Source organism: Bacillus sp. FSL K6-0138, assembly GCF_037982765.1.
GTDB classification, from domain to species: domain Bacteria; phylum Bacillota; class Bacilli; order Bacillales; family Bacillaceae; genus Bacillus; species Bacillus glycinifermentans.
This window is the reverse complement of the sequence record NZ_CP150286.1, coordinates 1,336,193-1,393,863: the sequence shown is the minus strand read 5'-3', so window position 1 is coordinate 1,393,863 and position 57,671 is coordinate 1,336,193. Positions and strand designations below refer to the sequence as shown.

Annotated in this window: 54 protein-coding genes, 2 pseudogenes and 1 other annotated feature (2 of these 57 running past the window's edge); of the genes and pseudogenes, 8 read left to right on the top strand and 48 right to left on the bottom strand. The window is 47.7% G+C overall.

The genetic code is table 11. The features are described 5' to 3' along the window. The 4 genes from araB to MHB78_RS07590 form a co-directional block, all read right to left on the bottom strand. On the bottom strand, nt 1-432 hold the start of the coding sequence (gene araB, locus MHB78_RS07605) for a ribulokinase (RefSeq protein ID WP_046132164.1). The gene continues 1,248 nt to the left of window position 1, outside the view; only the first 432 of its 1,680 coding nucleotides appear in the window; it begins with the start codon at nt 430-432; the stop codon falls past the left edge of the window. Nucleotides 433-448: 16 nt separating this feature from the next. Beyond that, nucleotides 449-1,930 (bottom strand): L-arabinose isomerase, encoded by a 1,482-nt coding sequence (gene araA / locus MHB78_RS07600; RefSeq protein ID WP_046132163.1) that lies wholly within the window; start codon nt 1,928-1,930, stop codon nt 449-451. A gap of 222 nt (nt 1,931-2,152) precedes the next feature. Then, nucleotides 2,153-3,136 carry a glycoside hydrolase family 43 protein gene (locus MHB78_RS07595; RefSeq protein ID WP_046132162.1) on the bottom strand — a complete coding sequence of 328 codons (984 nt, stop codon included), beginning with the start codon at nt 3,134-3,136 and terminating at the stop codon, nt 2,153-2,155. 128 nt (nt 3,137-3,264) lie between these two features. Beyond that, a complete protein-coding gene (locus tag MHB78_RS07590; protein WP_046132161.1) occupies nt 3,265-4,350 on the bottom strand; it encodes a M42 family metallopeptidase in 1,086 nt (361 codons plus the stop codon). A gap of 166 nt (nt 4,351-4,516) precedes the next feature. Here MHB78_RS07590 and MHB78_RS07585 point away from each other — a divergent pair, with 166 nt between their 5' ends. Continuing rightward, nucleotides 4,517-4,918, top strand: a complete 402-nt coding sequence (locus MHB78_RS07585) for a hypothetical protein (protein ID WP_046132160.1) — start codon at nt 4,517-4,519, stop codon at nt 4,916-4,918. A 16-nt stretch (nt 4,919-4,934) separates the two neighbouring features. Here MHB78_RS07585 and MHB78_RS07580 read toward each other — a convergent pair whose 3' ends face one another. From MHB78_RS07580 to lrgA, 6 genes are all read right to left on the bottom strand, one after another. Beyond that, nucleotides 4,935-5,198 (bottom strand): DUF1294 domain-containing protein, encoded by a 264-nt coding sequence (locus tag MHB78_RS07580; protein WP_046132159.1) that lies wholly within the window; start codon nt 5,196-5,198, stop codon nt 4,935-4,937. Nucleotides 5,199-5,256: 58 nt separating this feature from the next. Beyond that, nucleotides 5,257-5,616, bottom strand: coding sequence for a 50S ribosomal protein L20 (rplT, locus tag MHB78_RS07575; RefSeq protein ID WP_006637946.1), 360 nt, complete (start codon nt 5,614-5,616; stop codon nt 5,257-5,259). Between the two features lie 32 nt (nt 5,617-5,648). Continuing rightward, nucleotides 5,649-5,849 carry a 50S ribosomal protein L35 gene (gene rpmI / locus MHB78_RS07570; RefSeq protein WP_003152493.1) on the bottom strand — a complete coding sequence of 67 codons (201 nt, stop codon included), beginning with the start codon at nt 5,847-5,849 and terminating at the stop codon, nt 5,649-5,651. A gap of 17 nt (nt 5,850-5,866) precedes the next feature. Continuing rightward, the gene (gene infC, locus MHB78_RS07565; RefSeq protein WP_087962510.1) at nt 5,867-6,385 is read right to left on the bottom strand and encodes a translation initiation factor IF-3; all 519 of its coding nucleotides are present in this window, start codon (nt 6,383-6,385) and stop codon (nt 5,867-5,869) included. A 68-nt stretch (nt 6,386-6,453) separates the two neighbouring features. After that, nucleotides 6,454-6,586 (bottom strand) — a sequence feature (ribosomal protein L20 leader region). A gap of 136 nt (nt 6,587-6,722) precedes the next feature. Further along, nucleotides 6,723-7,406, bottom strand: coding sequence for an antiholin-like protein LrgB (gene lrgB / locus MHB78_RS07560; protein ID WP_046132158.1), 684 nt, complete (start codon nt 7,404-7,406; stop codon nt 6,723-6,725). Between the two features lie 15 nt (nt 7,407-7,421). After that, on the bottom strand, nt 7,422-7,841 hold the full coding sequence (gene lrgA, locus MHB78_RS07555; RefSeq protein ID WP_046132171.1) for an antiholin-like murein hydrolase modulator LrgA: 420 nt from the start codon (nt 7,839-7,841) through the stop codon (nt 7,422-7,424). 244 nt (nt 7,842-8,085) lie between these two features. Between lrgA and MHB78_RS07550 the strand changes: the two genes are divergently transcribed. Continuing rightward, nucleotides 8,086-9,645: an alkaline phosphatase D family protein gene (locus MHB78_RS07550; protein ID WP_046132157.1), complete on the top strand. Its 1,560-nt coding sequence runs from the start codon at nt 8,086-8,088 to the stop codon at nt 9,643-9,645. A gap of 8 nt (nt 9,646-9,653) precedes the next feature. Here the strand turns inward: MHB78_RS07550 and MHB78_RS07545 are convergent, their stop codons facing one another. Then, a complete protein-coding gene (locus MHB78_RS07545) occupies nt 9,654-10,376 on the bottom strand; it encodes a LytTR family DNA-binding domain-containing protein (protein ID WP_046132156.1) in 723 nt (240 codons plus the stop codon). Further along, complete coding sequence (locus MHB78_RS07540) at nt 10,361-12,136, bottom strand: sensor histidine kinase (protein WP_046132155.1); 1,776 nt, start codon at nt 12,134-12,136, stop codon at nt 10,361-10,363. The genes MHB78_RS07545 and MHB78_RS07540 overlap by 16 nt, the downstream gene beginning before the upstream one ends. Nucleotides 12,137-12,310: 174 nt before the next feature. Here MHB78_RS07540 and MHB78_RS07535 point away from each other — a divergent pair, with 174 nt between their 5' ends. Next, nucleotides 12,311-13,102, top strand: coding sequence for an HAD family hydrolase (locus MHB78_RS07535; protein ID WP_046132154.1), 792 nt, complete (start codon nt 12,311-12,313; stop codon nt 13,100-13,102). A gap of 90 nt (nt 13,103-13,192) precedes the next feature. On the opposite strand, the pseudogene MHB78_RS07530 reads toward MHB78_RS07535, so the two are convergent. The 20 genes and pseudogenes from MHB78_RS07530 to MHB78_RS07435 all read right to left on the bottom strand — a co-directional run bounded on the left by MHB78_RS07530 (nt 13,193) and on the right by MHB78_RS07435 (nt 36,179). Then, nucleotides 13,193-14,550: pseudogene (locus MHB78_RS07530) on the bottom strand (IS1182 family transposase). A gap of 127 nt (nt 14,551-14,677) precedes the next feature. Continuing rightward, complete coding sequence (thrS, locus tag MHB78_RS07525; RefSeq protein WP_046129642.1) at nt 14,678-16,609, bottom strand: threonine--tRNA ligase; 1,932 nt, start codon at nt 16,607-16,609, stop codon at nt 14,678-14,680. A 338-nt stretch (nt 16,610-16,947) separates the two neighbouring features. Continuing rightward, entirely contained in the window at nt 16,948-17,790 is an 843-nt protein-coding gene (gene ytxC, locus MHB78_RS07520) for a putative sporulation protein YtxC (RefSeq protein WP_046129643.1), read from the bottom strand. Nucleotides 17,791-17,867: 77 nt separating this feature from the next. After that, nucleotides 17,868-18,471: pseudogene (locus MHB78_RS07515) on the bottom strand (VTT domain-containing protein). A gap of 27 nt (nt 18,472-18,498) precedes the next feature. Next, nucleotides 18,499-19,431, bottom strand: coding sequence for a primosomal protein DnaI (gene dnaI, locus MHB78_RS07510; protein ID WP_046129644.1), 933 nt, complete (start codon nt 19,429-19,431; stop codon nt 18,499-18,501). 21 nt (nt 19,432-19,452) lie between these two features. Next, nucleotides 19,453-20,859, bottom strand: coding sequence for a replication initiation and membrane attachment family protein (locus tag MHB78_RS07505; RefSeq protein WP_046129645.1), 1,407 nt, complete (start codon nt 20,857-20,859; stop codon nt 19,453-19,455). Nucleotides 20,860-20,977: 118 nt separating this feature from the next. Then, complete coding sequence (gene nrdR / locus MHB78_RS07500) at nt 20,978-21,436, bottom strand: transcriptional regulator NrdR (RefSeq protein ID WP_046129646.1); 459 nt, start codon at nt 21,434-21,436, stop codon at nt 20,978-20,980. A 25-nt stretch (nt 21,437-21,461) separates the two neighbouring features. Then, nucleotides 21,462-21,845, bottom strand: coding sequence for a hypothetical protein (locus MHB78_RS07495; RefSeq protein WP_046129647.1), 384 nt, complete (start codon nt 21,843-21,845; stop codon nt 21,462-21,464). Between the two features lie 168 nt (nt 21,846-22,013). Further along, on the bottom strand, nt 22,014-22,400 hold the full coding sequence (gene speD / locus MHB78_RS07490; RefSeq protein WP_046129648.1) for an adenosylmethionine decarboxylase: 387 nt from the start codon (nt 22,398-22,400) through the stop codon (nt 22,014-22,016). Nucleotides 22,401-22,626: 226 nt separating this feature from the next. Next, a complete protein-coding gene (locus MHB78_RS07485) occupies nt 22,627-23,649 on the bottom strand; it encodes a glyceraldehyde-3-phosphate dehydrogenase (RefSeq protein ID WP_046129649.1) in 1,023 nt (340 codons plus the stop codon). Between the two features lie 175 nt (nt 23,650-23,824). Next, nucleotides 23,825-24,430 (bottom strand): dephospho-CoA kinase, encoded by a 606-nt coding sequence (gene coaE, locus MHB78_RS07480; RefSeq protein ID WP_046129650.1) that lies wholly within the window; start codon nt 24,428-24,430, stop codon nt 23,825-23,827. 17 nt (nt 24,431-24,447) lie between these two features. Then, complete coding sequence (gene ytaF, locus MHB78_RS07475) at nt 24,448-25,131, bottom strand: sporulation membrane protein YtaF (RefSeq protein ID WP_269082004.1); 684 nt, start codon at nt 25,129-25,131, stop codon at nt 24,448-24,450. Nucleotides 25,132-25,235: 104 nt separating this feature from the next. After that, entirely contained in the window at nt 25,236-26,063 is an 828-nt protein-coding gene (mutM, locus tag MHB78_RS07470) for a DNA-formamidopyrimidine glycosylase (protein WP_046129652.1), read from the bottom strand. Nucleotides 26,064-26,081: 18 nt separating this feature from the next. Next, entirely contained in the window at nt 26,082-28,721 is a 2,640-nt protein-coding gene (gene polA, locus MHB78_RS07465) for a DNA polymerase I (protein WP_046129653.1), read from the bottom strand. Nucleotides 28,722-28,974: 253 nt separating this feature from the next. Further along, on the bottom strand, nt 28,975-30,711 hold the full coding sequence (locus MHB78_RS07460) for an ATP-binding protein (protein ID WP_046129654.1): 1,737 nt from the start codon (nt 30,709-30,711) through the stop codon (nt 28,975-28,977). Further along, on the bottom strand, nt 30,704-31,426 hold the full coding sequence (locus MHB78_RS07455; RefSeq protein WP_046129655.1) for a response regulator transcription factor: 723 nt from the start codon (nt 31,424-31,426) through the stop codon (nt 30,704-30,706). The genes MHB78_RS07460 and MHB78_RS07455 overlap by 8 nt, the downstream gene beginning before the upstream one ends. A 335-nt stretch (nt 31,427-31,761) precedes the next feature. Further along, nucleotides 31,762-32,700 carry a malate dehydrogenase gene (gene mdh, locus MHB78_RS07450; RefSeq protein WP_046129656.1) on the bottom strand — a complete coding sequence of 313 codons (939 nt, stop codon included), beginning with the start codon at nt 32,698-32,700 and terminating at the stop codon, nt 31,762-31,764. A gap of 45 nt (nt 32,701-32,745) precedes the next feature. Continuing rightward, on the bottom strand, nt 32,746-34,017 hold the full coding sequence (icd, locus tag MHB78_RS07445) for an NADP-dependent isocitrate dehydrogenase (protein ID WP_046129684.1): 1,272 nt from the start codon (nt 34,015-34,017) through the stop codon (nt 32,746-32,748). A gap of 162 nt (nt 34,018-34,179) precedes the next feature. Beyond that, nucleotides 34,180-35,298 carry a citrate synthase gene (gene citZ, locus MHB78_RS07440; protein ID WP_046129657.1) on the bottom strand — a complete coding sequence of 373 codons (1,119 nt, stop codon included), beginning with the start codon at nt 35,296-35,298 and terminating at the stop codon, nt 34,180-34,182. 416 nt (nt 35,299-35,714) lie between these two features. Continuing rightward, the gene (locus tag MHB78_RS07435) at nt 35,715-36,179 is read right to left on the bottom strand and encodes a DUF441 domain-containing protein (protein WP_046129658.1); all 465 of its coding nucleotides are present in this window, start codon (nt 36,177-36,179) and stop codon (nt 35,715-35,717) included. Nucleotides 36,180-36,278: 99 nt separating this feature from the next. On the opposite strand from MHB78_RS07435, the gene ytvI reads away from it, so the two are divergent. Beyond that, nucleotides 36,279-37,394 carry a sporulation integral membrane protein YtvI gene (gene ytvI, locus MHB78_RS07430; protein ID WP_046129659.1) on the top strand — a complete coding sequence of 372 codons (1,116 nt, stop codon included), beginning with the start codon at nt 36,279-36,281 and terminating at the stop codon, nt 37,392-37,394. Between the two features lie 36 nt (nt 37,395-37,430). Here the strand turns inward: ytvI and MHB78_RS07425 are convergent, their stop codons facing one another. The 7 genes from MHB78_RS07425 to dnaE form a co-directional block, all read right to left on the bottom strand. Then, nucleotides 37,431-37,817 (bottom strand): FxsA family protein, encoded by a 387-nt coding sequence (locus MHB78_RS07425; protein ID WP_046129660.1) that lies wholly within the window; start codon nt 37,815-37,817, stop codon nt 37,431-37,433. Between the two features lie 107 nt (nt 37,818-37,924). Further along, the gene (gene pyk / locus MHB78_RS07420; protein WP_046129661.1) at nt 37,925-39,682 is read right to left on the bottom strand and encodes a pyruvate kinase; all 1,758 of its coding nucleotides are present in this window, start codon (nt 39,680-39,682) and stop codon (nt 37,925-37,927) included. Nucleotides 39,683-39,708: 26 nt separating this feature from the next. Continuing rightward, complete coding sequence (gene pfkA / locus MHB78_RS07415) at nt 39,709-40,668, bottom strand: 6-phosphofructokinase (RefSeq protein ID WP_046129662.1); 960 nt, start codon at nt 40,666-40,668, stop codon at nt 39,709-39,711. Between the two features lie 238 nt (nt 40,669-40,906). Then, nucleotides 40,907-41,884, bottom strand: a complete 978-nt coding sequence (gene accA, locus MHB78_RS07410) for an acetyl-CoA carboxylase carboxyl transferase subunit alpha (protein WP_046129663.1) — start codon at nt 41,882-41,884, stop codon at nt 40,907-40,909. After that, nucleotides 41,869-42,744, bottom strand: a complete 876-nt coding sequence (accD, locus tag MHB78_RS07405) for an acetyl-CoA carboxylase, carboxyltransferase subunit beta (protein ID WP_046129664.1) — start codon at nt 42,742-42,744, stop codon at nt 41,869-41,871. The genes accA and accD overlap by 16 nt, the downstream gene beginning before the upstream one ends. Nucleotides 42,745-43,115: 371 nt before the next feature. Beyond that, nucleotides 43,116-44,351, bottom strand: a complete 1,236-nt coding sequence (locus MHB78_RS07400) for a malic enzyme-like NAD(P)-binding protein (protein ID WP_046129665.1) — start codon at nt 44,349-44,351, stop codon at nt 43,116-43,118. Between the two features lie 142 nt (nt 44,352-44,493). Beyond that, entirely contained in the window at nt 44,494-47,838 is a 3,345-nt protein-coding gene (dnaE, locus tag MHB78_RS07395; RefSeq protein WP_340033801.1) for a DNA polymerase III subunit alpha, read from the bottom strand. Nucleotides 47,839-47,975: 137 nt separating this feature from the next. Between dnaE and MHB78_RS07390 the strand changes: the two genes are divergently transcribed. From MHB78_RS07390 to MHB78_RS07380, 3 genes are all read left to right on the top strand, one after another. Beyond that, the gene (locus MHB78_RS07390) at nt 47,976-48,317 is read left to right on the top strand and encodes a YtrH family sporulation protein (RefSeq protein ID WP_046129667.1); all 342 of its coding nucleotides are present in this window, start codon (nt 47,976-47,978) and stop codon (nt 48,315-48,317) included. After that, nucleotides 48,314-48,817: a sporulation membrane protein YtrI gene (ytrI, locus tag MHB78_RS07385; RefSeq protein WP_046129668.1), complete on the top strand. Its 504-nt coding sequence runs from the start codon at nt 48,314-48,316 to the stop codon at nt 48,815-48,817. The genes MHB78_RS07390 and ytrI overlap by 4 nt, the downstream gene beginning before the upstream one ends. Nucleotides 48,818-48,926: 109 nt before the next feature. Further along, the gene (locus MHB78_RS07380; protein ID WP_046129669.1) at nt 48,927-49,106 is read left to right on the top strand and encodes a hypothetical protein; all 180 of its coding nucleotides are present in this window, start codon (nt 48,927-48,929) and stop codon (nt 49,104-49,106) included. 124 nt (nt 49,107-49,230) lie between these two features. Here MHB78_RS07380 and MHB78_RS07375 read toward each other — a convergent pair whose 3' ends face one another. Beyond that, nucleotides 49,231-50,172, bottom strand: coding sequence for a bifunctional oligoribonuclease/PAP phosphatase NrnA (locus tag MHB78_RS07375; protein WP_046129670.1), 942 nt, complete (start codon nt 50,170-50,172; stop codon nt 49,231-49,233). Between the two features lie 147 nt (nt 50,173-50,319). On the opposite strand from MHB78_RS07375, the gene MHB78_RS07370 reads away from it, so the two are divergent. Then, the gene (locus MHB78_RS07370; RefSeq protein ID WP_046129671.1) at nt 50,320-50,622 is read left to right on the top strand and encodes a YtpI family protein; all 303 of its coding nucleotides are present in this window, start codon (nt 50,320-50,322) and stop codon (nt 50,620-50,622) included. A gap of 21 nt (nt 50,623-50,643) precedes the next feature. Here the strand turns inward: MHB78_RS07370 and MHB78_RS07365 are convergent, their stop codons facing one another. The 8 genes from MHB78_RS07365 to MHB78_RS07330 all read right to left on the bottom strand — a co-directional run. Beyond that, nucleotides 50,644-51,966: a CBS domain-containing protein gene (locus MHB78_RS07365; RefSeq protein WP_046129672.1), complete on the bottom strand. Its 1,323-nt coding sequence runs from the start codon at nt 51,964-51,966 to the stop codon at nt 50,644-50,646. A gap of 119 nt (nt 51,967-52,085) precedes the next feature. Then, entirely contained in the window at nt 52,086-52,637 is a 552-nt protein-coding gene (locus MHB78_RS07360; RefSeq protein WP_046129673.1) for a PadR family transcriptional regulator, read from the bottom strand. A 100-nt stretch (nt 52,638-52,737) separates the two neighbouring features. Continuing rightward, on the bottom strand, nt 52,738-53,427 hold the full coding sequence (locus tag MHB78_RS07355; RefSeq protein WP_046129674.1) for a metal-dependent hydrolase: 690 nt from the start codon (nt 53,425-53,427) through the stop codon (nt 52,738-52,740). A 43-nt stretch (nt 53,428-53,470) separates the two neighbouring features. After that, nucleotides 53,471-54,232 (bottom strand): SDR family oxidoreductase, encoded by a 762-nt coding sequence (locus tag MHB78_RS07350; protein ID WP_340033799.1) that lies wholly within the window; start codon nt 54,230-54,232, stop codon nt 53,471-53,473. A gap of 174 nt (nt 54,233-54,406) precedes the next feature. Continuing rightward, nucleotides 54,407-54,547 carry a hypothetical protein gene (locus tag MHB78_RS07345; protein ID WP_164918170.1) on the bottom strand — a complete coding sequence of 47 codons (141 nt, stop codon included), beginning with the start codon at nt 54,545-54,547 and terminating at the stop codon, nt 54,407-54,409. Between the two features lie 76 nt (nt 54,548-54,623). Then, entirely contained in the window at nt 54,624-56,003 is a 1,380-nt protein-coding gene (gene argH / locus MHB78_RS07340; RefSeq protein ID WP_046129676.1) for an argininosuccinate lyase, read from the bottom strand. Then, the gene (locus tag MHB78_RS07335) at nt 56,000-57,211 is read right to left on the bottom strand and encodes an argininosuccinate synthase (RefSeq protein ID WP_046129677.1); all 1,212 of its coding nucleotides are present in this window, start codon (nt 57,209-57,211) and stop codon (nt 56,000-56,002) included. The genes argH and MHB78_RS07335 overlap by 4 nt, the downstream gene beginning before the upstream one ends. Nucleotides 57,212-57,382: 171 nt before the next feature. Continuing rightward, nucleotides 57,383-57,671 carry the 3' portion of a molybdenum cofactor biosynthesis protein B gene (locus MHB78_RS07330; protein ID WP_046129678.1) on the bottom strand. Its footprint extends 236 nt past the window's final position, so 289 of the gene's 525 nt are visible here — the last part of the coding sequence; its start codon lies beyond the right edge, outside the window; its stop codon occupies nt 57,383-57,385.

Genomic DNA, 57,671 nt, shown 5'->3' with positions numbered 1-57,671 from the left:
TTCGTTTCGTTTCTCTGCCAGTTGATTCAGCCTGTTTGCCTGCTCCTGTGCGGCGTGATGCTTCCAAAGCTTCACATAGCTGTGGGGCTCTTCCGCGTATTCCTCCCTCATGCAAAGCGGGGTTCTGTCCTTATCTACAGGCAGAATCGTACATGCCGTAAAATCGATGCCGATACCGATGATCTCTTTTGGATCGACTTTCGACTGCCGCAAAAGGCTCGGAATCGTCCCTTCCAGCACTTCGATGTAATCAGCCGGATGCTGAAGCGCCCAGTCCCTCGGGAGCTTTTTCTTTGTCCCCGGCAATTCGCGGTCAATCACGCCGTGCGTATATTCTTTTACTGCTGCCGCAATTTCCTCTCCCGTCTGGACGTTGACCAGGACGGCTCTTCCCGACAATGTTCCGAAATCAACTCCGATTGCAAATGCCATAAGCTTGCGCGCCTCCTTAAAACTTGTGAAGCCGGTATGCTGCTTCACTCCATTTGAGTTCGTTGCGAAGGTTTGCTATCTTTGTGTCACGGTTGATCAGCACCGCTTCAATGCCCGTCATGTCAGCCCAATCCAGCATTTGTTCTGCGGTAAGCCGATAGGAAAGGCACGTGTGATGGGCTCCCCCCGCCAATATCCACGCCTCTGCAGACGTTTTGAGGGACGGCTGCGGCTTCCAAAGGACGCGCGCCACCGGAAGGTTCGGCATCTCATGCGGGACCCTTTCAGCATCGACCTCATTGATGACAAGCCGGAAACGCCCGCCCATATCGACTAAAGAAACGTTGACAGAAGGACCCGCCATTCCGTCAAAGACCAAACGGGCCGGATCGTCCTTTCCGCCGATCGACAAAGGATGCACTTCGATTCGCGGCTTCGTTTCGGCAATCGACGGGCACACTTCAAGCATGTGCGACCCGAGAATCATTTCGTTGCCCGGTTCAAAATGGTATGTGTAATCTTCCATGAACGACGTTTCTTTTCCGTCTGCCATCACTTTCATCATCCTGACAAGCGCAGCCGTTTTCCAGTCTCCCTCTCCGCCGAAGCCGTAGCCTTCAGCCATCAGGCGCTGAACGGCCAACCCCGGAAGCTGCTTCATACCGTGCAAGTCTTCAAAGGTCGTCGTAAAGGCGGTATAGCCTCCGTCCGAAAGAAAGCGCTTTAAGCCAAGCTCAATGCGGGCCTGCTCTTTTACGGATTCACGGGCCGCACCGTCTTCGGGGCACTCGTAAAGCTCTTCATATTCGGCAATCAGTTCATTTACGCTTTCTTTCGATACCGCTTTGATCTCCCGGACGAGGTCACCGATCCCATATCCGTCGACAGACCAGCCGAGCTGAATTTGAGCTTCGATTTTGTCCCCTTCCGTGACCGCCACATTGCGCATGTTGTCACCAAAGCGGGCCACTTTGATTTGGCGGTTTTCAATTGAGGCCACAGCAGCGCTCATCCACCGGTCGATCTCCTTTTTTACTCCGGCGTCTTCCCAATGGCCGACGATGACTTTTCGATTCAGCCCCAATCTCGTTCCGATAAATCCGTATTCGCGGTCTCCGTGTGCAGACTGGTTGATATTCATAAAATCCATATCGATCGTTTCCCACGGAATGTCTCTGTTAAATTGAGTATGAAAGTGAAGCAGCGGCTTTTTCAGTTCCGCCAGTCCCGGAATCCACATTTTCGCCGGTGAAAACGTGTGCATCCAAGTGATGACGCCGGCGCATGCATCATCGCAATTCGCTTCTCTGATCAGTTTTCTGACCCCGTCAGGCGAGGTGGCAACCGCTTTATATTTGACGCTGTACCTCATTGAACCGTCGTTTAATCCCCTGCACATGATGTTTGCATGCTCTTCTACTTCTCTGACAGCTTCTTCTCCGTATAAATGCTGGCTCCCCGCAACAAACCAAAATTCGTACGCTTTTGATTGAATCAAGATTTTCCCTCCTTTGTTCCGGCATACATTATGAAACTACCAAAATGAAGCGCTTACAAAAATCTCTTAATACGTACGGACATCTAAAAACATGCTATATATTTGTACGAACGAGTTCATTATATTCTTTACACCACATACTGTCAATTACATTTCAGGCATTTTTTTGAACAAAAAAAGAAAAAAAGCCAAGCAAAACATCTGCTTAGCTTGCTGCAATCGCTAATACGACGGCCAGCCCGCGGAATCCCAGTACAAATCATTGATCAGCAATTTGGAGACTCCGTTGTCAAGCGCGTCATAGCTGTGTCTGATGTCAAGCGCGTCATAGCTGTGTCTGACAATGATGGAATTGTCGACTACATCCTGATGCCCCGGCCCTTTCCAGCGGTCATTTCCGGCGTCTAATATCGTTCCTCCTCCCTCGAGCATATTCTTGCCGTTTTTATCATAGTAAGGACCTGTGATATTTTTTGAACGGCCGTAGGCGATTTTGTACGTGCTGTTCACCCCGAGGCAGCATCTGTCAAATGAAACGAACAAATAATAGTAGCCGTCTTTATACGTAATATTCGGCGCTTCAACAGCCCCGCCGTTATTCGGCCTTGCGGCGATGGAATAAAGCGTTCCCGTCGGCTTCATCGTTTTTTTATCGAGCTTTGTCAGCTTGATGCCGCTCCAAAAAGAGCCGAAAGAAAGCCACGGGTTTCCGTCTTTGTCAATCACTAAATCTCCGTCGATCGCATTATAATTGTCAGCTGAAGTCGTCCTGACCACAAGCCCGTCATCGCGCCATTTCCCTGAAGCGAGACTGTCTGTCGAAGCGAGCCCGATCGCCGAAGTATTTGATCCGAACGAAGAGATTGAATAATAAAGCCAGTACCGCCCGTTATAATAACTGATATCCGGCGCCCACTGATTCTTTTCATGATTTGGTACGTACGTTTTCCACCATGCCAACGGCGCTGGAAAAATACTCGGCGCCGCACTCCACGTGATTCCGTCATTCGATTTGATGACGCGCAGTCCATTTCCAATCCCCGTTCCAAAGGTATACCACGTATTTCCTTCTTTGATCATGGAAGGGTCATGAATGACGTTGTCTCCCTTCGTATCCCAAAATGCAGCTGAAGCCGATTCAGACGCTAGCACCAGACCGATGATCAATGCCCCCGCGGTACAAATTCTCCGCAATTTGCGCTTCACAAAACCACTCTCCCATCCGATGTATTGTAACCTCTTTCAGAAGTCATTCCGGAATATATGTAAGCGCTTTCTATGATATTCCAAAAAAAATAAGCTGACAGCATGTTAGCAGCTGTCAGCTTATTTCATCAATCAAACGTAATCTGCTCGACCGTTTCGTTATCCAATCGCTTGATAACTTCGGTAATTAATTTGACGGCATTTTCATAATCATCGCGATGAAGCATCGCCGCATGCGTATGGATGTAGCGGGTTGCGATCGTAATCGAAAGAGCCGGCACCCCGTTTGCGGTCAGGTGGATCGAGCCTGAATCGGTTCCTCCTCCTGAAAGGGCATCATATTGGTATGGAATCCCGGCTTCATCTGCAACTTTTGTGACGAAATCGCGGAGCCCTTTATGGGAAACCATTGAAGCATCATACAGAATGATTTGCGGGCCTTTCCCCATCTTGCTCGTCGATTCTTTTTCAGAAATTCCCGGCGTATCTCCGGCAATTCCGACGTCGACCCCGAATGCAATGTCAGGCTTGATCGTATGTGCGGCGGTTTTGGCGCCGCGCAATCCGACTTCTTCCTGAACCGTCCCGACGCCGTACACAACATTTGGATGGTCAGAGCCTTTTAAGTTTTTCAAAACGTCTATCGCAATGGCGCAGCCGATACGGTTGTCCCACGCTTTTGCAAGCAGCATTTTTTCATTGTTCATGACTGTGAATTCAAAGTACGGGACAACCTGATCTCCGGGAAGAACGCCCCATTCCATCGCTTCCTCCCTGTTTGAAGCCCCGATGTCAATGAACATGTCTTTGATCTCAACCGGTTTTTTGCGCGCTTCAGGCGACAGGACATGAGGGGGTTTGGAACCGATCACGCCTGTGATGTCCCCTTTTTTGGTTACGACCGTTACACGCTGCGCCAGCATGACCTGTGACCACCAGCCCCCGACCGTTTGAAAGCGAAGATAGCCCCTGTCATCAATGCGCGTCACCATAAAACCGACTTCATCAAGGTGGCCGGCAATCATGATCTTCGGCCCGTCTGTCTGTCCGGTCTTTTTGGCGATCAAACTGCCGAGTCTGTCTGTCGTAACCTCGTCGGCATACGGCTCTATGTATGATTTCATGACTTGTCTGGGTTCTTTTTCATTCGCTGGAATTCCTTTTGCATCTGTTAGTTCTTTCAGCATCGTAAGCGTTTCATCTAGCTTTGCCATTTCTCTTACAGCCTCCTTTAATTAACCCTCAATTACTATTATACAAAAACAATCCTATTCAATACGATCAAGCCGCTTTTTTGGATAAAAAAATGAAACCTTCCGCTGTGCCGTTCGTATATATTCAGATATACCTGAATTTCTTTTACGGGAGGTTCATTTAAAAATGGCTGTTATCATTCTGAGAATCGTTTTGCTTGCGCTGTTGCTCTATGTCGTATTCAAAGTTGTTCAGTTTTTCGGTGATCCGAAACGCAGACTGAAATCGGCGCAGGCAAAAAAAGGTTTTTATTTTTTGGACGAACAAAAAAACACGCGCAAAAATTTCAAGCTAACGTTCAAAGGCGTACTGTTCGAAGGGGAAAAACACATTCCTTCCAAAGACCACCCTCTGTTTATCCATACGATCTTCGTGTGGACAGATGCTTCAGAAGAAAAGCTCAGGACTTTCACAAATGAGGATTTCAGCGAATTGGAAAACAAAATCAAAACCCGCTACCCCGATTGCAAAATCGATTGGGATTCATCGATTAAAAAATGGAAACATAAAAAAGCAGAAGAGCATTAGCGCCTCTTCTGCTTTTTCAGTTCATGAAATAAAAGCCCGCCAATGCGGCTTGAATCACGAAGAGGAAGGGGATTCCGAGCCGAAAGGACAAGTGCTTCGTTTTATGTCTGAAAAGGATCATGCCGAGCCAGACACCCGCGGAACCGAATGCAGCCGCAGTAAGCCAGATGCGGCGTTCAGGCACCCTCCATTTGTGTTGGACGGCTCTTCGTTTGTCTGCTCTCATCATGAAAAAGCCGTATCCGTTAATGATCATAAAGAATATCAGCATCAGATGCATTCGGTGTTTCTCCCCTTGCCCTTAAATAAAAAGGGCCGCGTTTAAGCGGCCGTTTTCATTATTTGTTTAATTGAGCTTTAGCAGCGTCAGCAAGCTGATTGAATGCAGAAAGATCGTTTACAGCAAGATCAGCAAGCATTTTGCGGTTTACTTCGATGCCGGAAAGTTTCAGACCGTGCATTAAACGGCTGTAAGAAAGGCCGTTCATACGAGCTGCGGCATTGATACGAGTGATCCACAGTTTGCGGAAGTCGCGTTTTTTCTGACGACGGTCACGGAAAGCGTAGTTTCCGGATTTCATCACTTGCTGGTTAGCTACTTTATATAATGTATGTTTTGAACCAAAATAACCTTTTGCTAATTTAAGAACCTTTTTACGACGTTTGCGTGTAACAGTTCCGCCTTTTACTCTTGGCATTAGATTTCCCTCCTAATTATCCCTTTTCCGAATTACTTAATGTTAGCAAGCTGCTGCTTGATGCGTTTGAAATCGCCTGCGCTGACGATCGCGCCTTTGCGAAGCTTGCGTTTTTGTTTTTGAGATTTATTTGCGAACAAGTGGCTTGTATATGCATGAGAACGTTTCAGTTTCCCGGAACCTGTCTTTTTAAAACGTTTCGCAGATCCGCGGTGAGTTTTCATTTTTGGCATGGATGTTTCCTCCTTAATTACTTTTCATTTTTAGGTGCAAGCACCAGGAACATGCTGCGGCCGTCCATTTTCGGCTTCGTTTCAACGGTCGCAACTTCCGCGCATGCTTCCGAAAAACGGTCAAGCACGCGCTGTCCGATTTCTTTATGCGTGATCGCGCGGCCTTTAAAGCGGATGGATGCTTTCACTTTGTCCCCTTTTTGCAGGAACTTGATGGCGTTGCGAAGCTTTGTATTAAAGTCGTGCTCTTCAATACCAGGGCTCAGCCGCACTTCTTTTAAGTTAATGATTTTTTGATTTTTGCGTGCTTCTTTTTCCTTTTTCTGCTGCTCGAATCTGTACTTTCCGTAGTCCATAATCCGGCAGACAGGCGGTTTTGCATTTGCTGCAACTAACACAAGGTCAAGATTTGCGCGACCGGCAATTTCAAGTGCTTCCTGGCGGGATTTGATCCCAAGCTGGTCGCCATTTTGTCCGATCAAACGAACCTCACGCGCACGGATACCCTCATTAACCAATTGATCTTTGCTAATAATGAGCCACCTCCATAGAATCTTTGAATTGATTTCACAACTCATTTTGACCGCTTCATTGCATTTTCACAGGCAAACAAAAAGTGCGGGCATAAAAACACCCACACTGCGAACATCTGCATGAAAAAATAAGAATGTACGTTTAACCTGCCAACTACAAGAATGTGTCAATCAGGTGAGAAGCGGGTGCTTCTGCTTGTTGATATATATTCAATTCATTATCCATCTTACATAAATAAATCTTTCAAGTCAAGATATAAAATTTATTGCAACATTCGTTATTATAACAGGTCGTATTTAAAATCGCAACGCTGATTTTATTTTTCTTTTTTCGAGCCTCTTATCCGCCGACGATCTGAATGAACACCGGAATGACGAACACGGTCACAACGCCGACGACAACGACTGCAATGCTTGCCATGGCGGCTTCGACTTCCCCCATTTCGATCCCGACAGCCACGCCGAGGGCATGTCCTGACGTACCAAGCGCCAAGCCTTTTGCGATCGGATTCTTTACGCGAAAGAGTTTTAAGAAGAGCGCCCCAAGCGCATAGACGATGACAGCGTTAAAAATAACCGCAAATGCCGTAATGTCCGTGATGCCGCCGATGCCTTTTGATAACGGCAGAGCGATCGCCGTTGTGGCAGCCTGCGGCAGCATGCTCTTCATGACGGCGTCGTCAAGGTGGATTCCTTTTGCAATGAGATAAACGACGGCGACCGAACAGACGGAGCCGGCAACGATGGCCGAGAGAATCTGCCACCAATACTTCTTCAATGTAGCCGCCTGATTGTATAAAGGAATCGCAAACGCGATCGTTGCGGGCTCTAAAAAGAACTTAATGATATCTCCCCCGCTTTTGTAATCCTCATACGAAAAACCACCGATTTTAAGGAATGCGATGCCGAGCACCATGGCGACGAACAAAGGCGTAAACAAGAAAAATCCGTTTGTTTTTTTAAAAAGATAAGTGCCGATCCCGAAAGCGGCAAGCGATACGACGATGCCGAAATACGGTGACATACCTGAAAACCCCCTTTAAGAAGCTGTTTTTTTGGCTGTTTCTGTTTCAAGCGTCCCGGCTTCCCGCTTTTTGCCGCCGGCGGACAGAATTATCTGAGAAAACAGTCCGGTTGCGCCAAGCAAAATGAAGGTAGCCAGAAGAATAACGAACACGATCAACAATCCGTATTTTTCCATGACACCGAGCGAATTCATGACGGAAATCCCCGAAGGAACGAATAAAAATCCGATGAGAGAGGTTAATGCCGCGCCGAGCGATTCGACCTGCTCAAGCTTGACTACCTTCATGCATAACAGCGTGAATAAAAGAACCAGCCCAATGACTGATGCCGGAATCGGAATGGGCAGCAAACCGGCGATTCCGTTTGAAACAAGCATAATGACAGCGAAAATAAATGCCTGTGTTAAAAAGCCGTATACCTTTTTCGCACTCATGTCGATCACCTCTTTGGCCTTTGTTGGCATCATTATATAAAACAAAGCCCGGAGAAAAAGCGCTTTCATTAAAACTCGCCGGATATCGAAGATCAGTTGCAGAAATCGGGCGGTGAAATACAGATCTCCCCCGGTATGGGCGCTTGCCGATTTTCACAATATATCCATTCCAATTTGTGCTAATTGGCAAGCATCCATCGTATAGTTAGTAACGTGAAAAAAGAAAGGGGGCCTAAAGAAAAATATGCATACCGGAAAACAGACCGGCATGCCCGGACGGCGCTTAGAACTTGCATCCTTGATCAACCGGGGATTGGAACCTGAAGACGATTCCCTCGCCGCAGAATCACCGGTGTTTACGGACGACCCATTTAAGCTGGGAGTAGCCTCGGGCGAACCGCTCCCGGACGGATTTGTATTATGGACGAGACTTGCACCGGACCCGCTTGCTGAAGACGGTTTGGGCGGAATGCCGGACAGGAGTGTGCCGGTCAGGTGGGAGATCGCCGAAGATGAGCATTTCCGCAAAATCGTCAGGCGCGGAACGGCATCAGCCCTCCCGGAGCTTGCCCACTCGGTCCATGTCGAAGTGAACGGACTGAAGCCGACAAGATATTATTGGTACAGATTCAAAGCGGGTGATGAGATCAGCCGAGTCGGCCGCACGAAAACCGCGCCTCCCCTGTATGCCGATCTTGCCGGGATGTCATTTTCCCTTGCATCGTGCCAGGCCTGGTACCACGGCTATTTCACCGCTTATCGCCACATGGCCGCGGACCATCCCGACGTCGTGTTTTTCCTTGGCGACTATATTTACGAATATCCCATTAATGAAAACAATCTTTACCGGGATGTCAAGCTGTCCGATGTGCACAATGCAAAGACTGTCACCCTCAGCCAATATCGTCTGCGGTACTCCCTTTTCAAGACCGATCCTGACCTCCAGGCGATCCACGCATTAGCGCCTTGGATCGTGACCATGGATGACCATGAAGTGGAAAACAATTATGCCGGCGTGTATTCGCAATATAACCCTTCTGTCGAAGAGTTTCTCAAGCAGCGCGCAGCCGCCTATCAAGCTTTTTATGAAAACATTCCGGTCAGAAGCGCCTCGATTCCAAAGGGGCCGGATATGCTCATGTACCGGCGTTTCCGCTATGGAAACCTGGCTGAATTCAACGTCCTTGACACCCGGCAGTACCGCAGCAAATATCCGGCAAACGAGCGGGAACGGCTCGATCCGTCCCGGTCCATACTCGGAAAAGCCCAGGAGCAGTGGCTGTTCCGCGGGCTGAGCAGGTCGAATGCAATTTGGAATATGCTCACGCAGCAGGTCGTTTTGGCGCAAATCGACCGCGACACCGGACCGGGAACGGCGTACAGCGTCGATCAGTGGGACGGCTATCCCGCTACGCGCGACAGGCTTTTCTCCGCATATCAAACATGCGGCATCCAAAATCCCGTCGTTCTGACGGGGGACATCCATCGACACGCCGCTGCGGATCTGAAAGCAGATTTCAATGATCCTCAGTCAAAAACGATCGGCACAGAGCTGATTACCACATCCATCTCCTCAGACGGCGATGGGTCAGAAACCGATTCGCTGGCACCGATCTGGCTGGGAAATCCCCATGTCAAGCTGTACAATGCACAGCGCGGCTACGTCCGCTGTACGATGACTCCCAAACAGCTCAAAGCCGACTTTCAGGTTCTTCCTTACATTACCCGCCCGGGAGCTCCTGTCTCGACATATGCGGGCTTTGTCATTGAAGCGGGCCGTCCGGGACTGCAAAGGATTCATTAAAAACTGCTTCACATCAAATGAAGCAGTTTTTTCAGTTCTTTTGCATATGTACGGCTGACAGGAATCGTTGAGCCGTCTTTCATCAGCAGATTATACGTCGAGTTGAACCAAGGCTTTACCTCTTTCATATGGCCCATGTTGGCCAAAAAGCTTCTGTGAACCCTGATAAACAAAGATTGCGGAAGCTTTTGCTCAAGCACGACCAGCGTATCGTGGACTGCATACGACGTATCAAAGGTTTTGACGATGACCCGGCCGTCTTTCAATCCGGCATAGACGATTTCAGCAGCGTCGAGGATCACGATCGACTCGTCAACGTTGAGAGCAAGCCTTTGATGGCCGGACGGCGGCTTTTCCTCGTTGTTTTCCGGGTGCATTCGTCTGTATTTTTTGATCGTTTGTCTGATGCGCTCTTCATCAAAGGGCTTTGTCAAATAGTCGATCGCATCGACTTCAAATGCTTTCAGCGCATATTCGTCATATGCCGTGGCAAACACGACAGCCGGCGGCGCCGACATTTTTTTCAGGCGCTTGGCGATGTCGAATCCGTTTTCCCCTGACAAATCGATGTCTAAAAAAAGAATATCCGGCTTTTGGTCCGCCATTTTGTCAAATGCTTCTTCGATATGTTCAGCTTCGTCTATCGTACCCACTTCTTTCGTCCGCTCCAGCAAATATCTCAATTCGTCGCGGGCAAACATTTCATCGTCAACGATTAATACCTTAAGCATCGATCTTCATCCTCCCTTTGCGATTTAAAAGGAATTTTGAAAGACACTTCAGTTCCTTTATCGCGTTCACTGGACAGTTTTAAAGCGGCCTGCTGTCCGAACAGGCCCGTCAGCCGCTGGTTCAGATTGTAAAGCGCCGTCCCGTTTCCTTCCTTTGAAGGCGACGGCGTTTTTCCCAATTGCTCCAGCATCCCGGGCTCGATTCCCCTGCCGTTGTCTGACACCTTCATGAGGACGCCGCCTTGCTCCGAACGGACGCAAACGGTCACCCTGCACGTCTTCTGTTTTTTCGGAAAAGCGTGGCGCAGCGCGTTTTCCACAAGCATCTGCAAAATAAATGGCGGTATTTCCATATGTTCAAGCCCGTCCTCAATGTGAAAATCGATTGTATATTTTCCCGGAAAACGCGCCTGCTCCAAGGATAAATATGCTTCAAGATGGTTCAGCTCTTTTGAGAGCGGAATCAATAGCTGCCTCGCCCCCTGCAGGTTTGAGCGGAAATAGACGCTGAGCTGAAGCAGGAGCTTTCTCGTTTTTTCGGCGTCTGTCCGGCACAATGCTGAGATCGTATGAATCGCATTGAATAAAAAATGCGGATTGACCTGAGCTTGCAGCGCTTTGATTTCGGCATCTTTCAAAAGCTTCTTTTGCAGCTCCGCTTCCCCGAGCTCAAGCTGTGTTGAAAAAAGCATCGCAAGGCCTTCGGCAAGCTCTTCTGCCACGCGGTTTAGCCCCGCCGGATTCTTGAAGTACAGCTTCAGGGTGCCGATCGTCTTCCGGTTGGAGATCAGGGGCAGCACAATCGCGGCCTGAAGCGGGCAAGAGTGATGGGTGCACTCGATTTCGTCGCGCGATTTCACCTTCATGACTTTCCCCGTTTTGATGACTTTTTTCGATAAACCGGTGATCAGGCTTCTCGAAGGAATATGGTGATCAGCCCCTTCGCCGACATGCGCGAGAATCGTTTCCCTGTCTGTAATCGACACGGCATCCGTGCCTGTCATCTGATGAATAATCAGGGCCGCGCTTTTGCACGATGTCTCATTCAGCCCCTGGCGGAAAAACGGCAGCGTCTGATCGGCAATCGAAAACACCTTGTGCGTCTGCATGGCTTTTGCCTGTTCTTCTTTACGGATAATCGATTGAATGATCGACAGAAAGATAAAACTGCCTGTCCCATTGACGATGACCATCGGGATGCCGATCATCTGAACGAGCGCTACAGCGTCTGACCGCGGCGCAGCAAGCATGATGATCATCATCATTTGCAGCGCTTCCATTGAAATGCCTGCAAGAGCCGCGACCCGCGGCGTCACCATTTGGTGCCTCTTCCGGAAAAAACGCCCGATATAACCCGATATAACCCCCGCCAACACGGAAGAAACCGCACAGCTTAAAGCCGTACTTCCTCCAAGCGAAAAACGGTGAATTCCCGCAAGAATCCCGACCCCGGCGCCGACGAAGGGCCCCCCGATCAAGCCGCCGATTTCGACTCCGAGAATTCTCGTATTGGCGATCGAGCTCGACGGGTCGATCGCAAAAATCCAATCATTGTTTAAAATCTCGTGATCTCGAATCTCAATTCCCGTATAGTTGCTGATAATGCTGAAAAGTGAAAAGATACAAATGAGAACGGCCTTCCCCTTATATCCTTCCGGATGCTGAAGGTGCTGCCGGAACACCTTCATATGGGCGAGAATAAAACCAAGGATCACGATGATCCCCACTCTTTCCAGCATCATGATCATTAAATGGATCATGTTATCCCCTTGCTTTCTCACAAATTTTGAGTCCGCCCTCATTTTATCATATCTATCGCCATTCAAACTTTCGCGCTTTATCACATCACATTCTTAAAATCTCTGCTTTATCATCCTATTGATCTATTGTAAAATAAATGAGACATTGATAAATCCATGACAGAGGAGACGATCATGAAAGCCGTATTTTTTGATTTAGACGACACATTGCTCTGGGATGAAAAAAGCGTCAGTACGGCATTTGCCGAAACGTGTATGAAAGCCGAAAAAAAATACGGGATCGGCGCGGATGAATTCGAAGCCGCTGTACGCCGGGCAGCGCGCGATCTTTACACATCTTATGAAACGTATCCCTACACCGTGATGATCGGCATCAATCCGTTTGAAGGGCTTTGGTCGAATTTCAGCGACCCGATCAGCGAAGGATTTCAAAAGCTGAACAAAATCGTCCCTGAATACAGAAAAAACGCATGGACAAACGGGCTGAAAGCATCCGGAATCGATGATCCCGCTTTCGGGGAAGAGCTGGGCAAATATTTTGCGGCCGTGCGCCGGAAGAGCCCTTTCGTCTATGAAGAAACATTTGCCGTTTTGGATGAATTAAAAGGAAAATTCGAGCTGTTATTGCTGACAAACGGTGATCCGAGCCTGCAAAGAGAAAAATTGGCCGGCGTGCCTGAGCTTGCCCCTTATTTCAAGGAAATCGTCATTTCCGGAAATTTCGGAAAAGGGAAGCCTGACCCGAGCATTTTTGAACACTGTCTTCATCTTCTCGGCATTGCGAAAGAAGACGCCGTGATGGTCGGGGATAATTTGAACACAGATATTCTCGGCGCATCCAGAGCAGGCATTCAGACCGTCTGGGTCAACCGCAAAGGCAATGTGAACGAAACCGAAGTAAAACCCGACCACGAAATCCGTCATTTAAGCGAACTGTTCGATATTCTGGCCGCAAAAAAAGCATGACTCCGAATGGAATCATGCTCAGACCGTTGACAAAACAGGTCGGATTTTTAAAATCCACCTGTTTTTGTCCATTTTATTCTATTATTTCGATCAGAAGGCTGGCGGTTAGGACCTTTCCAGGTCCAATTCGCCAGCTTTTTCAGATTCATGGCAGCGAAAACAAGCATCGCCTGCATGGACAATTTTTTCTTTCCCCGTAGGGTTGTCCAGCGCAGGCCATGCTTATGTTTTAAATCGGCAAAAACTCGTTCGATCGTCTCTTTACGTTTGGCATAGATTTGTTTATTCTCTTCCGTATGCCGAAGATGATCAGCTTCGTCTAAATGATCCTGCCAGATATGTCTGTGAATCATCTTTCGATGATCTCTACTTTCTGTACATGTATGTAGTAATGGACATGGTTTACATCGTTTTGGATCTGAAGCATACTCTCGATAACCTTGCCGATTGGTTGTGCGATAGGAGAGAATATGGTCTTGCGGGCAGATATAGACATCATAAAATTCATCGTAAACATACTCGTGTTTTCTCATGAATCCTTTTTTGGTTTGCGGACGCGTGTAAGGCATAACAGGGCGAACGTTTTCTTCATGAAGAAATTTTGCGATAACCGGTGTTTTGTATCCGGCATCAACTGCGACCGTATGAGGCTTGGCAACGCGCTCTTTTACTTGTTGAAACAGCGACGCGAACACTTGGCTGTCATGGATATTGGCAGGCTCAACAACCGTTCCCAGCACAAATCCGTTCCGATCACAAGCTGTATGAAATCCATAGGCAAAAAGACGTTCTCGTTCGCCTTTGACAAAATATCCGCTCTCAGGATCAGTTGTACTTTCCTTTACTTCTCGTTCCTCTAAGCATCGCCTGGGCTTTAAGGGCTTTTTTCCGTTCGCTTCGCGATCGGCATTAATTTCTTGATCTAGCTGCTCCTGATAAGCTCTTGTTTCTTTTCTTACGATCTTTTTCACAAACTTTTTCTTATTGGCATTCGCTTTGACATGTGTGCTGTCGATGAAGGCGACCGAAGGATCGACGAGGCCGAGATCCATGGCTTGACGTAAAATCTTATAGAAGATTGTTTCAAATAGGTCTGTGTCATGAAAGCGACGTTCATAGTTTTTACTGAAGGTTGAAAAATGAGGGATTTTTTCAGAGAATCCATATCCAATAAACCAGCGATAGGCTACATCAGTTTCGATTCGCTTAATGGTTTCGCGCATGGAGCGATGACCAAACACGTATTGAATGAGCACCATTTTAATCAGTACAACAGGATCAATACTTGGACGCCCTTTTGAAGAATAAAGAGGGGCAACTTTTTCATAAATAAATGAAAAATCAATGGCTTCTTCCATCTTCCTGACCAAATGGTCTTCAGGTACAAGCTCACTTAAGGCAAAGACTTCAAGCTGTTCACGCTGATCTTTAGAGTGTTTGGTCAACATGGTAAAACCTCCAAAAATAGATTCCACACACATTTTAACAAAAAAAGCTTGTCGATCAAGCCACTTTTTTTGTGACTTTGTCGACAAGCTGAGCATGACTCCGAATGGAATCATGCTTTTTTTCGTTTTATTTTCTTGCTTCAGCAACGGCTTTTTTTACGAAATCTTCAAGCGAAACCGTTTCTGATTTTTGCTCTCCGTATTTGCGGACATTGACCGCTTCGTTTTCGGCTTCCTGGTCGCCCACGACGAGCATGTACGGAATCTTTTGCATTTGCGCTTCACGGATTTTATAGCCGATCTTTTCATCGCGGCTGTCGACTTCAACGCGCAATCCTTCGCGCTGCAACCGTTCCTGGACTTGTTTTGCGTAGTCAAGGTGCGCGGACGGCGATACAGGGATCACCTGGAACTGCACCGGCGCAAGCCATGTCGGAAGCGCGCCTTTATGCTCTTCAATTAAGAACGCCACAAAGCGCTCCATTGTCGATACGACGCCCCTGTGAATAACGACAGGACGGTGCGGTTTGCCGTCTTCGCCGACATATGTCAGGTCAAATCTTTCAGGAAGCAGGAAGTCAAGCTGAACGGTTGACAGCGTTTCTTCTTTGCCGATCGCTGTTTTGACTTGAACGTCGAGCTTCGGTCCGTAGAACGCCGCTTCTCCTTCCGCCTCATAGTAGTCGTGCCCCATCTCATCCATCGCTGCTTTCAGCATCGATTGCGCTTTATTCCACATTTCGTCATCATCATAATATTTCTCGGTATCCTCCGGATCGCGGTAAGACAGGCGGAATGTATAGTTGTTTAATCCGAAGTCTTTGTACACGTCTTGAATCAAGCGGACGGTGCGGATGAATTCTTCCTTGATCTGATCCGGACGGACGAAAATATGTGCGTCATTCAGCGTCATGCCGCGGACGCGCTGGAGTCCTGAAAGCGCACCGGACATTTCGTAGCGGTGCATCGTTCCGAGCTCTGCGATCCGGATCGGCAGCTCGCGGTAGCTGTGAATGTCGTTTTTATAAATCATCATGTGATGCGGGCAGTTCATCGGACGAAGCGTCAATGTTTCATTGTCCATTTCCATCGGCGGGAACATCGTATCCTGATAATGATCCCAGTGGCCCGATGTTTCGTAAAGCTCCTTGCTTCCGAGCACAGGCGTATAAACATGCTCATAGCCGAGGGCGATTTCTTTATCGACGATATAGCGCTCGATGACGCGTCTGATCGTCGCGCCCTTCGGAAGCCAAAGCGGCAGCCCCTGGCCGACTTTTTGCGAAATCGCGAATAATTTTAATTCTTTTCCGAGCTTTCTGTGATCGCGTTCTTTCGCTTCTTCAAGCAGGCGCAGATGCTCTTCAAGGTCGGCTTTTTTGAAGAACGCCGTACCGTAGATGCGCTGCAGCATCTTATTGTTGCTGTCGCCGCGCCAGTATGCGCCGGCAAGGCTGAGCAGCTTGAACTCCTTGATTTTTCCCGTCGACGGAACGTGGACGCCGCGGCACAAATCGAAGAACTCGCCTTGCTCATAGATCGATACCGTCTCTCCTTCAGGAATCGCATCAAGCAGCTCCAGTTTCAAGTCGTCGCCGATTTCGGCGAACCTTGCTTTCGCTTCTTCGCGGCTGACCTCTTTTCTGACGATCGGCAGATTTTCTCCGATGATTTTTTTCATCTCTTTCTCGATTTTCGGGAGATCTTCCGGTGTGAGCGCTTCTTCCAGGTCAACATCATAGTAGAAGCCGTTTTCGATCACAGGGCCGACGCCGAGCTTGACGTTTTGATAAAGCCGCTTAATCGCCTGGGCCATTAAGTGTGCAGTGCTGTGGCGCATGATTTCAAGCGCTTCGTCGCTGCCTTCCGTAATGATCTCAATCGCGCCGTCCTCATGGATCGGTGTGCGCAGATCGATTTCTTTGCTGTTTAATTTTCCGGCGATGGCCTTTTTCTTTAAGCCGGGACTGATCGATGCCGCGATATCTTCTGTTGTCGTCCCTTTTGCAAACTCCTTAACCGCTCCGTCAGGAAATGTGATTTTTACCATATCTGACATCCTAGTCACTCCTTTTTTATGCAAAATAAAAACCCCGCCCCCTAAGAAAGGGACGAGGATTAATAAACGGAATTCGTGGTTCCACCCTTTTTCCCGAAAACGCAGAAAATCGCCTGCCTTTTTCGGCTCTCGGTTCTGTAACGGGAAGCCCCGTCAGTCATTACTTGACAATACGCCGTTCACAACTGATGTTCAAAGGTGGTAAAAAAATGATCCTTGGTTAAGAGACTCGCAGCCTTGGTCTCCCTCTCTGCCAACCGGTGTTCATTTTTTCGTGTCCTTATCAATACATGGAATGTAAAGTTTACAATGTATTATAAATCGTTTTGCAATCAAAATCAAGAACGCTCTTCCAAAATGTTTTCCTGCGGATGAAAGGATTCAAGAGAAAAAATCCGGACCCGTTCCTGAAAAATATTTTGGATCGTCTGTACCATGGCATGCTCGCTGTTTTTCGTATACAGGTCGATTTTTTTCGGAGCGATCGACACGAGCGGAGCGAGCAGATGGGAATCGATATACATCGGGTGTTCTCTCACGAACCGCCTGTCTATGTATTTTTTTTGTTCCCGCTCTGAAATATATTTCAATTCCCACAGTACGAAATGGCCGTCATGCACGATGCGCACATGATCGAGCACCGGCTCTTTCCTCGTCACGTAGTCTCTCAGCGATTGAATGAACGTCTGGTATTCCTGTTCCATTTTGTATTCATCGATCGCCGCCTCGACATACCCTTTTAATCGCTCATAATATTTTCCGAGCCGGAACGTCATGAAGGAGCGAATCGAAAAGACGTTTTCTTCAAGACAGATCGTCTTGAGCTCCTGCTCGATGAAATATTCGCGAGGGGTATCATCATGATTAAGCGGAAGACCTTCGAGCTCCCCCTCCATGATGCTGTGGGCCAGCTGCAGAATCTGCTGCTGCTCATCCCGGTCCAAAAAATAGTAATCTCCTTCAATGACCGAAAGCATGTATTCGTCTTCTTTGCACTCCGTAAAAAATCTCGTCAAAATCGGCTGGATGTATTCCTGAATACTGACAGAGGAATGGGTCTTTTCAATTCCGATCTTCCCTGGCGCCTCGTGAATCTTGATATGCCGGTTTTCATCCGCATTGCGAAGGAGATGCAAAAACGCGGCTGTATCATAATCATCTTCAAATGTAATTTCGAGCATGTTTGTCCCCCCTAACAACATCTGGTACATGTATATGGACGGGACAACTAAAATAGACGTAAAAAAAGGATAAGCCTTTAATCAAGCAGCTCCTGCACTTTTTTTCTGAACAAGAGCGGAACGGTGATAAAAAGGAGGTAGATTACGGCCATGACCGAAATCGCCAGGAGGTCACCGGACATGATGCTCGATCCGAGCGCGTTTAAAATAACGGTTCCGGGGATAATGCCCGCAGCCGTGGCCGCCAAATACGACAGCGGTTTTACTTTTGATACGCCGGCCGCATAGCTGACCGCATCAAAGTGGATCGGTGCAAGCCGTAAAAGCAAAATGCTGAAAAAACCGTTCTTTTGCAAAAAAGCGCGGAACGCATCAAGCTTCAAAGGCATGTTTTTCATGTTTCCGCCGAGCTTGTATGCAACGGCAAACGATAAAAACGCTCCGCCGGCGGCTCCTATAAAAGAATACAGAGATCCATAGACCGGGCCGAATGCGAGTCAGAAGCAAAAACGGCCTGACCATTAATAATCCGATATACATGAGCGGGGCAAAAACGCCGAAGGATAGAACACCTTCCCTGATATGGCTTGGATTCAGATTGAAGTACTTTGCGTTAAACCACAATCCGGCAGCCGCTATCGCCAGCACCGCCGCCCATTTTGCGAGGGCTTTTTTCGGCATATCCTCATCTCCTGGTATGAAAGGGAATTATTGACGGCGGTTCTTTCCATCAAGACGGATGGGCGTAGCCAGGTACAGCACCCGCTCCATCAGCCTTGCCGCCTTTACATCTTCTTTTTCCCCTCTTTGGGAATACGTAAAATGATGCTTCAGCTCATCCGGGTCAAAGTTTGAAGAGAAAAACGTCGGCAGCTGCTGGGCCATTCTGTGCTGAAGAATCGTGCCGATCACTTCATCCCTGACCCAGCTTGACATGGACTCTGCTCCGATATCATCCAGCAAGAGGACAGGCGTTGATTTCACCATATCCAGCTTTTCCTCCAATGATTGGTCGTGAATCGCGTTTTTCAGCTCCCTGACAAACTCGGGAACATAAACGAGAATCGACGGATGGTCCTTTGAAGCAAGCTCATTGGCGATGGCCGCCAGCATAAAGGTTTTTCCGACGCCGAATCTCCCGTGGATATAAATTCCTTTTCCCTTTCCCGTCTCATTATAGTCGTGGAAGAATTCAGTCGCAAGCTGAAGAACTTTCAGCCTGCTCGGATCGTCTCCGTCAATATCCGCAAATGTAGCTTCCAATAGATCCTTTTGAATGTAGATGCTTTTGATCAATGAACGCTGTCTTTCCCTTTCATCGGCTTTTCGCTTTTCAGGGCATGTGTCATACTGAACGTCAATCGTTTTTCCGTTCAGCACAAGCTTTGGATAAAACCCCTGAATCAGGTTTTTGCATTCTTTCAGGCTTGGACAGCCGCTGCATGCTTTGCTTTGCTGCGTAAATTCATACAGCTTGTTCAAGCTTCTCTCAATCATTCCTTCGTCCACTTCCGTCCGGTGCGTTTTCAGAAATTCCTGAACATCATGGTCGGAAAGGACTTTTTTCTTCATATCCTCAAGGCGCTTTTGGAAATCAGGCCTTGTCGTCACGCCTTGTAAAGCTCGTTTAATCGGCTCCATACCTCTTGTTCACCTCACTTTTTAAAGGGCGGAATGGTTTCTCAGTTTTTTTACTTCTTCGAGCAGCTTTTGCTTTTGCAATTCAAAATCTTCCTTGCTTGCCGCAGTCTGCTCATCCTTAGGCAGTGCTTCGGCCGCCTCGTTTTGCAGCCAATCCGGCAGCTTCTCTTCCCTGATGACTTTTTTATTCCCCTGCTTTTTCTTTCCTTGCGCCCATTCGAGATATTGACGGTTTTCTTCTTTTGCGAGCTTCATCGCTTCCCTTACCGTCTTCACTTTTTTTCTTGCCCAGTGGGAAGCGATTTTTTGAATGTAGTTTTTCGAAAGCTTCATATCGGTCCGGAGCATGACATAATAAATCAGGACATTGATGACGCCCGGCTCAAGCTTTTGGTCAAGCATGATTTCTTCGATGATTTTTAAATCGGCTTTGGAAGGCTCCGCCCCTCCGGCGATATCCTGAAGCAGTTTTCTCGGAGACACCTGTTCCAAAAGGGCGATCAACGTTTCTTCCTTTGACGCCGGCTGTTCATTCGTATGCTCGCGCAGCCTGAGCGGCTGAACCTTGTCGACAAGCTCGGGCAGCAGGCCGTTTCTTTCGATCTGATACCAGTCGCTCGCCGCTTTCCTCAGCGCTTCTGTCGTGATCATATCATGTTCGTCAACGGCTGACATGACGACGTTCTGCATATCGAGCGGCTCGATTCCGTAGAGAAAAGCAAGTTTTTTAATCGTTTCTTTTACTTGGCCGGTCAGCGCCTTTCTTGGAATCAGCGTTTCGGACAGCCCTGCCAGAAACAGCTGAAAATCAAACGCGTCGTCTGTCACCGCGACCGGTTTGCTTTGCCCCTCTTTTGTATATTCCCGGTCATCCGAAAGCTTCATAGCGTCCGCCATATCATCCGAAAGCTTCCATTCGCTCGGCTGCACGGCTGCAAAGACTTCGTTGAACGAGCGCGTGACATCACGCGCCTCTTCAGGCACTGACGGATGAGAAAAATAATCTTTCAGCTGCTGGAACCGCGCTTTTCCGACACGGTTGTACAAAAACACATTCAGCATTCCGTCCTGAAAGAACTCGTCCGGTCTGAGCGGCGCGATCAATTCGTATATAAATAAGCGTTCCTGCTCCGTTTCTTTTACATATGTCTTCAGCAGTCCGATTCCCTCAAGTTTTTCTTTTTCGGCGTGAATCGTTTTCAGGCTGGCCTGCATCGTCCCCATCAGCTGCCTGTGGGTCGAGCTGTTCCCCCATATCCTGTTTTGCTCAAGCTCTCCCCAGAGCGTAAAAAACAGGCTGAGCGAGAAAGACCCGATCAAAGGCTGATACAAAAGGGTGACAATTTGCCGGTCCAAATCCTGAAGCAGCCCGTGGCTCTTGACGACGTAAGGATCAACGGGAAGCAAATCTTTCCAGTAATTACTCATATCGATTGTCAACCTTCCAATTTGTTTCTTGTCCTCATTTTACACCTTTTTTCGGGCAGGATGTCATCCGCCCGCGATTTTTGTCATGAGAAAAGAGCTGGATCAAGTTTTCAGCTCTTTACCGTTCTTTCTTTATTAAATCTTTCAGTTCCTCGATAAATACGTTGATATCCTTAAACTGGCGGTAAACCGACGCAAATCTGACGTATGCGACCTCATCGATTTTCGCCAGGCGGTCCATCACCATTTCGCCGATATTCTCGCTTTTCACTTCTGAAACGCCTTGGTTTCTAAGCTCTTTTTCGATTTCAAAGCAAATATCTTCAAGCTGCTTTAAAGCGACAGGCCGCTTTTCGCACGCTTTGATCAAGCCGCGGAGCATCTTCTCCCGGCTGAATTCTTCACGGATTCCTTCTTTTTTAACGACGATCAGCGGAATTTCTTCCACCTTTTCAAATGTTGTAAACCTGTAACTGCAAGATTCGCATTCGCGTCTTCTGCGAATCGATCTGCTTTCATCAACGGGACGGGAGTCCAAAACCCTCGTCCCATTATGCTGACACGCTGGACATTTCATTTTTTCAGCTCCCTATTCAGTTGTTTCATTTTACAGCAGGAGCCAGCTTTCGGTCCAATTCCCGATAAACCGACGAAACCATGCTGCGGCTGTATCCAAAATCAGTCGGCATAACCGTTTCCGTCGATACATTAAAATCTACCGCTGTCTCAAAAGGGCGGATCGATACGACAGTCGCCACCAAAAAAGCCTTTTTCGGCTTTGTAATCTCTGCGCTTATTTCCCCTCTTTCTTCCGACACCGAAGTGACGGTGCAGCCGCCCATTCCGTCCAGCACTTCTGCTACGGCTTCCAGGGCCTGTTTTGCAGTCGCTTTATAGTAACGGCTCCTCAGCTCGTCCAAATGATGATGGTCGGATGTTTCGGCATGGGTCGAAAAAAATCCCTGAACCTTTTGGAAAACGCTCATACGCCATATCCCCTTTGCCTTTCTTCTCTATATTTTATTAAAAAAACTCTCTATTTCCAAGAGAAAACAAAATGGCAAAAGAATACGGGCGACATTTTGCAGGAAATGAAAAAGGAGCGGATCTAAAAAGCGGTTTTCGCTTTTTCATCCGGCTCCTCTTAAAAGGCATTAAAGCGCCTGTGCTTTGGCTTTTGCCTGCTTGATCTGTACAGGCCCCATGCCTCTTGGTATTTCGATATTCTCTCTTGTTTCCGCTCTTAATTCTTCTGCGATGTAATCCGCAGCAATGTTCGGATCTAAATCTCCGCAAGTATAAACATCAATGCTGGCATATCCGTGTTCAGGAAAGCTGTGGATGGTCAGATGAGATTCAGAAATAATGACAACCCCGCTTACACCTTGAGGCGCAAACTTATGAAACGCAACCTCCCGCACCTCAGCACCTGATTTCAGTGCAGCATTTACGAACGTTTTTTCAATAAAATCCATGTCATTCAGCTTATCAAAATCGCATCCCCACAGTTCGGAGATGACGTGACGCCCCATTGTTTCCATAGCATGGCCCCCCCTTAACAAGAATTAAAAAGTGAATTTCCAAGCAACTAAACCGGTCATTTACCACGGGGGAAAGTTAGTCCGGAGAGGTCCTAACCCTTTAAGTAATGCCGAAGCGCTCACGACTAGAAGTTCACGAAAAATAGTATACTTTGTTTGAATATTTTTTGCAAGGCGGTTTTGATGGTTAAGGGGTTTTTTATTTTTATCCGTCCATGCTTTTATTTTATACAGCTGATGGATGTTTCATTCTCGACGCAACGTATCTGATGAGATCGACGACCCTGCACGAATATCCCCATTCATTGTCATACCATGCAAGCACTTTCATTTTCCTGTTTTCGAGCACCATCGTTGACAGGCTGTCAATGACCGCAGAAAACGGATTTGTATTAAAGTCCGAAGACACGAGCGGCTCATCGCATACATCGATAATTCCGGCCATGGAACCCGCTGCCGCCATACGGAACGCCTCATTGATGTCCTCGGCGGTTACATCGCTTTTTAAATCCGCTACAAGATCAACGAGAGAAACGTTTGGAACAGGCACCCGCAAAGCAAGGCCGTGCATTCGTCCTTTTAAATGAGGCATGACGAGCGACAGCGCTTTTGCTGCTCCGGTGGTCGTCGGAATGATCGAAGAACCGCAGGCGCGCGCTCTCCGCAGGTCTTTGTGCGGATTATCGATATTTTTTTGATCGTTTGTAAAGGCGTGTACGGTCGTGACAAGGCCGTTTTCAATTCCAAACGCATCATCAAGCACTTTTGCAACGGGCGCCAGGCAATTCGTCGTACAGGACGCGTTCGAGATGATCGCATGGCGCTCAGCATCAAAGTCCCCTTCATTAACGCCCATGACGATCGTAATGTCCTCATTTTTTCCGGGCGCCGTTAAAATCACCTTTTTCGCTCCCGCTTCAATATGAGCTTCAGCTTTTTCTTTCGAGTTAAACTTCCCGGTTGCTTCAACGACGATATCGATTTCATGCTCTGCCCACGGAAGCAGCTTCGGATCCCTCTGGCTCGTCAGCAGCACCTTTTTGCCGTTTACCAAAAGATGATCGCCGCAAGCTTTCACATCGGGCTCATACCGTCCGTGATTTGTGTCATACTTTATCAAATGAGCGAGCGTTTCCGCAGGGTAGCTCGCATTGATCACCGCAATATCGATCTGATCATCAAGCATCGCTTTTCTAAACACCATTCTGCCGATGCGGCCGAATCCGTTTATCGCAACTTTTACCTTCATCAAACAAACACCCCTTATTTTTATGTCATTCCATATCATGTTTTATTCAAAATAAGTATAACACATTATAATATTTTAGCTATACCATTTATTCTTTTTCAGGTAAAATGCGCACGATAAATTATGGATTAGCTGTTTTACGGGCTAAAAAAAGAGAGCACGGGAATTCCCGCGCTCACTTTTTCAGATGCGACCATGCTTCAATCAGCTCCTGAAGCTGGTTTTCGGTATCGTTCAGGCCGCCGCTGTTATCGATGACGGCGTCTGCTTTTTTTCTTTTTTCATCAAGCGGAAGCTGGGCATGAATCCGATTCAGCGCCTCTTCTTCGCTTAGTGAATTTCGTTTCATCAGCCGCTCGAGCTGAAGCTCTTTTGGCACCCAGACGACGAGCACCTTGTCTGTCAGGTGCTCAAGCCCGCTTTCGTATAAAAGCGGAATATCGAGAACGACAAAACGCTCTCCGGCCTGAATGGCCTCATCCCGCTCTTTGATCATCGTTTTTCTTACTTCGGGATGGACGATCGCATTTAATTGCATCCTTTTGTCTTCGTTTTGAAATACAAGTTCTCCGAGTTTTTTCCGGTCGATCCCGCCGTTGTCAAGGAGCACGCCATCCCCGAATGTTTCAGCGATTTTTCGATATGCCGGCATTCCCTTTTCGACGGCTTCTTTCGCAATGACGTCCGCGTCGACAACCGTGATGCCGCGCTTCTGAAACATGTGCGCGACAGTGCTTTTTCCGCTGGCGATACCGCCGGTTAATCCGATGACCAAAGTCATTAGGCCCACACCCCTCTTTACAGTTTCCAAATTCCGATCAAAATCAGCATGATGCCGGGAAGAAACGTCAGTTTATTCATCCAGTTCCACCTTGATAAAAAGCGCCCGGCCTGAATGCCCATAAATACGAACAAAGAGCTCATGACGGCGACCGTCACGCTCATCGGAGCGGGCGGAAATCCCAGCGCAGCTGCCCCGATTCCCGCACCGAAGGCATCGATTGAGAGGGCAAAACCGAGCAGGAAGGCCTCGATGCCTGTGATGATGCCCGATTTATCGATGTCCGCGCTCGTCGGCGTCCTTAATATATGGATGACGATTCCGAGCGATTTCAATTCAAGATTCACGAGCGTTTTCTCTGAGGGAGAATGTTCCTGGTCTTTCTCCGGCCTGAAAAACTGATACAGCACCCAAGCGCCGATCCCCATTAAAATAATGGCCCCGAGCCTTTCCGTCAAAACGACGGGAAACAGCTTCATCAAAAGGGCGCCGATCATCATGGAGACCAGCATGACGGCTCCCGAGCAGCAGGCGATAATCAAAATCGCTTTGAAAGGAATCTTCAGCTTTCTTAACCCGTAAGTAAATCCGACTGAAAAACTGTCCAGGCTGACAGCAATAGCCAGCAGCAAGAAAGATGCAAACATCATATCCGGTTCTTCCTTTCTGTTGATGCGGCGGTGTAGTTTTAGCCTTAACAGCTTTATAGGCTTCTTATATATATGAGTGATAAGAACCGTCCGTGTATTGTTTCACTTAGAAAGTTTTTAACCGGCTGTGAATGCCTGTGACAGATTTGCCGTATTTATTTTTTTTGGCACTTCATGCAAAAATGCGTGCCTCTTCCTCCGACGACCGTTTTTTCGATCGCGGATCCGCACTTTTTACAAGGTTCGTCTTTTCGGCCGTAGACGTAGAGCTTAAGCTGAAACATGCCGATTTCTCCTTGCGAATTGATGTAAGACCTGACCGTGCTTCCGCCTGCTTCAACAGCTTCTTTCAGCGTTTTGACGATTTCTTCATGCAAAAGGGCGGTCTGTTTTTTTGTCAGCTTGTTCGCGGTAGTTTCCGGATGGATGCCAGCCCTGAAGAGCGCTTCATCTACGTAAATGTTTCCCAGTCCGACGACTGTCCGCTGATCGAGCAGCGCCGTTTTCACAGATCGGCTCGTTTTCTTGAGACGCTCTCTTAAATACCGGGCGGTAAACTCGCCGCTGAACGGCTCCGGACCGAGCTGCCGGAGAGGCAGCTCAGTTTGTTCTTCACCCGGCGCAAACAAGTGCATCGTACCGAATTTCCTGACATCCCGGTAGCGAAGCTCCGTTCCGTCCGTAAATCTGAAAATGACATGCACGTGCTTATCAATAGGCTCATCGCCTTTGTGAAGCCCGTATTTTCCTTCCATTCTCAAATGTGAGACCATGACAAAATGATCGAGATGAAACAACAAAAACTTCCCTCTTCTGTCAATCGACTGAATCGTTTCGCCTATAAGAAGCCTTGCAAACTCCTCAGGTTCTGCCGGGCGTTTAATGATATTCGTCCATCTGATTTCCACGGAATCGATCGTTTTTCCTGCGACAAGTCCGGCAAGAGTGCGCCGGACGGTTTCGACTTCTGGCAACTCCGGCACATCATCACTTCCTTTTCATTATTTCGCATCATACCATGAAGGCCCTGAGGCATAATCGACTTTTAGCGGCACATCAAGCTGCAATGCGTTTTCCATCACTTCGGGCACCAGCTTTTCAAGCTCTTTGATTTCCTCTTCGGGCGCTTCAAATATTAATTCATCGTGCACCTGCAATAGCAGTTTTGCCTTGAGATTTTTCTCTTTCAGCTTTTGCGCCATGGCGATCATCGCTTTTTTGATGATATCAGCGGCGCTTCCCTGGATAGGGGTGTTCATTGCTGTCCGTTCGGCAAAGCTGCGCAAATTGAAGTTACGGCTCGTTAATTCCGGAATGTATCGTCTCCGGCTCAGCAGAGTCGTAACATAGCCCTTCTGCTTTGCTTCCTGAACGGTTTCGTCCATGTATTCTTTGACTCCCTTGAAGCTGTTGAAATAGCGTTCAATAAACGCAGCGGCTTCCTTCCTTGTGATCCCGAGATTTTGGGAAAGCCCGTAATCGCTGATGCCGTATACGATTCCGAAGTTGACGGCTTTCGCCTGCCTTCTCATGGCAGGCGTGACTTCATCTTCAGGTACGTGAAACACATCCATCGCCGTTTTCGTGTGAACGTCCATGTCATTTGTAAAGGCTTCGATCAAGTTTTTGTCTTTTGAAATGTGGGCAAGCACCCTCAGCTCGATTTGCGAGTAATCCGCCGCAAACATGAGCCAGCCCTTTTGCGACGGAACAAATGCCTGCCTGATTTTCCGGCCTTCTTCAAGGCGGATCGGGATATTTTGCAGGTTCGGATCCGTCGAGCTGAGCCGTCCGGTCTGGGTCAAAGCCTGGTTAAAGCGGGTGTGCACCTTATGCGTATCCTTCCTGATGACTTTTAACAGCCCTTCGACATATGTTGACTGCAGCTTGCCGATTTGCCTGTAATGAAGAATGTCCTCGATGATGACATGCTTATCGCGGAGCTTTTCCAAAACATCCGCTGATGTGGAATAGCCCGTTTTTGTTTTTTTTACGACCGGCAGTCCGAGCTTTTCAAATAAAATCACGCCGAGCTGCTTTGGCGAGTTGATGTTGAACGTTTCACCGGCTGACTCATGGATTTTCTTTTCGTATTCCTTCAGTTTTCCCGACAGCTCTTCACCCATTTTTTTCAGCCTGTCGACATCGACCTGGACGCCGGTGGATTCCATTTCGCCAAGGATCTGGGCAAGCGGCATTTCAAGCTCTTCAAACAGCTCAAGCTGCTCGTTTTTTTCCAATTCGTCAAGCAGCGTTTCGCGGAGCATCGTAATCGCCTCCGCTTTTCTGCCTAGATGGTCGGCAAGTTCATCCTCGCCGGGTACAGCCTGTTTGGCGCCTTTTCCATAGACCGCTTCATCGGTGGAGACGACGTTCAGCTGATGTTCCTTTGCCACGCTTGCGACATCGTCATACGAATGTCCCGGATTAATGATATAGGCTGCAAGAAGAACGTCAAATTCGGCCCCTTTCAGCTCGATTCCGTGCCAGCGCAGGGCGACAGCGGCGCGTTTTGCGTCAAACACCCATTTCTTTTTCGACTCATCCTCAGCCCATTCCTTAAAACGGTCAGAACCTATGGCCGTTTCAGTCGGAATGAAGAATGTGCCGTTTTCATTGGCGATGGAAAACCCGAGGATCGGCGCTTCATGATAATTGTCCCCGAGCTGTTCGACGACAAACGAAGCAGGTGATGCAAACAATTCCTCCGTGATGGACGTCTGAATCGTCACATTGATGTCTTCAAACCGCTCTTCCTCTTTTTCCGCCGGTTCTTCGCCAAGCCGCTCAAGCAAAGAGTTAAAGCCGAGGTCCTTAAAGAGCTTGATGACCGCTTCTCTGTCATAGCCTTCATACCCGAGCGAGTCGAGACCGACTTCGATCGGCGCGTCTGTCGTGATCGTCGCAAGCTCCTTGCTCATCAGCGCCTGTTCTTTAAATTCGCTCAGCTTTTCTTTCAGCTTTTTGCCGCTCACTTCGTCTATTGACGATAATAGCTCTTCAACCGTATGGAACTGCTTTAACAGCTTGATCGCCGTTTTTTCGCCGATGCCCGGCACTCCGGGAATGTTGTCTGAGGCATCGCCCATCAAGCCTTTCATGTCGATGATCTGGCCGGGGGAAAGGCCGTATTTTTCCTGAATGTGGTCAGGCGTATAATATTCGACATCGGTAATCCCTTTTTTCGTGATGGCCACCGTTGTTCCTTTTGTCGCAAGCTGCGTCAAATCTTTGTCACCGGAAAAAATCTTGACTTCAAAACCGTCTTCTTCTGCTGATTTGGCAAGCGTTCCGATGATATCGTCAGCCTCGTAGTTTTCAAGCTCGTACCTGGAAATGCGGTAGGCGTCCAAAAGCTCCTGAATAAACGGGAATTGCTCGGAAAGCTCCGGCGGCGTTTTTTGCCTGCCGCCTTTATATTCTTTAAACGTTTTATGCCTGAACGTCGTCTTTCCCGCATCAAATGCGACAAGCATGTGTGTCGGTTTTTCTTCTTCGAGCATTTTCAGCAAAATCATCGAAAAACCGTACACCGCGTTCGTATGTATCCCTTTTTCATTGCTGAGAAGGGGCAGAGCGAAGAACGCACGGTATGCCAGGCTGTTTCCGTCAACCAATACTAATTTTTTTCTCTCAGTCATTTTTATCCTCCTAAGAAGCCGGTATGGAAGCTTCCATTCACTTCATGCTCATATTTTGCTTATTTTATTTTAGCAAAGTTCATTTTGAAAGGAAAATCGGGAGTCCTTTTAAAACAAACAAAAAAAGGGACGCGTGATGATCTCGCGTCCGTCCATTTGGCTCCTTGGATGAAGGGGTTCACTTATGATCCTATCAATCAAGTTTTAAAAGTGTATATAAAAGTTGTAAAGCCTTTGTAAAGATTGCTCATTCTCAATGTGGCGCGCGTTTCAAGCGGACTGTAAACACGGTCCCTTTCCCCTGCTCGCTTTCAACATCGATTTCTCCGTGATGCGCTTCAACCAAATGTTTGACGATTGCAAGGCCGAGCCCCGTTCCTCCCGAATTTCTGCTTCTGTCTTTATCGATCCGGTAAAACCGTTCAAAAATTCTCGGGATTTCCGCTTTTTTGATGCCGATGCCCGTATCCTTCACCTTCACTTGGACCGCATCTTCAAGCACCTCGGCAGAAATGGTCACACTGCCGGCCTCCGGCGTGTATGTGAGGGCATTGTTGACCAGATTTAAAAAAATCTGTTTCAGCCTGTGCGGATCTCCCGATGCGATGGCCGGTTCTTCCGGCTTTTCGAGCTTCAGCGCGATTCCTCTTTCCTCCGCCTTATTTTTTAACAGCATTTCAATCTCTGCAAGGATTTCACCGATGTCGCAATCCTGGATATTCAAGGTGAAGTTTTGCTGTTCGATTTTGGAAAGGTCCAATAGGTCCTGAATGAGGGTTTCCAGACGCCCGCTTTCTTTTAAAATAATCGAGAGAAATTGCTGCAGGGTTTCCCGTTCGTTCATGGCTCCGTCAAGCAGCGTCTCAGTGAACCCCTTTATCGACGTAATCGGCGTTTTCAGCTCATGGGAGACGTTGGCGACGAAATCCTTCCTCATTTCTTCAAGCTGCTTTCTCTCCGTCATATCGTGAAACACGAGGACGATTCCCTTCCATTCATCATTCATGCCGATGATCGGAACCCCGTCGACTTCAAAATATCTTCTTTCAATCCGGATCGGCAAATGAAACATTTTGCGGACCTTTGTTTCGGTCATGAAAATTTCTTCTATAAGATTGATAATTTCCTCATGCTCCAGCACCTCGTGGTAAAAATGGTAAAGAAGCTGGTCGGCTTGAACGTGAAACTGTTTTTGGTAGGCTCTGTTCACAAGATGAATATAGCCTTTCCCATCGATTAAAATCAGTCCGGAGTCGATATTTTCGATCACGGTTTGCAGCCGGTCGCGCTGCATTTCCTGAGCCCTTGTCATATCCTGCAAATTCTGGGCCAGCATATTGATCGACTGGCTCAGCATCGTTTCATCTTCGTTAAATGTTCTTGCATTATAGTTTCCTTTTGCAAGCTCAATCGCAACTTGAGTCGCGGATTCGATCGGATTGGTATATTGCGAGGTGATTCTTGCCCCGAGGCCCGCTATGATCAGAAACGCCGTTCCGAGGCTGACGCCGAGAAGAATCCAGATCTTTTGGTTGATGCCGGCGTCGGGATCGACAGGCGAATCGATCAGGACATAACCGTAGATCTCCCCTCCTTTTTCCAGCGGCTGTGCAAAGCTGAAGCGCGAGTCATCATCCGGGTTGATCCGGACGCCTTCACCTCTATTTTTTGATTGAACCGCTTTTTTTATGGCGGATTGATCAGGACGGCCGCCAAAGTGAAAAAGAACCTGACCTTTTGTATCTATCAGTGATACAGCACTGTCGAGTTCACGGCTTGCTTTTTGCAATCGTTCGCCTTGCTCCGGAGACTGAAGGTGATCGGTGTCCGAAAGGCCGGCGATGAATTCTGCTTCTTTTTTGATGCGGCTTTCCAGCTTTTCATCGTAAGACGTATGAAACAAGTGCACGAGCAGAAAGCCGAGTGAAGCAAACACGAGAATCAAGAGCGACAGCAGGGCAGCCAGAAGCCGGGTCCGGAATTTAATCATTCAGTTTCGGCTCCTCCATTTTGTAGCCAAGACCTCTGATCGTTTTAATGTATTCAGGTTTTTTTGTGTTTTTTTCAATCTTATCGCGCAGGTGGCTGATATGGACGTCGACGATCCTCGTATCCCCTGCAAAATCATAATTCCAGACAGCATTCAAAAGCAGGTCTCTCGTCAGCACTCTTCCTTTATGCTTTCCAAGATATAAAAGGAGCTCAAATTCCTTCGGCGTGAGCTCGAGCCGCTCATTTTGGAAATACACCTCATAATGTTCAGGCAGTATTTTCAGCTCGCCGATGATCAGTTCGCCGGCATCCGCTTCCTCTGCTTCCTCCTGATGAACAGGCACCGTCTGCGTTCTCCGCAAGATCGCCTTGACCCTTGCCGTAACCTCCCTTGGGCTGAACGGCTTTGTCATGTAGTCGTCCGCACCGAGTTCAAGGCCAAGCACCTTATCGAATTCATCGTCTTTTGCGGTAAGCATCAATATCGGATACATCAGCTTCTGCTGCCTGAGCTCCTTGCAGACCTCGATTCCGTCCATTTTAGGGAGCATCAGATCGAGCACGATCAGATCCGGCTTCTCCTCTATCGCCTTTAATAAGCCGGCTTCTCCGTCCATGGCCGTGACGACCTGGTAGCCGGACCGTTCAAGATTATATTTTAGAAGGGTAACAATTGATTCTTCATCGTCTACAACTAATATCTTTTTGCTCATGACACGCCTCCAGGCTTCATATTTCCCCGACATCTCTATCTCTCTTTTTTGATTCATAAACGTTTTCACTCTTATTGTAACGAAAGCCTATCTGTTCGACAATTTGATTTTTTCTGTGTATTACATAAACTTTATAATTTCGGTAAAACAGCCGGCGCCGGTCCCGTAAGTCCGAAAAATTGCGAGAACGTAAAAGACGAAAATGTACGGGAAGCTCATTATCATTAGGTATATGCCGGGAGCCTGTATTTATGTCTTTCCGTTTTCATTTTTGCCCGTTTGGAAGGCAAAAAAACAGGAAGGCCCGTGTAAGAAGCCTTCCTGCGGTGATTGACCTATGAGAGAACTTTCATGACGTTTTTCACAGATTGGACAGACTTATCAAGCTGACTTTTTTCGAAATCCGTCAATTCAAGCTCAATGATCTTCTCAAGACCGTTTCCTCCGATGATGGTCGGTACGCCGAGATAGATTCCTTCATAGCCGTATTCGCCTTCAAGGTAGGCGATCGTCGGCAATACGCGGCGCTGGTCTTTCAAGATCGCTTCAACCATTTCCGTCAGCGAAGCGGCCGGCGCATAATACGCGCTTCCGTTCCCTAACAGATTGACAATTTCTCCCCCGCCTTTTCTCGTTCTTTCGACAATCGCATCGATGCGGTCTTTTGGAAGAAGCGTTTCAAGCGGAATACCGCCCGCATATGAATAGCGGACAAGCGGCACCATATCATCCCCATGGCCGCCGAGTACAAAGCCCGTGATGTCCTTGACGGAAAGATTCAGCTCTTGAGCGACAAACGTTCTGAATCTGGCCGTATCCAAAACGCCGGACTGGCCGATGACCCGCTCTTTCGGAAAACCGGATTCTTTGTATACGGCATAAGTCATCGCATCAACAGGGTTCGTCAAGACGATGATGATACAGTCCGGAGAGTATTTGACGACCTCTTTCGTGACGCTTCTCATGATTTTTTCGTTTGTAGCGACCAGGTCGTCCCTGCTCATTCCGGGTTTTCTTGCGATACCCGCGGTGATCACGACGATGTCGGAATCAGCCGTATCTTCGTAATTTGCCGTTCCAGTGATATTGGCGTCAAACCCTTGGACCGGGCTCGATTCAAGCATATCGAGCGCTTTTCCTTTCGTAGGGTTTTCCAGCTGCGGAATATCGACCAATACGACATCGGCCAATTCTTTTTGCGCCGTCAGAAATGCAGTGGTTGCACCCGTGAAACCCGCTCCGATAACAGATACTTTATTTCGCTTCTTACCCATTTTTTCTACCCCTTTAAATGATTGTATTTGGATAAAACTTGCCGTTTAAGACATGTTTTTAATGAGCTCGTCTCCGAACTCAGAGCATTTCACTTCTGTCGCTCCGTCCATCAAACGGGCAAAGTCGTAAGTGACGACTTTTGATGCGATCGTTTTTTCCATCGCCTGAATGACAAGATCTGCGGCTTCATTCCAGCCTAAATGCTCAAGAAGCAGGACGCCGGAAAGGATGACTGAGGATGGGTTGACCTTGTCAAGACCGGCATATTTAGGAGCCGTGCCATGAGTCGCTTCAAAAATGGCATGTCCTGTTTCATAGTTGATGTTCGCTCCAGGCGCAATCCCAATTCCCCCGACTTGGGCGGCAAGAGCGTCAGAAATATAATCCCCGTTTAGGTTCATTGTCGCTACGACATCAAATTCTGCCGGACGCGTCAGAATCTGCTGAAGGAAAATGTCGGCGATGCTGTCTTTAATGATGATTTTTCCAGCCGCTTCAGCTTCGCTTTGCGCTTTATTGGCAGCGTCTTTTCCGTCTTTTTCGGCAATGCGGTCATATTCGGCCCATGTAAATACTTTATCGCCGAATTCTTTTTCAGCCACTTCATATCCCCAGTTTTTAAAGGCACCTTCAGTGAATTTCATGATGTTTCCTTTGTGAACGAGGGTCACGGATTTGCGGCCGTGCTCAATCGCATACTCGATTGCCGCTCTGACAAGTCTTGATGTTCCTTCTTCAGAAACCGGTTTGATGCCGATGCCTGACGTTTCAGGGAAACGGATTTTATTGACGCCGAGCTCGTCTTTCAGGAAGGAAATCAGTTTTTTCACTTCATCGGAGCCTTTGGCGTATTCAATGCCCGCGTAAATGTCTTCAGTATTTTCGCGGAAGATGACCATGTCTGTATCTTCAGGGCGTTTAACCGGAGAAGGAACGCCTTTGAAATAGCGGACAGGACGTAAGCATGTGAACAGGTCAAGCTCCTGTCTGAGCGCAACGTTTAACGAGCGGATTCCGCCCCCTACCGGTGTCGTTAAAGGACCTTTGATGGCGATGAGATATTCGCGGATCGTGTCAAGCGTTTCCTCCGGAAGCCATTCGCCCGTTTTGTTAAATGCCTTCTCACCGGCATAGACTTCTTTCCAAGTGATTTTCTTTTCGCCTTTGTATGCTTTTTCAACGGCTGCTTCCAAAACCCTTGAAGCCGCTCTCCAAATATCAGGACCGGTTCCGTCTCCTTCAATAAACGGGATGATCGGGTTATTTGGAACGTTTATTACTCCGCCAGAGACTGTAATTTTTTCACCTTGTGCCACAATAAAACCTCCCATGTTATGTAATGCAATATTGAAAAACATTTGTTTCCTCCTAAACAAGAGGACAAGCATGTTTTTTCATAGATTCATACGTTCATTTGCAAACCGCGGGTGCAAGAGGCCGCCCCCCGTGAAGTGCGGACAGCCTCTTCCTCCATCCGTTCAGCTTCTTTCTTCAATCGGAATGAACTTCTGCATGTCCGGCCCCGTATAATCGGCTCGCGGACGGATCAGACGGTTGTTTTCATACTGTTCGAGAATATGCGCCAGCCAGCCTGACACCCTGCTGATCGCGAAGATAGGAGTGAATAAATCATGGTCGATTCCTAAGCTATGATAAACCGAAGCAGAGTAAAAGTCTACGTTTGGCGGGAGCTTTTTTTCAGTTGTGACAATTTGCTCAGTCCGCTCAGAAATGTCGAACCATTTGCTCTCACCGGTTAAATTCGTCAGCCGTCTGCTCATTTCCTTGAGGTGCTTGGCCCGCGGATCGCCCTGACGGTATACGCGGTGGCCGAATCCCATGATCTTTTCTTTCTTTTCGAGCTTGGCATGAATATAGGAATCTACGTTTTCTACATCGCCAATCTCTGTAAGCATTTTCATAACTCCTTCGTTTGCACCGCCGTGAAGCGGGCCTTTCAAGGCTCCGATCGCAGCAGTGATTCCGGAATACACGTCTGAAAGCGTAGCCACGCATACCCGTGCCGTAAATGTAGAGGCGTTCAGTTCATGGTCCGCATGGAGAATCAATGCTTTATCAAAGGCTTCCACTTCCACAGGGGAAGGCTCTTTTCCGTTCAGCATGTAGAGAAAATTGGCGGCAACGCCGAGTTCAGGATTTGGTTCGATTGGCTCAAGCCCTTTGCGGATTCTTGAAAAAGCAGCGACAAGAGTCGGCATCTTGGCTTGCAGGCGAACCGCTTTTCTGTAGTTTGCTTCCGCATCCATCTGGTCAGCTTCATCGTCATACAGCCCCAATAAAGAAACGGCTGTGCGGATCGCTGCCATCGGATGGACTTTTCGATTTGAATAGGATTTGAAATGATCAATTAATTCGTTGGGGATACCGGCATTTTCAGAAAGCTGCTTTTTAAGTTCTTCAAGCTCGGCTTTGTTTGGCAGCTTTAAATGCCAAAGCAGGTATACGATTTCTTCAAAGCTTGCGTTTTCTGTCAAATCATCGATGTTATACCCTACGTATGTAAGAGTATCATCAATAATTGAGCTTACGGATGACGTAGTAGCGACTACCCCTTCAAGGCCGCGTGTTGCTGTCATATACATCTCTCCCTTTTTTTGAAAATTTCCCCTTTTAAAATTAAACCAAAACCTTGGAGCAAACACAACGCAGACTGTATGCACCCTCTTTGTCCCAAAAAGAAAATGCTTACATTTTAATTGTTTTTCAAATAAAACAATCGTGCGTCTTTATACCATTCAATACTCCGATATGCTTAATAAAGATTAAGCGTATTTATATTATAACAATTATCAGACATTTGTTAAATGTTTAACTATAGTTTTTTTTTCTTATTTTTTGAGATTGCTGTCTTCTATTTACAGATTTTTAGTAGTTTCAGCCGTTTTATTTATATTCAATTATGTTTTTTTGAAAAAATACGGCCCTGAAATTTTTTTAGAGACGAAACAAAACATCCCCTTTTCACAAAGGGGATGTCGAAAAATTTCAGGATCTATGATGTAAAATACTGGACGATCTGCATAGCAAGGCATGCGATGCCTGCCCCGATTAAAGGGCCGACTGCGACGCCCTTGAATAACGCGACAGCCAAAATCGTTCCGAAAACAAGGGCGGTGGTGATATGCGGGTCGTCCGCCAGCAGCGTGATGCCGTTTTTGGCGATCAATGCAACGAGAATCCCGGCTCCAAGGGCGATCCACGCATAATACGATTTCATCGCTTCTCCGAGCTGCTTAAACCCGATCTCCCCGGTGGCGATCGGTACAAGAACGGCAATCGTAATGACCGTAACGCCCCAGTTGATTCCCTTTGACTGAATCGCAGGAAACAGCTTTTGGTCGAGCCCGATCAGCTTGATGACCAAAAGCACTGCGACGGCAAATATGAGAGACTGGTTTTTCGCTATTAAAGCGACTGCCAGCAAAAGAAGCAAAAATAAATTGGCTTGTGTAAACATGTGTTTCATCTCCATTTTTTAATGACCTGTCTCATAATCGCAAGACTCATGAATAAAATGAAAAAAAGGACACGCTTTTTTCGCGGGAGGATTTTAGAATTGAATCAATCCTATGTAACAATTGCGCTCCGGGCATGCTGTGTGCTTTTCTTGGCGGCAGCGGCCGGAATAGCCGGATACTACTCTTTTCCGTTAACCTATCCCTTTGTGATCGCTCTTATTCTGGCCATCATCATCAACCCTTTTGTGGAATGGCTGGAAAAATGGACGGGATTTCCGCGGGGCGTTAATGTGGGCATCGTTCTCGTCGGCTTTTTGACCGCGGGGGCCGGCTTTATGACACTCGTCGTTGCCGAAATTGTCTCCGGCGCCGCATATTTGGCCAAAGTGCTGCCCGCTCAATTTCAAAAAGCAGCTTTTTATGCCGAGCGTTTTTTCACCGATCAGATTATGCCGCTTTATAACCAGCTTGCCGCATTTTTTGACGGACTGGATGCCGGCCAGCAGGAATCGATCATTGCCCAGATCGAGAAGGTAGGAAGCGAATTCGCTTCCGGCACCGCATCATTTCTTTCCAAAATTTTAGAAATGGTCCCGCTCTTTTTCGCCTTTTTGCCGAACATGGCGGCCGTGCTGATTTTTTCGCTCCTTGCCACCTTTTTCATCAGCAAGGATTTGCACAAATTGAAAAAATGGGTGCAGACGGTTTTGCCTGGCCGTCTGATCAGAGGGGGAATGGCGGTTTATGCCGAACTAAAAAAAGCGGTGGCCGGCTTTTTGAAAGCTCAAGCTTTGCTCGTTTCGATCACGATGCTCCTCATCCTGATCGGCCTTATCATACTGAACATCAATCACGCTGTGGCGATTGCTTTTTTTATCGGGCTTGTCGATCTTCTTCCGTATTTAGGAGCAGGATCGGTATTTGTCCCCTGGATTTTATATTTGGTGATCACGAAGCAGCTGCCGCTTGCCATCGGCATCGGCGTTTTGTATATCGTTGTCCTGACATTCAGGCAGCTTGCCGAGCCTAAAATATTGAGCAGGTCGATCGGAATTCATCCTTTGGGCGTATTGATCGCCCTTTTTGCCGGCATCAAGCTGTTTGGGTTTCTCGGATTGATCATGGGGCCCGCTCTTTTCGTTCTGATTCAGGCCCTCTTTACAACAGGTATATTCAAGGAAATCTGGTTTTTTATTAAAGGAAGCCAAAAATAAACGACAATCCGCTATACAGCAGGCTGCCGCTATACATTATTTAATAATTTTTATCCGTCTTCCTTCAGACATTTTTTTCAGCCTGCGTGATAAAAACGGTTTTAGCCGATTGCGCGTCAGCGGAAGCAGGAGCAACAAGCCGATCATGTCGGATAAAAACCCGGGAAGCAAAAGCAGCATGCCGCCGACAAAAATGCACAGCCCGTCTAACATCGCATCACCCGGCATCTTCCCGTATTGCAGATCACGCTGGACTTTATGGTAAATCTCTATGCCCTGTTTTTTAGCGAGAGCCGCACCGAGAAAACCCGTCAAAATGATCAGCAGCACGGTCGGCAAAACGCCGATCGATTTTGCGGACAATAGGAACAGACCGATTTCACATGCCGGAAAAATAATGAGAAACAACAGGAAAAACTTCATCGTTTTCACCTCAAATTCTGTAAGGAACAGAACGGCCGGACTAAAGTCCTTTCTACCGTGTAAAAAAAGAAGGGAAATATGATTCCCCTTCTTTCCAGTATATGCGATTAAAGCACGCTTGCGTGTCCTCTGTACACCGCTCCGCGGGCAGAGTCGACCGTAATGTCATCGCCATCTGTCAAAATCGAAGTCGCGTTTTCTAATCCGACGATGACAGGGATGCCGAGGCTTAAGCCTACGACTGCCGCATGGCTTGTCAACCCGCCTTCTTCAGTAATCAAGGCAGACGCTTTTTCAAGGGAAGCCATCATATCGCGGTCAGTGCTTTTCGTGACCAAAACAGCGCCCTCTTTCATTTTTTCGGCCGCTTCATTCGCATTCTGAGCCGTGACCACTTCTCCGTATGCTGATTTGCGTCCGATCCCCTGGCCTTTTGCGATCACATCGCCGACAACATACACTTTCATCAAGTTCGTTGTACCGGCTTCACCGACAGCGCCGGCCGTAATAACGATCAAATCGCCGTGGTGAACGATGCCGCTGTCAAGCGACTTTTGCACGGCATTTTCGAGCATTTCGTCCGTTGTGCTGTGATTTTGTCCGCTTTTTGCGAAAACGCCGAATACAAGGGACAGCTTTCTCGATACGGAGTCATTGACCGTAACCGCTACAATCGGCGCTTTTGGACGGTATTTGGAGATCATTCTCGCCGTATGGCCGCTTTCGGTCGGCGCCACGATCGCAGAAACGTCCAAATTGATTGCCGTATGTGCAACAGACTGTCCGATGGCGTCCGTAATCGACATGCCTACCTGCTTGCTTCTCGCAGACAGGATTTTTTTATGGTTGAGCGCCTGTTCAGAACGGGATGCAATATTGTGCATCGTTTGAACGGCTTCAACCGGATAGTTTCCGGCTGCGGTTTCCCCGGAAAGCATGATCGCGTCAGTTCCGTCAAAAATCGCATTCGCAACATCGCTTGCTTCGGCCCGCGTCGGGCGCGGATTGCGCTGCATGCTGTCAAGCATCTGCGTAGCCGTAATAACAGGCTTGCCGAGCGCGTTGCATTTTTTGATCAGCTCTTTTTGAACGAGCGGAACCTCTTCCGCAGGGATCTCAACGCCTAAATCTCCGCGCGCAACCATCAGGCCGTCTGACACTTCAAGGATGCGGTCAATGTTATCGACGCCTTCCTGATTTTCGATTTTTGGAATGATTTGAATATCCGCCGCATTGTGCTCTTCCAGCAATTCGCGGATTTCAAGAACGTCGGACGGACGGCGCACAAAGGATGCGGCGATAAAATCAACGCCCTGTTCAATGCCGAACACGATATCCTTCGCGTCTTTTTCCGTAATTCCCGGAAGGTTGACGCTGACACCCGGCACGTTGACGCCTTTTTTATTTTTTAATGTTCCGCTGTTCAGCACTTTCGTCAAGATTTCGCGCTTGTCTGCGTTCACTTCCAGAACTTCAAGGCCGATCAGTCCGTCATCAAGCAAAATCGTCGAACCCTTGGAAACGTCATGAACCAAACCTTCATACGTCACTGAAATTTTTTCGGCCGTTCCGATGACTTCATCCATTGAAACGATCAGTTCGGAGCCTGTGACAAGCTCGATTGCGCCGTTTTCCATTGTATGCGTACGGATTTCCGGCCCTTTTGTATCAAGAAGAATCCCGATATCTTTTCCAAGCTTGCTTGCTGCTTCACGGATATTTTTAATCCTTGCGCCGTGTTCTTCAAAATCTCCGTGGGAAAAGTTAAGGCGCGCTACGTTCATTCCCGCTTCCATCAGCTGGGTAAGCTTTTCAACGCTTTCACTGGCCGGGCCAATCGTACAAACTATTTTCGTCTTTCTCATTTGCTACTTCCTCCTCGGGTTATACACTAGATTGACAGTTCTTGAGACAGCCGGTACATGCTTTGATCAACGGTGTGTTTTTCATCAAGAATCTCGATAATATCATGATGCACAAGTTCGTTATTTTGAATACCGACGCAGCGGCCGCCTTTTCCTTCGAGCAGCAGCTCAACTGCAAATGCACCGAGCCGGCTTGCCAATACGCGGTCAGCAGCTGTCGGCGAACCTCCGCGCTGAATGTGACCAAGCACTGATACTCTAGTTTCGAGATTAGTGGCTTCTTCAATTCGTTTTCCGAATTCCACTCCGCTGCCGACGCCTTCGGCAACGATGATGATGCTGTGTTTCTTGCCGCGTTCGTGTCCTCTTTGCAGTCTGGCAAGGATTTCATCCATATCGTAATCTGCTTCAGGGATCAGAATGGATTCCGCTCCTCCGGCCAATCCTGACCACAGAGCGATATCTCCTGCATGACGGCCCATTACTTCAATCACATATGTACGTTCATGGGATGTTGCTGTATCTCTGATCTTGTCAATCGCATCAATAACGGTATTCAATGCCGTATCAAAGCCGATCGTCAAATCGGTTCCCGGAATGTCATTGTCGATCGTTCCCGGCACGCCCACACAAGGAAAGCCGTGCTCGGTCAACTTTTTGGCACCCATATATGAACCGTCGCCTCCGATGACAACTAATCCTTCTATCCCGTATTTTTTTAAATTTTCTATTCCTTTTTCCCGTCCTTCAACAGTTTTAAACTCAGGACACCTTGCCGTATAAAGCATCGTTCCCCCGCGGTGGATGATATCACCGACTGAACCGATTTCCAGCTTTTCTATCTTTCCGCTGATTAGACCTGAATACCCATTATAAATTCCGTAAACCTCTACGTTATGATAGATCGCTTTTCTGACAACCGCCCGAACAGCCGCATTCATTCCCGGGGAGTCCCCGCCGCTTGTCAATACTCCGATTCGCTTCATCTTTTTCACCTCGAAAACATATATAAATTACCTTACCATGTTCATTGCCGCAAAAACAATGAAAAGGGATGCAAATTTGCCCGAGTCCCTTGTAAACCTTATTTATTATACAATTAAACAAAAAGTTTTTAAATAAATTTTAAATAAACTCATGGAAAATTCGAGGTAATGACACAATCCTTTCACTTTCTATGCTGCCCACAAAAAATAAACGTGAGCCAAAAGGCCTCACGTTTATTTATTTTATCCCAACATATTGGCTTTCAGTCGAAATTTTTCCAATTGATTTGTATTTCTCGTATCTCTGCTGGATGAGCTCGTTTTTATCCAGCTTCATCAGCGATTGAAGGGCCTGCTTTAACGTCTCGTCAATATATGCTGCCTGCTGCTTCACATCGCGGTGCGCTCCGCCTCTCACTTCTTTTATAACATGATCAATAATATCTAATTCTTTCAGGTCCGGAGCCGTGATTTTCATCGTTTCAGCCGCTTTTTTCGCAAGTCCTGAATCCTTCCACAAAATCGCTGCCGCTCCTTCCGGAGAAATCACCGAATATGTGGAGTTTTCCAGCATAAATAAACGGTTCGCGACGCCGAGAGCAAGCGCTCCCCCGCTGCCACCCTCACCGATGACGATCGAGATGACGGGTACGGAAAGTCCGGCCATTTCAAAAAGGTTTTTCGCAATGGCTTCGCTTTGTCCCCTTTCTTCAGCGGCTTTGCCCGGATAGGCACCCTTCGTATCAATAAAACAGATGATCGGCCTGTTAAACTTGTCAGCCTGCTTCATGAGCCTGAGCGCTTTCCGGTATCCTTCAGGATGCGGCATGCCGAAATTGCGGCGGATGTTCTCTTTTGTATCCTTGCCGCGCTGGTGGCCGATCACCGTCACGGGAAGGCCGCGAAACTTGGCGATACCGCCTACAATCGCTTCATCATCACCGAAATAACGATCTCCGTGGCATTCGAAGAAATCGGTAAAGAGATGTTCTATATAGTCAAGCGTTGTCGGACGGTTCGGATGCCTTGCGATCTGCACCCTGTCCCATGCCTTCAGATTTGTGTAAATATCTTCTTCAAGTTTTTCAAGACGTGCTTCAAGCTTTGTTATTTCAGAGCTTAAATCCATATCTGAATCCTGCGTGAATTTTCTCAGTTCGGCAATCTTTTCACGCAGTTCGATTACCGGTTTTTCAAATTCTAATTCTCCAGCCACTCGAGATCACCTCCAGTTTGATGCATATTTAAAATGCTGCCGAGCGTTTTTTTCATGTCGGCTCTGTGAACGACGGCATCAAGCTGACCATGCTTGAGCAAAAATTCCGCGGTTTGAAAATCCTCAGGCAGCTCTTCGCGAATGGTCTGCTCGATGATCCTTCTGCCGGCAAAGCCGATCAGGGCGCCCGGTTCGGCAAGGTTGTAATCGCCAAGAGATGCAAAACTTGCCGAAACGCCGCCGGTTGTCGGATGCGTCATGACGGAAATGATCAAGCCGCCTTCTTCGCTGAACAGCTTTAAGGCCGAGCTTGTTTTCGCCATCTGCATCAAGCTGAGAAGGCCTTCCTGCATTCTCGCGCCGCCGGAAGCGGTAAAAATGATGAAAGGGATTTTCTCTTCCCTTGCTTTTTCAATCGCCAGCGTAATTTTTTCGCCTACGACAGACCCCATGCTCCCCATCCTGAATGACGAATCCATCACGGCAACGACAGCAGGGGACCCGTCGATCGTGCCTTTTCCGGTGACAACCGCCTCATTTAAAGAGGTCTTCTCCCGGTCTTTTTCCAGCTTTTCCAAGTATCCCGGAAATCCCAGCGGATTTTCAGACACCATGTCCTGATTGAATTCTTCAAAGGACTGGTCATCAAGCAGGCTTTTGAAGCGCTGCTTCGCGTTCATTTTTAAATGGTGGCCGCAGTTCATGCAGACCCTTAAGTTTTTATCCAGCTCTTTTGTGAGCATGATTTTTTTGCAATCAGGGCATTTTGTCATAATGCCTTCAGGTACGTCCTGTTTCGCTTTCTCCGCGGGAACGGAAGCGTATTTTTTCTTCTTTTTGCTGAATATATCCTTTAACAAAAGATTACCTCCCTTTTCTGAAGGGTTTCCTCAATACATGCCTGTCCTAACTCTTAGACTAGAACATCACTATACCGAAACTATTGTACTTTTTTTGTCAAACGGTGTCATCCTCAATTCGACAATTTTTAATCGGCTATGGCGCAGCCCGCGTTTATGAGCTTTTGGACCGACAAACTGATATATAAGCCTTGAGAGCGGATACAAATGTCCGGAACAGCTTGGCCGAAAAAAATTTTTTCAAGAGCTGATTTCCCTTAGGAGCGTGTCCAAAAAGAGGAAAAATCAATCAATTTATTCAAGAAACAGCGCGTGACAACTCGAGGAAAGTTCCGAGTGATCACGCGCTGATAAAAGCAAATGGCGGTGTGTTATTTTTCTTCGATAATCGCGAGTTTTCTTGTTTTTTCAGCGACTTCCTCAGGGTCTACGTCAATCCTTGCCACACCCGTTTCCATAGCTGCTTTCGCAACCGCTTTGGCAACGGCAGGGGCGACTCTCGGATCAAACGGAGCCGGAATGACGTATTCCGGGCGCAGCTCTTCGTCAGAAACAAGCGATGCGATCGCTTCGACGGCGGCAATTTTCATTTCTTCGTTAATGTGTGTCGCCCTTACGTCAAGCGCTCCGCGGAAAATGCCCGGGAATGCGAGTACATTGTTCACCTGGTTCGGGAAGTCCGAACGTCCGGTTCCTACAACGCTGGCTCCTGCTGCATGCGCTTCGTCCGGCATGATTTCCGGATTTGGATTTGCCATGGCGAAAATGATCGGCTGGTCTGCCATGCTTTCAACCATTTCTTTTGTCAGGGCGCCTTCGACGGAAACGCCGATAAAGACATCCGCACCTTTAATCACGTCCTGAAGCGATCCTTCTATTCTGTTTTTGTTTGTGTATTTCGCCACTTCGGCTTTGACGGCGTTCATGCCGTTCGGACGGCCTTCGTAAATCGCGCCTTTCGTGTCGCACATGATGATGTCACGGACGCCGAAATGATACAGAAGCTTGATGATTGCGATTCCGGCCGCACCGGCGCCGTTTGCTACCACTTTGACGGAAGGCATTGATTTTCCTGACAGCTTCAAGGCGTTTACAAGCCCGGCGACTGTAACGATCGCTGTTCCGTGCTGATCATCATGGAAAACCGGGATTTTCGTTTCTTTTTTCAGGCGTTCTTCGATGACAAAGCAGTTCGGTGCTGCAATGTCCTCCAGATTGACCCCGCCGAAAGTCGGCTCAAGAAGCTTTACGGTTTCAACGATTTGATCAACGTCCGTTGTATTGAGACAGATCGGGAAAGCATCTACGCCTGCAAAGCTTTTAAAAAGAACCGCTTTACCTTCCATAACGGGAAGCGCAGCTTCTGGGCCGATATTTCCGAGGCCGAGTACAGCCGTTCCGTCGGATACAACTGCTACCATGTTTCCCTTCATTGTATAATCGTATACTTTACTGTTATCATCATAGATTGCTTTACAAGGCTCGGCGACGCCTGGAGAATAAGCGAGGCTTAAGTCTTCCGCATTTCGAACCTGAACTTTTGATTTTGACTCCAGTTTACCCTGGTTGACTTTATGCATGTGCAGCGCTTTTTCTTTCAATGACATGTTAACAAACACTCCTTCAAGGGAATTTTGCCTAAAATTTTGCTTCGTATACTGCTGTAAGATTCTTTTTGGACGAACAATAGAATCTTAAAAATGATAACACACTTCATGACTTTTTTAATCCTAAATGCTCACGAAATTGTTACCGCAGTACGACATTTTTTTCTCCGACGACGCTTTTCAGGCGGTACAGCACGGCGTGATCAGCTTTTATATTATAGCCTTCGGGAAGCTTCATCGTTTGCTTTTTCTTTTCGTAATAGATGCAGACCTGTGTATCCCCTTTGTGCTCACGTAAAATCGCGCTGATTTTTTCAAGGATCTCCTGGGAATGCTGATGTTCTTCAACCTTGATATAAACAGCAGGCTTTTTCTCCGTATGCAGCGCCTCAAGGAGAGAAGCCCTGGCGATGATAAGCTGGCGTTTTTCGTTCCTTGTTTCAAGCCGCCCTTCGGCGTAAAGCGTGACCCCTTCTTCCAATATCGGAGAAAGCCGTCTGAACTGTTCGGGAAACACGACCGCTTCCATCTCCCCGCTTTCATCGCTTAATTCGAGAAATGCCATCGTTTGCCCCGTTTTCGTCCGTATCGTTTTCATCTTTGTTACAAGAGCGCCGAGAGCGGCTTTCGTCCGGCTGTTTCCGGTCAGCTGAATGATCGGAAGGGCGCCAGCATGGTCCAGCATGGTGCGGTGGACGGTCAGCGGATGGTCTGAAAAGTAAATGCCGAGCGTCTCTTTTTCGCGGGCAAGCAGATCGACGAGCGGCATCTCTTCCGTTTTCGCATATTTCGGTTTGATGGTCAGCGCTTCATCGAGAAAAAATCCAAGCTGCTCACTGTCCCCCGCAAACAACTCGGCATGCTCCAGAGCGATGTCTACGGAAGCGAGCAGGGTGGCGCGGTTTTCCCCGAATTCATCCATCGCTCCGGCAAATATGAGAGCCTCTATCGTCTTGCGGTTGACGCTTTTTGCAGACGTCCTGACGCTAAAGTCAAACAGGTCCGCAAACGGCTTTTCCTTTCTCGCCCTGTATATTTCTTTTACGGCCGATATTCCGACGCCTTTCACGGCCCTTAAGCTGTAGCGGAGCGCTCCGTTTTCAACCGTGAACGGGTAGCCGCTTTTATTGATCGAAGGCCCCAGAACGCGAAGCCCTTTACCCTTTGCTTCATAGATGTACTCGGCGAGCTTGTCCTCATTGCCGATTGCACTCGTCAAAAGGCCGCACATAAAGTACAGGGGAAAATGGGCCTTCAAATAAGCGAGCTGGTAGCCGATCATGCTGTAGGCGACCGCATGGCTGCGGTTGAAGCCGTAATTGGCAAATTTGACGATCAGATCATATACCTCATTTGCCGATTTAACGGAATATCCTTTCTTCAGGCATCCATCTATAAAATGATTTCTCTCTGTATCGAGAATTTCCTTGTTTTTTTTGCCGACGGCCCGCCGCAAAAGGTCGGCTTCCCCCAATCTGAAGCCTGCCATTTTTGAGGCAATCATCATAATTTGTTCCTGATAGACGATGACGCCGTACGTATCTTTTAAAATGTCCTCAAGATCTTCGTGCGGATAGAAAACAGGCGCCTGACCGTGCTTTCTGCTGATAAACAGCGGGATATTTTCCATCGGGCCGGGCCGGTACAGGGCGTTGACGGCGACGATGTCCTCGAGGCTGTTCGGTTTGAGACGCTTTAACACATTTCTCATTCCGGCGGATTCGAGCTGAAAGATGCCTGTCGTGTCGCCCGCTGATAAAAGCTGAAATGTTTGTTCATCATCATACGGGATAGCGGAGAAATCGATCGTGATCCGCTCTTTTTTTTCGATCAGCGATTTGATTGACTCGATCAGCGTCAAATTGCGGAGGCCGAGAAAATCCATTTTGAGAAGGCCCAGATCTTCGAGGTGGCCCATTGAATATTGCGTTAAATACACCCCGTCATGACCTTCCTGTATCGGTACGATATTGGTGAGCGGCTCCTCGCTCAATACGACGCCTGCCGCATGAATGGAAGTGTGCCGGGGCAAACCTTCGATTTTCAGGGCCGTTTGAAATATGTCCTGCAGCCGCCTTGATTCATTAAGTCGCCTTGCGAGTTCAGGAGATAGCTCTTTCGCCTCTTTCAAGGTCACGCCCGGCTTTGACGGAATCAGCTTTGCCAGCTGGTCGGCTTCTTTCGGGCTGATGCCCATCACCCTTCCTGCATCCCTGAGCGCTGCTTTTGCGGCCAGTGTCCCGAATGTAATGATCTGGGCGACGTGCATAGCGCCGTATTTATTTTTCACATACTGAATGACTTCATCCCTTCTCGTATCCGGAAAATCGATGTCAATATCGGGCATCGTGACCCGCTCCGGATTTAAAAAGCGTTCAAACAGAAGCTTGTGCCTGATCGGATCGACATCTGTAATAAACAGCGTATAGGCGACAAGAGACCCTGCCGCAGATCCGCGGCCCGGGCCGGTGATGATGCCGTTTTCGTGTGCGAATTTCATAAAGTCCCAGACGATGAGGAAGTAGTCGCTGAACGCCATGTCTTTAATGACGGAAAGCTCATATTCGAGCCTTTCGACGTATTTACGGGAAGGCGAGACAAACCGCTTGGAAAGTCCTTCAAAACAAAGCTCTGCTAAAAATTCATCCGCGTGTTTGCCGCCGGGAGCCGGATACTTCGGAAGACGCGTCTGGCCGAGGCTTAAATCGACGTGGCACCGATTTGCGATCTTGACGGTATTCTCGAGCGCATCCGGGTGATTCCGGTAAATATCCAGCATTTCACAGGCAGGCTTCAGATCAAGGTGCAGATCGCCTTGAGCCTCAACTGATTCCCCGAGTTTCTCCCCAGCTTTAATCGCTTTTAAGCAGGTGTAAGCCGTAACATCCTCTTTTTCGATGTATCTCACATCTCCGGTGGCGGCAATCGGAATTCCCGCCTCCTGCGAAAGCTCCAGGATGCGCTCGGAAAGAAGCGGATCGGCCTTATACGGCTGGTAGGACAAATAGAAGTGCTCCTCGCCGAAAATCGCTTGATACCGGAGTGCGGCTTCTTTTGCCTTTTCGGTCTCCCCGCCTTTTAACAGCGTTTCAATATAACCCGCTTCGCCAGTTGTGAGCGCGATAATATCCTCATGATAGCTTTTCAGCCATTTTTCTTTTATGCCTGATTTTGATTTTGACTGCAGCACGCTGCTGATTTTCAGCAGATTTTGATATCCTTTATTCGTCTTAGCCAAAAGAACGAGCGGATATGCAAGCTGTTCTTTTTCATCTGTAAGAACTGAAGCGGTCAGCCCGATGATCGGCTTAATCCCGCGTTTTTTGCATGCTTTATAAAACTCAACCGCCCCGTACATGACCTCATCGTCCGTCAGGGCCATCGCGCCGTATCCGAGCGCTTCGGCCTTGGCAGCGAGATCCTCCACAGAGGCGGCGCTGCTTAATAAACTGTAGCCGCTATGTACTTGCAGGTGAACAAAAGGCATTCTGTCACCCCTTCCTTTTCGAGCAATCTCCTTTCATTATATGATGTGAATGAATTAGAAACAAATGTTCTTTCTTCCCGTATCATTCATACTTGTCTTACATTGTCCATATAGTGTTAAAAGGTGAGGTGATCGAAATGGACCCGGAACAGCCTTTTTTTCCAAACTTTATCAGCTGCTACTTTATCGCGCTCGGCGTTCTTCTCGGCGGTGCATTAATCGGCGGAATCGGCGCTTATTTGTCAGGCCAGCCGCCTTTAACGATTATTACGAGTCTTGCAAACCGTCTTAAGATCTGGGCATTGGTGGCCGCAATCGGCGGTACGTTCGATGCGGTCTACAGCTTTGAACGAGGCATCATCGAAGGCAATACGAGAGACATCGTGAAGCAGCTTCTTCTGATCCTTTCGGCAATGGGAGGAGCGCAGACGGGATTTCTGATCATCAACTGGCTCACACAGGAGCATATTTCATCATGAGGGTCCCTCCTTATCATAAAAAGCCGGGCTGGCAGCGTTTTTTCGCGGGAATCATGTGCGGAGCAGTAATCAGCTGGCTCGTATTCCTGTTTACGTACGGCACATTCCAGGAGAAACAGGTTATCATGATACGCCAGCAGAAGGAACGAATCACGGATTTGAATAAACAAATCGACATTTACCGGGAGGATCTCCATAAACTGAATGAAGACAACAAAAGAAAGCTGTTGATCCAAAGCGTTGACGTCAAGCTTGTAAACGCCAAGCAATACAAGCTGTCCCAGCCTGACCAGATGAATGTTGAAGAGAATATTAAAGATAATATTTCCGACGTCATTACGAAGGACATCGAAAGTGTTTACAGAACGAGGGAGCTTCTGAAACGGACGATTGAAAACAAAGTGTACACGATCAACGATAAAACCTACAAAGCAAAGGTTACGGAGCTGACGATTTATACGAGGCTTTCCGTCGAGATCAAAATTTCTTTTTCCGAATAAAAATATGGATTTTTTTAACTATTTAAAGACTTTCGTCGCTTTTTTCCATTTTTTATTTTAAACTGTCATTACATGATATGATGACAATCGAAAAAGGGAGGAAAGCAGAATGTACATTTACAGTTACCATCAGCTGGCAAGAGATAAAGTCAACCGGATTAAGCTGGGCTATTCGGCTTATGCGGAAACTGATATTCTCGCGTCCCTTATCAAAAAAGAATTAAAAGCACAAAACATCAGCGTATATGAAGATGTGACGGATTTCGGATCTTGGTTTATACCCGAATAGGCGAAATCACGGAGGGCCGCCCGCATGATGAACACGCATGAAAACCGGCGATGTGCGTTGTTTTGTTTGCCCGCAAATGCAAACGCTACCATTCAGACAGCACAAAAAAAGAGGGTATCCCCTCTTATTTTTGTTCTTTACATATGTGCTCCAAGTCGGCAATGACGCGTTCGGCATCTTTCCAGTCGTAAATGGAAGCGCCGGCCGCCAGAGGATGGCCTCCGCCGTTGTATTTTTTCGCGACTTCATTTACAATCGGCCCCTTCGACCGCAGCCTTACCCTGATTTGATCGGCTTCCTCGACGAAAAACACCCATGCCTTAATTCCGGAAATATTGCCAAGCGTGCTGACGAGCTGCGATGCTTCAGACGGCGTAATATTGTACTGCTTTAATATGTCTTCTGTAATGTGCACAGAGGCAACGCCGTTTTCCGTCAATGAAACATTTTGATAAATGTATCCGTTCAGCCTCACAACATTCAGCTTTGTCTCATACAATTGATTAAAAAGTTCCTGAGACGAGAAAGGATATTCGATGAGCTCGCCCGCATATTTCAATGTCTTCTTGGTCGTGTTCGGAAACAGAAAACGCCCTGTATCGCCGACGATGCCTGCATAAATCAGCTCGGCCCCTTTGACCGGAAGCTTCCATCCCGCTTCTTTCCCGGCCAAATACAATTCATAAATCATTTCGCTCGTTGAGCTTGCATCCGTATCGACCCAGATCAGATCGCCGTACCGGTCTTCGTTTGGATGGTGGTCGATTTTAATCAGCTTTGCGCCCATATTGTAGCGGGGGTCTGAAATTCTTTCCTGATTTGCCGTATCGCAAACGATGACAAGGGCATTTTCGTAGACGGAGTCTTCGATTGTTTCCGGCGTATATAAAAATGACAAAGACGGCTCTGGCGTCCCCACCGCAAAAATATTTTTTTCGGGATAGGTTGCTTTCAAGATTTCCGTAAGGCCGCACTGGGATCCGTAGGCATCAGGATCAGGCCTCACATGTCTATGTATAACGATAGTGTCATATAATGATATGGTTCTGATGATTTCTTTTTTCATGCCGTGCCCCTTCTTTACATTTATTTTTAACCATTAAATCATAAACTGTAGTTGGTGGAAAGTGAAAGTCATGACTTTTTATTGTAGAAAGCAAACCCGTTTATGTATACAATGGGTTTGTAAAACTTACAATGGAGGATGTCGAATATGCCGTTTTTTGTTTTTTTCATTGTGGTTTCAGCGATTGTTTATGTGTATTACAAGATTCAATATGTAAGAACAAAAAGGGCCCTTTTGAAAGAATACCTGTCCGCTAAATCGAGCATGTCTTTAGGCCTTTTTATTATGTTTTTCGGACTGAATCAGCTCTTTTTAAACAGGGGCGCTTTAAGCGCTGCCATCGGGGTCGTTTTCGTTCTGACCGGAATCGGAAGCATGTGGGCCGGATACAGGGCTTATAAACATTATGTCCCTTTGCTCGCAAAGGAAAACGAGAGGGAAAACGCTTGAGCGGCATCCGGCCGGATCCCTTTAGCTTCTTTCCATGAGCTGTACCATCATCATCGCTTTGCCGACGAGAGCTCCCTGATGAAAAACTTCAATATCCATTTTTCCGAACTTTCTTCCCGCTTCCAGGATGTGCGGCTTAATCTCAAGGACAGACTCCATTTGCACGGGCTTTAAAAAATAAATCGTCATGCTTTCGATGACAAGATCACCCTTTTTGCGCGACCGCAAAACGCGGTTTGCCGCTTCGGTCAATATTGTCGTGAATACACCGTATGAGATCGTTCCCAAATGGTTTGTCATCTGCGGTGTCACCTCATATTGATAAACGGGGGAAGGATTCTGCTTGTCAATGTCTGATTCCTTGAATCCGCCTGTGACGATATCATCGAGTTTTTCACCGACTTGCGGCTGTTTTTGAATCATTTGCAGCGCTTTTAACACATCCTGCCTGCTGATCATGCCGATCAGCTTCTGCCGCTCGTCTACCACCGGCAGCACTTCGATTCCTTCCCAGACCATCATCTGCGCTGCCGAGGCTACGGACGTTTTGCCGACGACCGTAATCGGATTTTTCGTCATGACTTTCTCGATAAGCACGGAGCGGTCATATCCTGCAACATCCTTTGACGTCAGAATGCCGTGGATTTTCATCTGGTCGTCAACGACCGGAAAGCGCCCGTGGCCCGTTTCAAAATTCTTTTCGTACCATCTTTCGAGCCTTTCATGAGGGGATAAGCAGACTGTTTTTTCAAGCGGGGTCAATATATCTTCAACAAGCACAACCTCTTTTTTAATGAGCTGATCGTAGATCGCCCTGTTGATCATGGCTGCGACGGTAAAGGTGTCATAGCTCGTCGACATGACCGGAAGCTCAAGCCTGTCGGCAAGCTCAAGGATCGACGGTTCGGTATCAAACCCGCCCGTTACCAAAACAGCGGCGCCCGCTTCAAGCGCCTGGCGGTGCGCATCGATCCGGTTCCCGACGATCAAAAGGTTGCCGGCTCCGGTGTATCTCATCATCGCATCGAGCTCCATCGCTCCGATGACGAACTTATTCAGCGTTTTATGAAGCCCTGCTTTGCCGCCGAGTACGTGTCCGTCGATGACGTTGACCACTTCGGCGTATGTCAGCTTTTCAATATTTTCTTTTTTCTTCTGCTCGATCCTGATCGTCCCGACCCTCTCGATCGTGCTGACGAAGCCTTTGTTTTCCGCTTCTTTGATCGCTCTGTAAGCCGTCCCTTCGCTCACTTTCATTTCTTTGGCAATCCGCCTGACGGAAATTTTTTCACCGACGGGCAAGGAATCAATATATTTTAAGATCTGTTCGTGTTTTGTCGCCAATCGTTTCACCTTCATCCTCTGACTGCAAGATATGGTTTTATTATAAATGCTTGGACGTTTTTGCCGCAATCCGGCCCGCGCAAAATAAAAATACGCTATTCATGGGCCCATGGCCGCCGTCATCTACGCTTCATCAGCTCCAGCGCCTTCTTTAGCCAGTTGCAATAGCCATTTTCCCGTTCGAGCGCCCTCGTCAGGACAAGGTAGTGGCCAAAGTGCGGGGACTGAAAGGAAATCTCCGGTCCGGCTTCCTGTTTCAGCTTTTCAAGCCTTTCCTTTAAAAAAGCGGCCTTCTGCTTCCGTTTGGCGAGCTGGTCGGCAAAAAGGCCTTCTGCTTCACCAGGCTCCATCGCCGAAATGAAATAGGCTTTCAGCATAAATTCATCTTTCACCGTGTTAGGAACCGGCTGATATGCCGTCAGCCATTCATGAAGCTCCCGTTTTCCGGCGGCTGTTATGGAATATACCTTTTTTTCCAATTTCGCCCCTTGTATAACCGTTTCAAATTCGATGAACCCCTCATCTGTAAGCTTTTTCAGCTCGGGGTAAATCTGGCTGTGCTTCGCGCTCCAGAATTGGCCAATCTCTGCTTTAAAATAGCTCGTCATATCATAGCCGCTCAGACTGCCTTTATCCAAGAGACCCAAAATTGCGTATTTCAGTACCCTCATGTTTATCCTCCAAAGTATATCGTGATGATATTATATCATGCTGCACATGTTTTGATTTACATACAAAAAAGGAGCCCGATCAAGGGGCCCCATGCTGCCTTCATGATTTCAATTCGATCGATTCGCCGACTTCCAGCACTTTCCCGACGCCGCCCGGCAGGCTGTCGGCAAAGGCGTACGGATCCTGTTCGATGACCGGGAACGTCGAGTAATGAACGGGAACAACCTGTTTGGCCCTAAGCCATTCCGCAGCCAGTTTTGCATCTTCAGGTCCCATTGTAAAATTGTCGCCGATCGGCAAGAATGCGAGGTCGATGTGGTTTAACTCGCCGATGAGCTTCATATCTGAAAACAGACCCGTGTCTCCCGCATGAAAAATCGTTTTACCTTCAACAGTCAGCAAGATCCCCGCCGGCATTCCGGTATAAACGATTTTTTGATTGTCTTCTTCCGTATAAGCGGAGCCGTGGAATGCCTGTGTCAGCTTCACTTTTCCAAAATCAAACTTGTGCGAACCGCCGATGTGCATCGGATGTACATTCAAGCCTTTCCATCCGAGGTAAACCGCAAGCTCGTTCGGAGCGACGACAAGCGCGTCGTTTCGCTTGGCGATTTCCACGGTGTCGCCGACATGGTCGCTGTGGCCGTGCGTCAGCAGGATGGCGTCTGCTTTAACATTTTCAGGTTTTAAGTCTGTTAAAGGATTGCCGGAAAGAAACGGATCAAAAATTAAATGGTGATTTTCTGTTTCAACTGTAATGACCGAATGACCATGGTATGTCACTTTCATCATATCCACCCCAATTTCATGTTTTTTATGAAACAAAACTTTTTTAGTGAGAGTGACGGTTAATCACGTTCAGGCCGCCTGTTGCTTCAATAACCGTTCCTGTGATGTAGTCCGAATTTTCGTCACAGAGGAATGCAATGATCCTTGCGATGTCTTCTCCGGTTCCCGATCTGCCAATCGGCGTTTCCCGATCAAGGGAAGCACGGGCGTCTGTGATCGAGGATTCTTTCATGTCCCCGACGATGTTGCCCGGACAGACCATGTTTGCTGTAATGCCTGAGCCCGCTTCTTCGATGGCGATCGTTTTGGTAAGGGAGGCAAGTCCGACTTTCGCCGCTCCAAAAGCTGAACGGTGCAGCCAGCCCGGAGCATGGTCAGCCCCTTGAAATCCGTATGTGATGATGCGTCCAAACTGCTGGCGTCTCATGACCGGAACGACCGCTTTAAACAGATGGAAGACGGCGCTCAAATTTCCTTCAAGCATCTCATACCATTCATCATCAGTATAATCGGCAAGCTTCTTCCGCTCAAATATGTATGGGCCGGCATTGTTAATCAGCAGATCGATTGTTCCGAACCGCTCGAGAGCCGCATTCACCATGTGATGCAAATCTTCCTTTTTCGTGACATCTCCCTTTACAAACTGCAATCGGTCAAGGCAAGACCGCCATTCGGTTTTCAGGCGCTTGACAGCTTCTTCATCCCGTCTGTAGTTCACCGTCACGGAATATCCGTTTTCGAGCAGCGCTTCTGTCACTTTACGCCCTAAACCTTTTGAGCCGGCTGTAATTAACGCATGGCGCACATCTTTCCCTCCCAAGCATTGGTTCTCTGTATTCACCATCATTGGCATGATATTCTTTTCTATCTATACTTTACTACAAAATCGGGAGGATATCACATGTTGAGCACCGGCAATTTTTGCAATATCATAATAACAAAGCTGAAGCCATCAGGCTCCAGCTTTATCGAAAGGGTTCTATTGTTCGTCTTGATCAGACGGCTGTTCGGCATCATAACTCACAAAGCCGCTGAAATAAGCATCAGATATTTGCTGGACGGTTTCCTTTTCCCCGTCAGCATCGTACATGTAAGCCTGTTTTAGCTTATCCTGCTTCATTCCCACACCCCTCTTTTCGATTCATACGTGTAGTTTGCGTCTGAGCTTTCTCAGTTATGAATCGAATCGCGAAGTGTTAAAAATTGTTCAATTTTTGCTTTGCTTTCTGCAGGGCTTCCTCAACCTTTTTGAAGCCGGTACCGCCTTCGCTCATCCTTTTTTCGACGGCATGGTGCGGATCGAGCACGACATAGACGTCCTCTTCAAACAGGCAGCTCGCCTTTTGGAATTCTTCAAACGGAAGGCCGCTGAGGTAAATCCCTTTTTCAATACACGTATAGACGAGCTTTCCGACGACTTCGTGCGCATCTCTGAACGGCATTCCTTTTTTTGCCAGATAATCGGCCAGCTCGGTTGCGTTTGAGAAGTCCTGCTCGGTTGCTTTTTTCATCATGTTTTGATTGACGGTCATTGTTTTGATCATGCCGGCGAAGATCTCAAGGCTTCCTTCTACCGTTTTGACCGTGTCAAACATGCCTTCTTTATCTTCCTGCAAATCTTTGTTGTAAGCTAAAGGAAGGCCTTTCATAATCGTTAACAGGCCGATCAGACTGCCGTACACGCGTCCGGTTTTTCCTCGGATCAATTCCGCCATGTCCGGATTTTTCTTTTGCGGCATCATGCTGCTGCCTGTCGCGTATGTGTCATCAAGCTCGATAAACTTAAATTCCTGTGAACACCAAAGGATGATTTCTTCAGAAAAACGCGACAGATGCATCATCAGAATGCTGCTTGCGCTTAAAAATTCAAGGATGAAATCCCTGTCGCTGACGCCGTCAAGGCTGTTTTCATAAATCGAATCAAATCCGAGCAGCTCTGCGGAATATTCGCGGTCGATCGGAAAAGTCGTCCCCGCGAGCGCCCCGCATCCGAGCGGTGATGTATTGATCCGCTTCAGCGAATCGCGGTAGCGCTCTTTATCGCGTTCAAGCATCCAAAAATAAGCGAGCAGATGATGGGCGAACGAAATCGGCTGTGCCCGCTGCAAATGCGTGTAGCCGGGCAAAATCGTCCCGACGTGTTCTTCCGCTTTTTCGACGAGCACGCCTTGAAAAGCCGCGATCAAATCGAGAATGTGTTCGGTGTGTTCCTTTAAATAAAGGTGCATGTCGGTTGCAACCTGGTCGTTTCGGCTTCTCGCCGTATGAAGCTTGCCGCCGAGCGGTCCGATTTCATCGATGAGCATCTTTTCGATATTTAAATGAATGTCCTCATAATCGACGGAAAAATCGAGCTCGTTTTTTTCGGCTTTATGCCAAAGAGATGTGAGGCCTTCTTTTATTTTTTCCGCTTCCTCCTCTGTCAATATGCCGCACTTTTTCAGCATGGAAGCATGGGCGAGTGACCCTGAGATATCTTCTTTTACAAGCGTTTTGTCAAAGTGGATCGATGCTCCGAACTCATCGACCCATTTTTCCGGTGTTTTTTGGAACCGGCCTCCCCAAAGCTTTTTCATGCTTTAACCTTCTCCTTCTGTTTGACGATACTGTTTACTTTTGTCGGCAGCCCCCACAGTTCGATAAAACCGACTGCCGCGTGATGGTCAAATGCATCGTCTTTTGTGTATGTCGCCAATTTTTCGTCGTAAAGGGAATAATCGGATTTTCGGCCTTCCACGATTGCATGGCCTTTAAACAGCTTGACGCGGACGACGCCTGTTACGTGCTTTTGCGTTTCCTTCAGGAAAGCGGAAAGGGCGTCTTTCAGCGGTGAAAACCAAAGGCCGTTGTAAATGACTTCAGCCATTTTTTGTTCGACCAGCGGCTTAAAGTGGGCGACTTCTTTCACCAATGTCAGATCTTCAAGCTCTTTGTGCGCTTTCAACAGCGTCACGGCTCCCGGGCATTCATAAACTTCGCGGGACTTGATGCCGACCAGGCGGTTCTCAACATGGTCGATCCGGCCGACGCCGTGTTCCCCCGCCAACTCGTTCAGCTTTAAAATCAAATCCGAGAGGGTATAAGACACACCGTCAATCGATACCGGAACGCCTTGTTCAAAAGCAATTTCGACAACAGCCGGCACATCAGGCGTTTTTTCAAGCGGCTTTGTTAAGTCATACGCTCCTTCAGGCGGCGCTGCCCAAGGGTCTTCAAGGATGCCGCATTCATTGCTTCTGCCCCACAGGTTTTGGTCGATTGAATACGGACTGTCTAAATTGATCGGAATCGGAATGCCGTGCTTTTCCGCGTATGCGATCTCTTCGTCCCGCGACCATTTCCATTCGCGTACGGGAGCGAGAACCTCGAGATTCGGGTTCAGCGATTTAATGGAAACTTCAAAGCGGACCTGGTCATTTCCTTTGCCGGTGCATCCGTGAGCGACGGCGACTGCGTTTTCTTTTTCGGCGACTTCTACAAGCTTCTTGGCGATCAGCGGTCTTGAAAGGGCTGACACCAGCGGGTATTTGCCTTCATACATCGTGTGGGCCTGCAGGGCGACCAGCGCAAACTCCCGGGCAAACTCTTCTTTTGCATCAATCATGTAAGAATTGACTGCACCCACTTGAAGCGCCTTTTGCTGAACAAACGCGAGATCCTTGCCTTCGCCGACGTCAAGGCAGCAGGCAACAACATCGTACCCCTGCTCTTGCAGCCATTTTATCGCAACAGAAGTATCAAGACCTCCTGAATATGCTAAAACCACTTTTTTCTTTTCCGTCATTTTGAAAAACTCCCCTCACATCGGTGTCTTTTGTATAAAAATAAATTTTATTTAATAAAAATACACTTAATATGTATACACTTTATCAAGGAAGTCTCGTTTTTTCAACCTTTTTATAAAAAAAACTTCATTCATTTTTTATGAATGAAGTTTCGTCAGTATTCAGCATATTCACCACAGGTTCTGTATGTCTTTTCTCAATTCCCTGATCACGTGGGCAAGCTCCGGAACAATCAGTTTTGCCATCGCAAGCTTGACCGCTCCGCTTGAGCCCGGTGTCGCAAATACGGCTTTGTTTTGAATGACGCCGGCTGATGCTCTGGAAAGAATCGCGCTTGATCCGATATCCTCGGTATAGCTCAGCATCCGGAAGATTTCTCCGAAGCCGGAAATCTCCTTCGAAAAAAGCGGTGCAATCGATTCGATCGTCACATCTCTCGCTGCAATGCCTGTCCCTCCG

Coding starts and splice junctions, on each gene's coding strand:
- MHB78_RS07590 (WP_046132161.1), bottom strand. CDS start 4,350: ATGGCAAAGCTAGATGAAACGCTTACGATGCTGAAAGAACTAACAGAT.
- MHB78_RS07585 (WP_046132160.1), top strand. CDS start 4,517: ATGGCTGTTATCATTCTGAGAATCGTTTTGCTTGCGCTGTTGCTCTAT.
- MHB78_RS07580 (WP_046132159.1), bottom strand. CDS start 5,198: ATGCATCTGATGCTGATATTCTTTATGATCATTAACGGATACGGCTTT.
- rplT (WP_006637946.1), bottom strand. CDS start 5,616: ATGCCAAGAGTAAAAGGCGGAACTGTTACACGCAAACGTCGTAAAAAG.
- rpmI (WP_003152493.1), bottom strand. CDS start 5,849: ATGCCAAAAATGAAAACTCACCGCGGATCTGCGAAACGTTTTAAAAAG.
- lrgB (WP_046132158.1), bottom strand. CDS start 7,406: ATGTCACCGTATTTCGGCATCGTCGTATCGCTTGCCGCTTTCGGGATC.
- lrgA (WP_046132171.1), bottom strand. CDS start 7,841: ATGAGTGCGAAAAAGGTATACGGCTTTTTAACACAGGCATTTATTTTC.
- MHB78_RS07550 (WP_046132157.1), top strand. CDS start 8,086: ATGCATACCGGAAAACAGACCGGCATGCCCGGACGGCGCTTAGAACTT.
- MHB78_RS07545 (WP_046132156.1), bottom strand. CDS start 10,376: ATGCTTAAGGTATTAATCGTTGACGATGAAATGTTTGCCCGCGACGAA.
- MHB78_RS07540 (WP_046132155.1), bottom strand. CDS start 12,136: ATGATCCATTTAATGATCATGATGCTGGAAAGAGTGGGGATCATCGTG.
- MHB78_RS07535 (WP_046132154.1), top strand. CDS start 12,311: ATGAAAGCCGTATTTTTTGATTTAGACGACACATTGCTCTGGGATGAA.
- thrS (WP_046129642.1), bottom strand. CDS start 16,609: ATGTCAGATATGGTAAAAATCACATTTCCTGACGGAGCGGTTAAGGAG.
- ytxC (WP_046129643.1), bottom strand. CDS start 17,790: ATGCTCGAAATTACATTTGAAGATGATTATGATACAGCCGCGTTTTTG.
- dnaI (WP_046129644.1), bottom strand. CDS start 19,431: ATGGAGCCGATTAAACGAGCTTTACAAGGCGTGACGACAAGGCCTGAT.
- MHB78_RS07505 (WP_046129645.1), bottom strand. CDS start 20,859: ATGAGTAATTACTGGAAAGATTTGCTTCCCGTTGATCCTTACGTCGTC.
- nrdR (WP_046129646.1), bottom strand. CDS start 21,436: ATGAAATGTCCAGCGTGTCAGCATAATGGGACGAGGGTTTTGGACTCC.
- MHB78_RS07495 (WP_046129647.1), bottom strand. CDS start 21,845: ATGAGCGTTTTCCAAAAGGTTCAGGGATTTTTTTCGACCCATGCCGAA.
- speD (WP_046129648.1), bottom strand. CDS start 22,400: ATGGAAACAATGGGGCGTCACGTCATCTCCGAACTGTGGGGATGCGAT.
- MHB78_RS07485 (WP_046129649.1), bottom strand. CDS start 23,649: ATGAAGGTAAAAGTTGCGATAAACGGATTCGGCCGCATCGGCAGAATG.
- coaE (WP_046129650.1), bottom strand. CDS start 24,430: ATGACTTTGGTCATCGGATTAACCGGCGGTATCGCCAGCGGAAAAAGC.
- polA (WP_046129653.1), bottom strand. CDS start 28,721: ATGACTGAGAGAAAAAAATTAGTATTGGTTGACGGAAACAGCCTGGCA.
- MHB78_RS07460 (WP_046129654.1), bottom strand. CDS start 30,711: ATGATTAAATTCCGGACCCGGCTTCTGGCTGCCCTGCTGTCGCTCTTG.
- MHB78_RS07455 (WP_046129655.1), bottom strand. CDS start 31,426: ATGAGCAAAAAGATATTAGTTGTAGACGATGAAGAATCAATTGTTACC.
- mdh (WP_046129656.1), bottom strand. CDS start 32,700: ATGGGTAAGAAGCGAAATAAAGTATCTGTTATCGGAGCGGGTTTCACG.
- citZ (WP_046129657.1), bottom strand. CDS start 35,298: ATGACAGCAACACGCGGCCTTGAAGGGGTAGTCGCTACTACGTCATCC.
- MHB78_RS07435 (WP_046129658.1), bottom strand. CDS start 36,179: ATGTTTACACAAGCCAATTTATTTTTGCTTCTTTTGCTGGCAGTCGCT.
- MHB78_RS07425 (WP_046129660.1), bottom strand. CDS start 37,817: ATGAAGTTTTTCCTGTTGTTTCTCATTATTTTTCCGGCATGTGAAATC.
- pyk (WP_046129661.1), bottom strand. CDS start 39,682: ATGAGAAAGACGAAAATAGTTTGTACGATTGGCCCGGCCAGTGAAAGC.
- pfkA (WP_046129662.1), bottom strand. CDS start 40,668: ATGAAGCGAATCGGAGTATTGACAAGCGGCGGGGACTCCCCGGGAATG.
- MHB78_RS07400 (WP_046129665.1), bottom strand. CDS start 44,351: ATGTCATTGAAAGAAAAAGCGCTGCACATGCATAAAGTCAACCAGGGT.
- dnaE (WP_340033801.1), bottom strand. CDS start 47,838: ATGCCTTTTGTTCACCTGCAAGTACATAGCGGCTACAGTTTATTAAGC.
- MHB78_RS07390 (WP_046129667.1), top strand. CDS start 47,976: ATGGACCCGGAACAGCCTTTTTTTCCAAACTTTATCAGCTGCTACTTT.
- ytrI (WP_046129668.1), top strand. CDS start 48,314: ATGAGGGTCCCTCCTTATCATAAAAAGCCGGGCTGGCAGCGTTTTTTC.
- MHB78_RS07380 (WP_046129669.1), top strand. CDS start 48,927: ATGTACATTTACAGTTACCATCAGCTGGCAAGAGATAAAGTCAACCGG.
- MHB78_RS07375 (WP_046129670.1), bottom strand. CDS start 50,172: ATGAAAAAAGAAATCATCAGAACCATATCATTATATGACACTATCGTT.
- MHB78_RS07370 (WP_046129671.1), top strand. CDS start 50,320: ATGCCGTTTTTTGTTTTTTTCATTGTGGTTTCAGCGATTGTTTATGTG.
- MHB78_RS07360 (WP_046129673.1), bottom strand. CDS start 52,637: ATGAGGGTACTGAAATACGCAATTTTGGGTCTCTTGGATAAAGGCAGT.
- MHB78_RS07355 (WP_046129674.1), bottom strand. CDS start 53,427: ATGAAAGTGACATACCATGGTCATTCGGTCATTACAGTTGAAACAGAA.
- MHB78_RS07345 (WP_164918170.1), bottom strand. CDS start 54,547: ATGAAGCAGGATAAGCTAAAACAGGCTTACATGTACGATGCTGACGGG.
- argH (WP_046129676.1), bottom strand. CDS start 56,003: ATGAAAAAGCTTTGGGGAGGCCGGTTCCAAAAAACACCGGAAAAATGG.
- MHB78_RS07335 (WP_046129677.1), bottom strand. CDS start 57,211: ATGACGGAAAAGAAAAAAGTGGTTTTAGCATATTCAGGAGGTCTTGAT.